Here is a 56,098-nt window from a genome sequence, read left to right on the forward strand (position 1 = left end):
GGCGGCGGGTTCATCGAGCAGAAGGAGCTTGGGCTTCGTGGCGAGAGCCCGCACGATCTCCAGGCGACGCTGATCGCCGTAGGGCAGGCTTTTGGCCTCTTCATCGCGCATCTTGGCGAGGTCGAAGATGTCGAGCAGCTCCAGCACCTGCGTCTCGACCGCCTTTTCGGCATGGTGGAAGCCGATGCCACGCCACAGCGCGCTGCGGATGCCGTGAAGGCGGTGCAACTGCGTGGCGGCACGCACGTTGTCAAAGACGGTCAACGAGCCGAAGAGACGGATGTTCTGGAACGTGCGGGCGATACCGAGCTTGGTGAGGTCGTGCGGCTTCAGCCCAAGAATGTGCCGTTCATTGAAGTGAATCGCACCGGCGGTCGGCTGATAAACGCCGGTGATGAGGTTGAAGGCGGTCGTCTTGCCCGCGCCATTGGGTCCGATGAGACCGACCAGTTCATTCGGATGAACGTGCAGGCTGAAGTCGCCAACAGCCGTCAGACCACCGAACTGGATGGTCGCTTTATCGAGCGTAAGCAGAGGCTTGCTCATACTGCTGCGGCTCCTTTCTTCTTTTTCCCGAAGGTGAACAGCCCCTGCGGACGCGCCATCATCAGACCAATGATGAGGAGCGAGTAAAGAATCATGCGGTAGTCCGCAAACTGCCGCAGCACCTCCGGCAACAGCGTGAGAAGAATCGCAGCGATGATGACTCCCGCCGTACGGCCCATGCCGCCGAGGATGACCATGACGACGATGTCGATCGACTTGAGAAAGTCGAAGCCTGTGGGCGAAAGGAACTGTTTGTGATGGGCATACAACCCGCCCGCGACTCCCGCAAAGAACGCCCCAATGACGAACGCGGTGACCTTGTAGCGCACAGGATTGATGCCCATCGAACTTGCGGCGACCTCGTCATCGTTCACCGCGATGAAGCCGCGCCCGTAGGTCGAGTTCACCAACGCGGCGACGACATAGATCGTGATGGCGGCAAGAGCGAAGGTCCAGCCGAGCGTCGTGTATTTCGGGATGCCTTTGAGCCCGCTCGCAGCTCCCACGCTCTCCATGTTTTGCACCACCACGCGGATGATCTCGCCGAAGCCAAGCGTGACGATGGCCAGGTAATCCCCCTTCAACCGCAGCGATGGAATGCCGACGCCGAGGCCGATGACAGCGGCCATGCAGCCACCAAGCACGAGCGCTGCCAGGAAAAGCAGCGGCTTGAGGCTGTCAGGCACCATCGGCGAACAAACCAGCGTCAGTTTGGCCGCAGAATAACCGCCCACGGCCATGAAACCGGCATGCCCAAGACTGAACTGACCTGTGTGGCCGTTGATGAGGTTCAAGCTCACCGCGAGGATGATGCTGATGCCACAATCAATCGCGATGCCGAGGTAGTAGCGGTTGAACTGCGCTGAAAAAAGCGAGACCAGCACCGCGAGCGCGATGCCTGCGATAAGCCAGCGTTTGGCGCCTTCGAGCTTCATACTTTTTCCACGGACGCTTTGCCGAGCAAGCCGGCGGGTTTGAACAGCAGGATCAAAATAAGGATCGCAAACGCGATGCCGTCACGATAGCTCGACAGGCCGGAGATGCCGCCTGCGAATGTTTCGAGCAGGCCCAGCAGCAGGCCGCCAAGCGCCGCGCCCGGCAGATTGCCAATGCCGCCAAGCACCGCCGCGATGAAGGCGCGAATGCCTGGCTGCACGCCCATGAGCGGCTCAATGCCCGGTGCTTTCAGCGCATAAAGAATGCCTGCAACCGCCGCGAGAGCGGAACCGAGGCCGAAAGTGAAGGCAATGATGCGATTGATGTTCACCCCCATGAGCGCCGCCGCCTGCTGGTTGAATGACACCGCCCGCATGGCCATGCCGCTCTTGGTTTTATGGACAATGAACCACATCCCGGCCAGCAGCAGCGCAGTGACGAAAACCACCACAAGATCATTGCTGCTCACCACCAGCCCTGCGAGATGGAAATCCGTGGCTGGCAGCAATGGTGGAAATGGCTTCGTGTCCGCCCCAAACACCGCTTTGTGCTGGCAGGTGAACTCGATGAAGAGCGACACGCCGATGGCCGTGATCAGCACTGTGAGCTTCGGCCTGGAACGCAGCGGACGGTAAGCCAGAAACTCGATCAGCATGCCAATGCCCGCACAGATGAGCGCGGAGAGCAGCGTGACCAGCAACGCACCGGTGAGCGATGGCAGCGATATGATCGGCTCGATCGCCGGGGCGATGAAGAACGCCGCATACGCCCCCAGCATGAGCACATCACTGTGTGCGAAATTGATGAACCGCAGCACGCCATACACCATCGTGTAACCCAGCGCGATCAGCGCATAGATGGAACCCAGCGCGAGGCCGTTGATGAGTTGTTGGAGAAACCAGTCCATGCGGTCGAGAAGGTCGCGTGCTTATGGGCTGACAGTCTCGACGAATTTGAACGCGCCGCCTTTCACCTGCAGGATCACCGCCGACTTCACCGCATCGCGCTGGGCATTGATGGTCATTTTGCCGGTCACAGCTTCGAACTCCTTCGTGGCAGCCAGAGCGTCGCGCAGTTTGGCTCCTTCGGTGCTGCCAGCACGGGTAATGCCGTCGGCGAGGAACTTGGCGGAGTCATAGCCGAGCGCGGCCATCGCATCAGGCACCTTGCCGTTGTAGCGCTTCTTATATGCTTCGACGAAAGCCGTCACCTTCGGCGAGGCGGCGTCCGCGGCGTAATGCGTGGAGAAATAATGGCCCTCGACCGCATCTCCGCCGATTTTCACCAGCGTGTCGCTTTCCCAGCCATCGCCACCGATGAGCGGCACGTTCAGGCCGAGCTGCTTGGCCTGAATGCAGATGAGCGCCACATCCGTGTAATAACCTGGAACGAAAACAGCGTCCGGCGCGGCGGCCTTGATCGCCGTGAGCTGGCCTTTGAAATCCTTGTCCCCACCATTGAAATCAAACTCGCCCACGATCTGTCCGCCGGCCTTCGTGAAGCCTTCCTTGAAAAATTTAGCCAATCCCTTGCTGTAGTCGCTCTTCACATCGGTGAAGACGGCCACCTTCTTCGCCTTCAGCGTGTTGGTGGCAAAGTTCGCCATCACCGTGCCTTGGAAGGGATCGATGAAGCAGACGCGGAAGATGTAGTCGCCCGTTTCCGTGACTTTGGGGTTGGTGGAGGCCGGGGAGATCATCGGGATGCCGTTCTGCTGGCAAATCGGCGCCGCTTCCAGCGAGCGACTCGATGCAACTTCGCCAAGGATGGCGATGGCACCATCCTTTGAGATGAGCTTGTTCACCACATTCGCCGGTTCACCCGCCTTCGATTGATCGTCCTCCGTTTTGAGTTCGAGTTTCTTGCCCAGCACCCCACCGGCGGCGTTGATCTCCTCGATGGCCAGTTGTGTGCCCTCGTGAGAGGAGATGCCAAAGGTGGCTTCCTTGCCTGTGAGCGAGGCGAATTCACCGACGAGGATGGTGTCACCACCACCGCCGCCTCCACAGCCGGTCAGACCGGCGAGAGCAGAGACGAACATTCCGAGAACAATAAAATCACGTTTGAAGAGGTTCATGGCGCGGAGGTTAGGCAACCACCGGCTCAGGAGCAAGAAAGAATTGCTGAACGAAACATTGTATTGATTTTCCCACGCTTCCTGCGGTGAGACGCATGATTCACCCGCTTGAATTTCATGCTGCGGACGGCGATGCATCGCCATTCCATGCTGACCTCCCTTTCCGACCTCCCCCGGCGCAAAACCAGCGGCCCCAAGCTGGCCGTATTGACCGCCTACGACTACCCTACTGCCCGCATGCTCGATGACGCGGGTGTGGATCTCATTCTCGTCGGCGATTCCCTCGGCATGGTGGTGCTCGGACTGCCGGACACCACCGGCGTGACGATGGACATGATGATCCACCACACCGCCGCCGTTTGCCGTGGCGTGAAACGCGCTCCCATCATCGCCGACATGCCCTTCGCCAGCTACCGCACGCCCGCAGAAGCACTGGCGAATGCGCAACGCCTCATGGAAGCCGGTGCCAGCGCCGTGAAGCTCGAAGGCGGTGTCTCGATGAGACCGCAGATTCGTGCGATCATCGCCGCAGGCATTCCCTTCGTCGGCCACATCGGCATGCTGCCGCAGAGCGTGAAGGAGGAAGGCGGCTACAAGAAGAAAGGCAAGACCAGCGAGCAGATTGACCGCCTCATCGCCGATGCGCAGGCTTTGGATGAAGCTGGAGCGGTCGCGATGGTGCTGGAAAGCATCGTTCCCGAGGTCGCAACGCAGATCACCGGCCTCGTCAAAGCCAGCACGATTGGCATCGGTGCCGGTTCCGGCACGGATGGCCAAGTTTTGGTCACGCCCGACCTGCTGGGCAGCTTCCCGTGGTTCCGACCGCCGTTTGCCAAACCACACGCCGACGTCGCCGGTGAAACGCTACGTGCTGTAAACGAATACATCGCCGAAGTGCGTGGTTAGAATTCGTTTTGCCTCCAAAAGCAAAACTCGCGCCACGACAGCCATGTGCGAAATTCCCATCACACCATGCGCCCCAACCGCCTGCCAGTCCTGCTCTTTGCCACCGCCATCCTGTTGATGAGTGGTTCGGTGCTGTGGCTGGTCGTGGAAATGAATCGCGCCACTCCCGACACGGTGTCGATTCAATCCGCACCCAAGCCCAAGGAGTCGCGCGGCAATCTGGCCCCCTCGGTGATGCCGCAAAGACTTTCCGAGGGTGTCGTTACCCCCGCACCCTCTCCGTCCGCACTTCCCGCCATCGCCACGCTCAATGTCCCCGGCTCTTTGCCAAATGAGGCGCTGCTCACCTTCCGCACGCCGGAGGCTCTCGCCGCGTTTCGTGATCGTGCGGCGGCGCTCGGACTCGAAGTGCTCGGCTACGATGCCAAACTACGCACCGCCCGCGTCCGCTTTAGCGATACGTCCGCTCTGGAACGTGATCTCAACGAACACGCGGCCGATTACACCCATGTTGGACCGAATTACCTCGCCCGCATCCCCGGCCTGCCTGCGCAAACCGACACCGCGAATGCGGGCGGACGCGAGCCCTTTCGCGGTCAGGGCCTTGATGCCATCGGTGCCGCAGGCAATCGCAGCGGCTGGGGCCAGGGCGTGACGGTAGCGGTCATTGATTCCGGCATCGCGGCTCACCCATCGCTCAAAGACGCGCAGATCACTCACATCGACCTCGTGAACGACGGCAGCACCATGAACGGCCACGGCACCGCCATGGCCTCGCTCATCGCCGGCAATGACACCAGCGTCGGCGGCGTCGCTCCCGCCGCTAAACTGCTCGACATACGAGTCGCCGACACGAACGGCGACAGCAACACCGCCCTGCTCTCCAGCGCCATCGTCAAAGCCACCGATCTCGGCGCCCGCGTCATCAACATCAGCCTCGGCAGTTCCGGTTCCTCGCCTGTGCTGGAAGAAGCCGTGCGCTACGCGCAAAGCCGCAACGTCGTCATCGTCGCTGCGGCTGGAAACGAGCAGCAAGCAGCCCTCTCCATGCCCGCCGGTCTCTCCGGCGTTCTTAGCGTCGGTGCCGTCGATGCCAACGGCACCCAGGCCTGGTTCTCCAACTCCGGCAACGGCCTCACCCTCGTCGCCCCCGGAGTCGGCATCGTCTCCGGCTATGCGGAAAACAAACTCGTCATCGGCAGCGGCACCTCGCAAGCTGCGGCCATCACGAGTGGCGCTGTCGCCTATCTGCTGGGGCGCGGCTACTACGGCCCGAACATTATTCCGCTGCTCACCCGTACCGCCAAACCGCTGGGTGCTCCGAATTCGGCGGTGGGCGCTGGATTGATCCAAGTCACGAAATAGATTTGCGAGCCAACCGTGCTCGCAACCACATCACGGCGCAGATCAGCAGCATCGTCAGTGCAAACCAGTCGCCGAAGCGGGCATACAGCGTCATCACGGGATGACGCGGCACGTTTACCTCGCCCGGCAGCGTGCCTTCGAGGAAGGACGTGCCGGTTTCGGGATCGCTGAGACGTGAGATGATGCGGCCATGCGTGTCGATGAAACAGGTGACACCGGTATTCGTGGCACGCACCATCGGGCGGCGCAGTTCGATGGCGCGGAAGAGCGCGTTGGCCAGATGCACCTCGGTTTCCACGCTTTGCAGGAACCAGCCGTCGTTGCTGATGTTTACGATCATCTGCGGTGCCTCGCGCACAAATTTGCGCGCCACGCGGCCCACGGTGTCTTCAAAGCAGATCAACGGAATGAGCTGCACCTCCGGCGTCACCATCTGCAACGGTTCGGTACGCTCTCCGGGCGTGAAATCGCCGGGCAGCACGCCGCGCAGGAAGGAAAACGGCGGGATGTCGCGCAGCGGCAGGTATTCGCCGAAGGGAACGAGATGCACCTTGTGGTAATCCTGCCGGCTGGCGGCGTTGCCGTGAAACAAAACGGCGGACACATGACTCTTCCCATCATCACGCAGGATCTCCGTGCCGGTGAGCAGGTTGAATTCACCCGCATGCAGCAGATCATCGAAATACTTGGTGTGCCAGCCTTCCGGCAGTTGGTGGAACTTGTCGTTCAGATTCACCGGCAGCGCGCTTTCCGGCCAGATCACGAGATCGGTGGAGCTTTTTCCCTCCTTTGCAGTCGCATACATGCGGGTGAACTGATTGAGCCGCTCGTAGATGCTCTCGGCCAATCGTCCGGTCCAGGCATCCACCTGCGCCACGTTTGGCTGGATCAGCACCGTACGCACTTTGATGTCGTCTTTGCGAACTTCCGTCAGCTTCAGCATGCCATAACCGGCTGTGACGAGCATTAGCACCAAGGCCACGGTGAAATCCAAGCGCGTCTTGCACATCCCTTCCCCGCGATACGCAAACACGAGCCGCGTGAGCGTGTTCCAGGCCGTGCAGGCGGTGAACACCGGCAGGAACGACAAGCCCATCACGCCCACGAGATCCGCCGCCTGGATCAGCGGAAGATTGCGATGCATCGCCACGCCGAGACCGTTCCAGCCGAAACCGGTGAAGACCGTCGTGCTGCGCAGCCATTCACAGGCCACCCAAGCCGCCGCTGCGAGAAACGCGCAGATCAACGAGTGCAGCATGCTGCTCTGCCATGAGTCTTTGGTAAGCGTCCGCACCTTCGGTCGTGCGAAGCGATGCGTGAACCAGGCCCACAGGCCGAAATACACCGCACAATACGCCGACAGCCCGATCACCGCGCCAAAACCCATCAACTCCGCCCCCCAGCCCACCCACGAGTCATCCACCGCTCCACCGATCACGCGTGATGAATGCCGCACCCACCACAGATTCGGCAAGAAGAACGCCAGCCCGGCCAGATAGCCGCGCCAGAACGGTCGCGTCTTCACATCTTCCACATCCCGCCACGGCCACAGCACCGTGAGCAAGGGGAAGATCCACACCCAGACGGAGAGATTGGAATTCCAACCAGGAAACGCAAAGACCAGGACGCCACCGCTGAGCAGCGGGGCGAGGAGCATGAACAGGCGAAGTTTTTTCAGATCAGTCACGGGCGCGGATGATGGCCTGCCCCGTTGATTGCACAACCGACATTCCTGACTGTGGCCGATTCTCCCCAAAAGATGTCCGCACTTCATTCTCGCCAAACCACGTTCTCTCCGGCGACACTCCCATCCACCGACCATGAAAGCCATCCTCCTCGCCTTGCTCGCCGCCGTTTCGGCCCACGCCGCCCTCACCGGCCCCATCCGTGTGCTCTATCTCGATGCCGAAGGCAAAGCACAAACCGCCGTCGGCCCGCTGCATGAAGCGATGCGCGATCTTGGCCGCGATGCGATCTGGTTTGATTACGCCAAGGAAGCACTGCCAGCCGAGAACTACGATCTCGTCGTCAAACCCGGCAACGATTTGAGCCGCGATGCCATCCTTTCCAAACTCTCCGCCGAGCGCAAAGCCAGCTATGAGGCCTTCCTGAAGCAGCGTGATCCCGAAGAGCGCAAGAAGCATCCACAGGTGGCCAACTACGAGAAGCGCCCCGAGCCGCTCACCCTCCAGCTTCCCATGAGCGTGAAGGCGAGCATGGAGCGCACGCAGGTTCCCGCCGATTGCGAACTCAAACTTTTCGCCAGCGAGCCGGACATCGCCAAGCCCATCGCCTTCGCGTGGGATGAGCGTGGGCGCTGCTGGGTCGTGGAGACGCGTGACTATCCGCACGGCATCAAAGAAAACGGCGAAGGCCAGGACAGTGTGAAAATTTGTGAAGACACCGATGGCGACGGCAAAGCGGACAAGTTCACCGTCTTCGCCGATAAGCTCAATCTACCCACCGGCATCGTTTTTGCCCGCAAAGGCATCATCGTGGCCGCACCGCCGAAGTTCATCTACCTCGAAGACACCAACGGCGACGACAAAGCCGACAAACGTGAGACGATCATCGACTGCTGGGGCATCCGCGACACGCACGCGCAGGCCAGCAACCTGCACTACGGCTTCGACAACTGGATCTACGGCTGCGTCGGCTACAGCGGTATCGAGGGTTACGTCGGCGGCAAAAAGCATCAGTTCACCATGGGAACGTATCGCTTCAAGCCCGACGGCAGCGCCATCGAGTTCCTGCACCAGTTCACCAACAACGCCTGGGCACACAGTTATAATGACGCGGGCGATCAATTCGGCGGCACCGCGAATGGTGCGCCCATTTTCTTCGGCGGCATCCCCGCCACCGCGTATCCCGAAGGTTCACGCGGCATGACCGCGAAGAAGATCAACGTCGTCGACACCTGCCACACTATCACGCCGAACTTTCGTCAGGTCGATGTTTTCGGCGGCTACACCGCCGCCGCTGGCAGCAATTTCATCTACAGCGACAACTTGCCGAAGCGCTTCCAAGGCAAAGCCATGATCTGCGAGCCCACGATGAAAGTCGTCTCCCTCGTCGATGTGCAGCCCGATGGCGCTGGCTACAAGGCGCTCGATTTCATGAACCTTTACGCCAGCAGCGATGAATGGAACTCGCCCGTCCACGCCGAAGTCGGCCCCGATGGTGCCGTGTGGGTCGCCGATTTCCAGAACTTCATCATCCAGCACAATCCCACGCCAAGCCTGGAACGCGGCGGCTTCGTCGCGACCACGGGCGTCGGCGGTGCGCATGAGAATGACCTGCGGGATCATAGCCGTGGGCGGATTTACCGGATTGTGGGCCGAGGGCTTCAAAGTCGCGGTTACGAAACACAATGGAGCAAGCTGGAAACACAAAGAACTATGATCCAGAAGCATCAGGGAGTAGCTGAAGTGGCAGATTCTCTGCGCAACTCATTCAAAGGGGGCTTGGTATCTGGCATGGGGCACATACACGAGCTTTGGACTCTTCATGGTCTCGGCAAACTCGACGCCAAAACCCACCAAGCTGCCCTCATCTCCAAAGACGCCAAACTCCGCCGCAACGCCATCCGCGCCCTCGGCAGCGACAAGGCTGCGCAGGATCTCTTTTTCGGCTCCGGCGTGTTTTCTGATCAGGATCTCCATACCCGCCTCGCCGCATTCGTGAAGCTCGCCGAATTCTCCACGACGCCGGAAATCCAGACGCTGGTCAAAAAACTCGCCGCTGATCCTGTGGTGAAGAATGACGAATGGCTGACCGAGGCCATGAAGCTGCTCGGCAAGAAGCACAAGGCTCTCAACTACCAAGAAGGGCCGAATCTCATCGCTAACGCCGGGTTTGAGCAGCTCACCGACAAGAAACTGCCTGTAGGCTGGAAGCACCGCGATTACGGCAAGCAGCCCGGCAACGCTGGTGCCGAATGGACCATCGTGAGCGGTGAAGGCAAATCTCACAGCGGCCAGAACGCCTTCCGTGTCATCACGCGTGACCAGGCGGACACCAGCTTCTTCGCCGATGTGCCGTTGAAGCCGAACACCGAGTACAAACTCAGCGCCTGGATCAAAACGCACGGCTTCCGTGGCAAGGCCAGCCTCAACGACCACCTTGGCCGCGCTGAAACCAAAACCATCGGCCGCACGCAGGATTGGACCGAAGTCGAAGTCACCTTCAACAGCAAGACACGCAACAAAGCCAGCATCAACCTCCTCCACGTCGGCAAAGGCGACACCTACTTCGATGATGTGAGCCTCGTTGAACTCATTGCCGAAGTCGAAGACGACGAATCCAAGCTCGCTGGTGATGTGAAACGCGGTGAAAAAATCTTCTGGGAGCATCCCGTGGCCGCCTGCAAAAACTGCCACATTCTCAAAGGCCAGGGCAGCGCCGTCGGCCCCGCGCTGGATGGCATCGCCACACGTAAAGATGCCGCCTACATCCTAGAAAGCCTCGTGAATCCCAACGCCAAACTCGCCGAAGGCTACGTCGCCACGCCGATCTCGCCGATGCCGCCGATGAATCTCATTCTGAAGCCACAGGAGTTTGCGGATGTGAAGGCGTTCATCCTGAGTTTGAAGTGATCTCAGCGAAGCTGAGAGATTGCCCACTGCGCCGTCGTATTCCCGACGTTCATGTCATTCGCATCCTCATCACTCCATTGCTCCGGCCCGCTCTCGCGCCGCAGTTTTTTGCAGATGGGCACGCTCGGTCTCAGTGGATGGTCGCTCAGCGACACACTGCGTGCCGAAACACTCGCGAAGACCGCCGGAAAGCGGCTGAAGGACAAGTCGGTGATCTTTGTGTGGCTGCCGGGTGGCATGTCGCAGCTCGAAAGCTATGACATGAAGCCGAATGCGCCCGTCGAGTATCGCGGCGTGCTCAATCCCATCCGCACCAACGTCCCCGGCACGCACATCTGCGAGTTGTTCCCGCGCCAGGCCAAGATCGCGGACAAGTTCAACATCATCCGCTCGGTGCATCACGAGTTTGCGGATCACGGCGGTGGTCACAAGCGTTTCCTCACCGGTCGCCTGCCCGCATCGCCCGTCGGCTTCGTCAATGATGCGCCGTCGGTGCAGTCGATCATCAGCCGCAAACTTCACCGTGCCGGACAGGCAATGCCGACCTGCGTGGCGGGGGTGGATCGCGGACGGCAGGGCATCGACACGTTTTCGCTCGGCGCGGCCTATCTCGGGCCATCGGCATCACCCTTCATGGTCGTCGGCGATCCCAGCGTGAAGGATTTCAAAGTCGAAAACATCGGCCTCACGCCGGACATGGAGTCCCGGCTCGATGACCGCATGCACCTGCTGAAGGGCATGGACAATCTGCGACGCGAGATGGATCGCAGCGGTCTGATGGAGGCGATGGACAGCTTCAGCCAGCGTGCCTTCGGCATGCTCACCACGCCAGCGGTGCAGAATGCTTTCGACCTGAGCCAGGAACCCCCAAAACTACGCGAACGCTACGGCTACAGCACCTACGGCCAGCGCGGCCTCATGGCACGGCGTCTCGTGGAAGCAGGCTGCCGTTTCGTCACGATGGTGTGGGAGAATCCCTTCTCCACCGCCATCCCGAAGAACTGCTGCTACAACTGGGACAGTCACGCGGTGAACTGCCACATGTATGAAGATGCCCGCTGGCGCATGCCCGTCTATGACCAGGCCGCTTCGGCGCTGATCGAAGACATCCATCAGCGCGGTCTCGACAAGGACGTGCTGGTGATCATCACCGGCGAATTTGGCCGCACACCGAGGATTAACACGCAGATCGGCACACAGACCGGGGTGACGCAACCTGGACGCGATCACTGGCCGAACGCGATGTCCTTCATCGTCTCCGGAGGCGGCATGCAAACCGGCCAGGTCATCGGTGCCACCAATCCACGCGGCGAATTCCCCATCGAGCGTCCGCTGAGCCCGAACGACCTCTGGGCCACGGTGTATCAGCACCTCGGCATCGACTACGACGACACCTTTGATGATTTCCAAGGGCGACCGATGCCGATCCTGCCGTTTGGCGAGCCGATCAAGGAACTCATGCCGCTGGCATAAGGATCAAGGCAACCTGAGAAGCGTGGGCAACGTTAGATTGACCAGAAGGGCAGTCTGGTCTTGGTAGCATCACTCCAGGCCACCGGCCTGAACGCAACCCACAAACCTAACAACCTCTATGGCACTCTCCGTTGGCTCCAAAGCCCCCAGCTTCACTCTCAAGTCCAAAAACGCCTCCGGCCTCAGCGATGTCTCGCTGCCTGCCGGCAAAAATACCGTGCTGCTCTTCTTCCCGCTGGCCTTCACCGGCGTCTGCACGCAGGAGCTTTGCGATATCACAGCAGGCCTCAGCAGCTACAGCGATCTGAACGCCGACGTCATCGGCATCAGCGTGGACAGCCCCTTCGCTCAAGAAGCGTGGGCGCAGAAGGAAAAGATCGGCATCACGCTTGTGAGCGACCTCAACAAGGAAACCACCAAGGCCTATGACGTGGTCTTTCCGGGCCTCGCCGGCATCGGTGACACCTCTGCCCGCGCTGCTTTTGTCATCGACAAGAACGGCGTCATTCAATACGCGGAGCAGACCGCAACACCAAAAGATCTGCCCAATTTTGAAGCGGTGAAAGCGAAACTCCAGACGCTGGCGTAATCTAACTGACAATCTGAAAAGCAAAAGGCGCGGGAGTTTAAACCTCCCGCGCCTTTTTGATTTGCTACAAGCTGATTGAAATCAGGATTTCGCCGCCGCAGGCGCAGCGGGCGGCTGTGGAGTCGTCTTCGCCGGGGCGTAGTAGTAGCTGGCGTAGTTGTAATAGGTGTACTCTTTCAGGTTGGAGCTGGAGCGGTTGAGAATCACGCCACCAATGTTCACCTGACGTTCGTAGAGCAGATCCAGCGCTTTGCCGGAGAGGCGGGCCATGGTGGAAGACATGCGAACGACGAAAAGAACGGAGTCGAGTTTCGGCGCAAAGCTGGCCGTGTCATCGGCCACGAGTACCGGAGCGCTGTCGAAGATGACGTAATCGTATTCTTCGCTCATCTCACGCAGCATTTCCTCGGCAGTCTTGGAAAGCAGCATCTCGGAGGTTTGATCAAAGACGTCGCCACGAGCAAGCAAGTCGAGATTCCTTGTGCTGGTTTCCTGCACAGCATCACGCCAGTGCAGTTTGCCACGCAAGGCCTCGCTCAAGCCAGGGGAAGACGGCAGTTTGAACAATTCGCTCACACCACCACGACGTAGATCGCAGTCTGCCAGCAAAACACGCGCCCCGGCCAATGCCATAGTAACAGCAAGATTTGAGGTGACGGTAGTCTTGCCTTCATTGGGCACGGCACTGGTGATAAGAATGGTTTTCGGCGGTTTGCCCTGCCAGTTTTTGAATAGAATGGAGGAACGGATGTTGCGAAAAGCCTCCGCGTAAAGATGACGGTCATCATTTGGACGCAAGAGAGCCACGTCACCACGGTTTCTCTGCTCGGGAACCTGACCAAGGACCGATTCCGCCGGGAAAAGAGCCTGAAATTCGCTGAATGAATTCATGCGGTCATCCAGACGATCAAACAGCAGCAAAATGACGATGCCCGCACCAACACCGGCGATAAGGCCAATCACAATAGGCATGACCCAATCTTCGACGTTTTCAGATGCAGCGGTGGCACGCTCTTGAATCGCCACATAGTCAGCCTGAGAATTAAAGACGCTCTGAATTTGCTCCACTTTTTCAAACAGCTTCTCATAAGCCATTTTCGCCGACTCAGCAGCTTTCTCCAATTTGTCGTGTTCAGCGATCTTACCACCGAGATCAAGGGCCTCATTCTGTTTTTCGGCAATCTGTGCGTCTAGGACCTGCACCCGGCGCTGAATGTCCCCCATCTGAGAATGCATCTCCTGCTGAATCTGGTCGGCATAGGAATCGAGAAGCGCTTTTTGAGCCGCCAGCTCTTCCGTCACATCCTGAACCATTGGATGCTGCTGTTTGAACTGGATCAGCAACGAGTCCAATTTGGTTTTCAACTCCGTGATTTTCGATTTCGTGCGGAGATAATCCTGCTCCGCCATGGTCATGCCGTAACCACCTGGGGAAGAATCGGGTTTAATGCCGGCAGGCTGAGCGTTTTCGGGAGTTTTGGCAGTGGCTGACGACGGTGTTGCTCCTGAGTTCAGCATCCTCTCCCGCGCTTCCATGGCAGCGTTCACATTGGCAATTGCCAGCTTTAGCTCTTCGAGTATTGTGCGCTGAGTCTCGCGCAGAGATTGAAGGTTGTTCAGAAACTGAGCGGCTGCATTGTTGCCATTGGTGATGGTGATGATGTTGTTGGCAGCCCTGAACTTGGTGAGACGCTCAAGGCTTTCTTCCATGACCTTTTGCTTGGTCACCACTTCCTGAAGAAACTGCTGAAGCACCTTGCCCTGCGCCTGCTCGCGAATGCTTTGCCGGAATGAGATGAACTCATCCAGCAACGCATCCAGAAAGATTTTGGTGTACTTGGGCTCGGAACCGGTGGCAAGAATGTTAAAAATGGCCGACCCCTTGGTCTGAGCCACCCGAATCTCCACATCTGAATCTTTCACATCCGGATTCAAGGCCCGCACCCGTTCCAAGGCACGTCGTTTCATTTCGGCGCTTTCAACGGTTTCTATGATAGTACCATAAAAGTCCGCCTGCTGCTCACGCCAAGAGACGCTGTCATTGAAAACCATCTGACCACCGGCAACGAGTTTGGCAAGAGAGCGGAACTCCTGCGGACGCCCGGTAATGCGAAGAGCTTGAACACAGACGCCAATGCTGGCTGTCAGCAGCAAGAACCACCAGCGGCGGCGCAGCAGGATTTTATAGCGTTGAAACTTGGCCGAAGCTTCATGAATGCGACTCAGGGTGCTTGACTGTCCCTGTCCGGGGAGATTGAGGGTTTGTTCCATGTTGGAAATTGCAATCCAAGGGTTAATTCTATCTGGGAGTCACGGCTGACGTTGATCACACCGGAAAACTCCAGCACGGCAAGTTCGCTCAAAGCGGCGCTTAAGCCATTGGATTTTTAGATGGTCCCAATGTTCGATTTTAAATATTCAATCCAGATAATGCCATACCGCAGGGCAATAATGACCGGCGTCGCGATGTTATGCTGGAAAGTCGCCAGTTTCAGAAATTCCAATTAAGCTCTTCAACGATAATCACGTCATCCTTGCGAATGTATATATCCCGTTCGAGATCCCCACGTCGCATAATGCCGTCCACATTGACCAATATGGTCTTGTTGCCCTGAGGGGTCTTGCGAATGACTTTGACCTTCTCCTTGTTGGCAAACTGGGCAAATCCACCTGCCCTGAGAATTGCCTGGCTGATGGAAATGTCTTCATTTGAGGGTAAATCGTATTTTCCCTGTCTGGCGACGAAGCCAAACATGACATAGAACTCCAGATCCACCTCCCTCTCCTCCATCTGAGTTCTCTCGTTCAGCTTGTCGATGGCGATGACCACCGTGGCGTTTTTGAAGAAATTCTTTTCGAGTTCTCTCTTAATCGTGTAAGCGAGATCGCGGCAAGTTTTGCCTCTGGCATTGACCAGTCCCACATAAGGCGCTTGCACCTCTCCGGTCACCGCAACCACTTGTTGGAGCGCATCACGTCGATCCTCCAGAATTCGTATGCTGATCGTATCGCCTGACGAAATAGGACGATTGTTGTCCAGAACATCCATGGATGTCAACACTGCCGCGCCTGCATTGAGCGATCCCGTCGTTGTTGAAGCAGTTGCTTGTCGAGCGGCTCGCGATGGCTCGGGGGAACGAAAACCGGGATCCTGAGCATTTAGGCATGGAACGATTATCGACAAAGCGAAGACCAAACAGGATAATTTCTTCATAATGAGAGAGCAAAATCGGGAGAGCTAAAACACAACAGGGAGCAGTGGATGGTCAAACATCGCACAAGAAGAGACCTGTTTCGCACCCGTTCGTTAGAAATTATAATTGAAACCAAAGATCACGCGCGACTGGGTGGAATCGTTGTTGGCCCCCCTGGAGTCGGTGATGAAGTACCGATACCCAAAGTTGACGCCCGCTTTGGCGGAAAGGACGTAGTTTAGGTCGAATGAGAAGCCATGCTGGTCGAAATCCGCACCTATTGCGACAGAATCTGCGCGGCCAAAATGATAACCCGTTCCAAGCCTGATCTTTGAGCTCAACTGATGGGTATAGTAGAAATCAACGCCGTATTGGCTGATGTCAGACTGAGCACCCGGGAAAGCAGGATTGGTAAAGGATGGCTCGGCATGCTCGAAGTAACCCGAAAGTGAGAAACGACCGCCCTTCCACGCAACCATGGAGATACCATAATTGGCGAAGTCAGCGGTGATGAAATTGGAAGCAAGGTTGATGGAGGACTCATGACCAATGCTCAATGTGTGGCTGAAGCGGGCGTTGAGCTGGTTGGTCAAACTGAAGGTATAATAATAACCATTAAGATCCGTGAAATCTCCCGGTCCTAGAGGGGCAAAAATGGTAGGATCTTCAAATTCAAAATTTTGCACACCACCGGCCAGTTTCATGGTGGTGGATTTACCAAGAGGAACACTGACAAAAAGGCCCCAGTTTAACATGGTCGCATCATTCAGAGTCTGCTGATCATAATCCAAATATGAGACGCCTCCCTCCGTGCCCAAAATCCATGTGGCTGTGGGGCTATAGGTCAACGAGGCGTGAATCGAATTCATGGTGCGGTTGAACTGCTGATTAGCGCTACCGAGCACATTCGAGATGGTATTAGTCAAGTTCAGGGCCAAGGCCCAAGCAGAGTTGATTTGCCAGTTTGCTGCAACGCCAAAGTCATTTTGAAAAACTCCAAAACTAGCAGTGTTGTTGCCACCCATAAAAGCGTTATTCACGGCAGGCCGCATCGACATTCGGTCATAAATGGTTATGTAAACTGGTCCCGCTTTGATGTCGAAAGCCAAGGTGCTTCCAGGAAGAAGATTCAGCATAGTGCCGCCACTGCCATATGAAGCAAGCTCGGGGTGATCAAAATAATGATCCACACCGATACCCGCCGTAAAGCTCAAAACATTGTTTTGCGTGAGTCGGTAGTTGGCGCTGACGTTCAACAAGGTGCTGCTGATGAAATCTGAAACGGCTACAGGTGTCCGCTGCACATTGCTGTTGTATTCAAAGCCTTGATAGAGCCCCAGTCCAATGTTGACAGGCCCAAGCCGCATGTTTCGCTTGCCTGAAAGAAAGGGGTCGGATGTGTAGGTGGGGGCGAAGTAACTCAGAGACTGCGAATACTGTCCCGAATAGCTGGTGTAATCACCCACTGCACGGGCGGCAAAGGCCGAACTGCCGCTTCTCACGGAGGGCTGGGAAATCTCACGATCTGACCGCAACAGTTGCTGCAGGCTTTGAAAGCCTTCCTGATCCTCTTGACTGACATAAGCACCTTTCTCATAATCATAAACAACGTCACCGCTACGCGCGGCTTGAGCGCTCTTTTTCATCTGGCTGGATCGATTACGGAAGTCGTTGAAAAAGTTGCTCGTCTGAGAGGGTGAAACACCAAATTGCGCGTTTGCTCCCCGAGGCATCAGGCAGGCAGCGGTGAGGGTGAACACCAGCAGGAGAGAACTGACGGTGGCGGTTCGGGAGTGTTTGATCAGCATGACGGGAAAGGTTGGAGCGGGTATTAAACGTCGATACAAGCAATTTTACCGGCTTTTGTCCATATCAAAATTTCCTCCTTTTTGCCACATTCATTTCTTCATTATCAAATGTCTGGATGCTTCCCCTTGGCATTATTCGGCACATGACGTGTGAGGCGGGCATTTTTTGGAGCCGCGGTCTGCCTTGACGTTCCGCGAATCCAAAATTGAACTCCAACTGGATTTCACGTGTAGATGCACTTTCCCAAGACCTGCGCGGGGTATCTGTTACCGGAAGTGCCACCAAACTGCGCAGTCTACCAAGAATCTTTACAAGACAGGTCTTTCTATAATTATAGGAGCTCATGAGGTTTAAGTAAGTTCAGACTAAATGTAGTGTTCATTAGATCATGTTCAAACGATTTTAAACCCGGAACATGCAATAGAAGACGTGCAAAGAGGCGGAGCGCTTGTCAGACCAAGGGATTGACGAGTATGCAATGATCACCGTGATGGTGAACCTGCCCATTGAATACTCTGACAAGCCGGTGACGCCCTTTGGCGGCATGGCGCTGATGAAGCGTTTTGTCGACCAGACCGGCATCCTCGAGCATCTGGCCACCCTGGATCTGCCTCAAGGTGGATCCAACCGTGCCTATGATCCGGTGCAGATCATCGAAAGCTTTTGGCTCGGGATCTGGACGGGAGCCAGCCGTTACATCCACTGCGACTGGTTGCGCCAGGATCAAACGTTGGCGGCCATTTTTGGCTATGAGAGCCTGCCGAGCCAAAGCACTTACAGCCGGTTCTTCGGCAAGTTCTCCCAGGCGCGCAACACGACGGTGTTCCCGGCCTTGCAGCGGTGGTTCTTCGCGCAGATCAACGTGGGCGCGGTGACGGTGGATTTCGACAGCACGGTCATCACGCGCGATGGCAATCAGGAAGGCTCGGCCAAGGGCTACAACCCCAACCGCAAAGGGCGCAACTCGCACCATCCGCTCATGGCCTTCATCAGCCAGACACGCATGGTGGCCAATGCGTGGCTGCGCCCGGGCAACACGGCGGCGTGCTCCAACTGCGTGGAGTTCATGCGCGAGACCTTCGATGAGGCGATGGCAGGCATGAAGGTGGGCCTGGTGCGTGGCGACAGCGGCTTTTACACCGACGAAATCTTGAGAGCGCTGGAAGAGCGCGGCATCAACTACATCATCGCCGCCCGAGCCTACTCCAACCTCAAGCACGAGGTCCACGGCATGAAAGACTGGGTGGAGGTCTGCCCAGGCATCGCGGTCAAAGAGTGGCGGCATCAGCCCGCCGATCCGAAGGCTAGAGCGCGTCGGCACATCGTGGTGCGCAAGGAAATGAGTCGCCGTCCGCAGGCCGGGGGCAAGCTGCTCTTTGATGACCTGCCCGACTACCGCTTCAGCCTGTATGTGACCAATCTCGACCTGCCGCTCGATCAGGTCTGGAACATTTACAACTCGCGAGCCGACTGCGAGAATCGGATCAAGGAGCTAAAGCAGGACTTCGGCCTCGACGCCTTCTGTCTGCAAGACTTTTGGGCCACGGAGGCCTCGTTCCGCTTCATCATGGTGGCCTACAATCTGATGAGCCTGTTCCGGCACTTTGGGCTCAACAGTCACAACCAAGCCACCTTGGCGACGCTGAGATCCTATTGCTTTGCAATAGGCGGCTGGGTCAGCCAGCACGCTCGCAAACGGGTGCTCAAGCTCTCACTGCCCCGCAAAAAGCGTCCCTGGATGGACGCCATCTTCCGCCAAATCGAAGCCCGTCCACCTCCATTCGTTTACTCCATTGCATAATCCGGGTTAAAACCAAACTAGCACTAAAAACATATTTCAGCTTTCTTGATGCTGCTCCCCTCGGAAATCATGTGCTCTCATGACCTCTGAAATTCTCTCCTCCACCACACGACTTACCATTCCCCAATATGCCATGGCTTTGGCTTATGTGGCCAGCCTGCGTTCCGAGGATCCCTTTCGGAAAGTCGGGGCTGTTGCCATCGACTTTGACAACAGGGTGATCGGGACGGCCTACAACGGCCTGGCACCCGGTTATAATGCCGATCCTGATTTCTGGGTTGACCGTGATGCACGGCGTAAATACATGCTTCATGCCGAGGTGAATTTGTGCAGTCTTTTCACGCGAGGAAACGTCAAGCTCGTCGCCTGCACCACCAAGCCCTGCACGAGTTGCATGCAGATGCTGTGTGCCTACGGCGTGAAGGAGGTTTATTTCCGGGATGATTATCCGGAATCCGAGGCAGATGCGATTGCCGCCCGCTATAGCATCCCCCTGATCCAGCTTATCGATTACCCGCACATCATCTCGACAAGCGAAGCTTCAAATCGAAATAGCTGAGCAGTGGGGCTCATAGAGTTTTCACGATACTTTGGCGGTGCGACTCCAGCGCAGCAGCGAAAATTTCCTGGGTCGCCACCGCCTCCTCGACCGTAGCGCAGCCAAATCGGCTTCCCAGCAGCCCCGCTCTCTCCATCAAGTAAGCCGCCCACATCTGCTGGATCACATCGGGAAATCCGGGTTCAAAAATCCCCCCGGTGACCGTCTTGAACGGCATGCCGAAACCGAGATCCGTCTTCTTCCAGAACTGCTCTTTGCCGTTCTCAAACACCCACAACGTCTTCGGCTCCTTCGTGCTGTATCGCACCCCTCCATCCGTGCCGAGAACTTCGATGAACCAAGTGTTCGTCTCGCCCGGAGCCATGCGTTTCATCTCCAGACGCAGCGGCACCTCATGGCCCGCGATCTCCGTCCAGCAATGCAGCAAGGCGTTGTCCCAAGTGTCGCAATCCGCCATGCCCCCCTTGCCGTCCGGCCGTTGGGGATGGCCCTTCTGAAGTTGTGCAAACAGACGCCGCGGCTTCCAGCCCAGGCGCAAAGGAATGTGGCAGGCGTGCATGCCCAAGTCTCCCAACACGCCTATCTCGCCACACATCGCCGACTTGCGTTTCCAGTTCGCCGGCTTCGTCGCATCCAGATCGCTGCTGTGATGAAAGCCCGACACCACTTCCAGCACGCGCCCCAGCTTTCCACCCGTGGCCGCCTGCATCACGCGCTGCGCCGCCGGCAGGAAGGGAAACTCCGAGCTGCAGCGCACGAAGCGTCCCGAAGACTTCGCCGCTGCCGCGATGCGTCTCGCTGAGGCCAGATCAATCCCGAACGGCTTCTCCGCGAACAAGTCCTTCCCCGCCGCCAGCACATCGCAGTAGAGCTTCTCATGCAAATGGTGCGGCACCGCCACATAGACCACGTCCACCGCCGGATTCGCCAGCAGTTCCTGATAGTCCCCCGTGATCTGCGTGCAGGAAGGAATCCGGCGGAACCAGTTCCGCACGTCCTCCACCAGGTCGGCCACCGCCACCAGCTCCGGCTGCACCTCCACATCCATCAGCGCGCACCAGCGTGCGAAGGCGCTCGCCATTTCACGGCCCATCAGGCCGCCTCCAATGATACCGACTCCGATCTTCTTCATAAGGTCCCTTTCAAACGCCTGCCAGTCATCCGATCACTCAGCCGTCGTGTTCTTCACCGCCAGCTCATGCTTCGCCATCTTGAGATCGGCGGCCACCATGATCTGCACCAGTTCCTTGAACTTCACCTTCGGCTCCCAGCCCAGCTTCTTCCGCGCCTTCGCCGGATCACCGATGAGCAGGTCCACCTCCGCCGGGCGCTCGTAGCGCGCGTCGTACTTCACGTGCTTCTCCCAGTCCAGGCCGAGCGCGCCAAACGTCTCCTGCACAAACTCCTTCACGCTGTGCGTCTCGTTCGTCGCGATCACGTAATCGTCCGGCTCGTCCTGCTGGAGCATCATCCACATCATCTCCACATAATCCTTCGCGTAGCCCCAGTCGCGCTTCGCGTCCATGTTCCCCAGGAACAGCTTGTCCTGCAGGCCCACTTTGATGCGCGTCGCCGCACGCGTGATCTTGCGTGTCACGAAGGTCTCCCCGCGTCGCGGACTCTCGTGGTTGAAAAGAATCCCGCTGCTCGCATGCAGCCCGTAGCTCTCGCGATAGTTCACCGTCAGCCAGTGACCGTAAACTTTCGCGCAGGCATACGGCGAACGCGGCCAGAACGGCGTCGTCTCCACCTGCGGCACCTCCTGCACCTTGCCAAACATCTCCGACGACGACGCCTGATAGAAGCGCACCTTCCCCACCAGCCCCGTCTCGCGGATCGCCTCCAGGATGCGCTGCGTCCCCAGGCCCACGATGTCACCGGTGCTCTCCGGCACGTCAAATGACACCCGCACATGGCTCTGTGCGCCCAAATTATACACCTCGTCCGGCTTCAACTCATAGAGCAGCTTCACCAACGCCACCGAATCCATCAGATCCCCATAGTGCAGATGCAGTTGGTTCGCCGGCAGGTGCGATTCCGGGCTGAACAGGTGCTCCAGCCGCCCGGTGTTGAATGACGACGCCCGGCGGATGATCCCATGCACCTCATAGCCCTTCGCGAGCAGCAATTCCGTGAGATACGAGCCGTCCTGTCCTGTGATGCCGGTGATGAGCGCTTTCTTCATGAGTCAAAATCGAGCGCCGATGAGACAGTACCACCCCCGTTTCCGCAAGGGGAAATGCAGGAACATAACAGTTGCACCACAGCGCTCCACCTCTATCCTCCGCCCCCCAATCCCAGCCCCACTTTCCCTCATGAGAGCTGACCTCGTCGAACAAGCCGCGCAAATCGTCAAAGATCCCCCCATCCTGATCAACATGGTCTCCAAGCGAGTCCGTCAGATCGCCTTGGGCCGTGCTCCCCTCGTCGAGCGCCGTCCGGGTCTCCGTGAAGCCGACCTCGCCCTCCTCGAAATCATCCAGGGCAAGATCACCGTCGCCAACATCGACAACGTCTAGGCCAACCCCTGCCCCTCCCGGCAGCGCCGCCAGCCCGTGTCAGCACCAGCGGTTCACCGCGTGCGACCTATGTCCGAGATCGCCACGAACCGCAAAGCCGCGCGCGACTACCACATCCTCGAAAAATACGAGGCCGGCATCGAGCTCCGTGGCACCGAGGTCAAATCCATCCGCCTCGGCAAACTCAACATCTCCGACGCCTTCGCCCGCGTCGAGCGCGGCCAGGTCTGGCTCTACGGCTGCGACATCCAGACCTACGACAAGGCCAGCCACGAGACCCACGAGCCACGCCGCTCCCGCCGTCTCCTGCTGCACAAAAACGAAATCATGAAACTGCTCGCCCAGACGCAGCAGAAGGGCCTCGCCCTCCCCGTTTTGCGCGCCTACTGGAAAGGCCATCGCATCAAGTTCGAGATCGGCGTCGGCAAAGGCAAAAGCCATGGCGACCAGCGCCAGGATCTCAAAGAAAAGGCCGAAAACCGCGAAGCCGCCCGCGTCGTCGCCAGTTTCAACGACAAGAACCGGCGCTGAACCATCCGCGTCCCGTCATCCTCTCCGTTCACTGTGGTTGACGATGGATAACGGACATTGATTTCTCTCGCCCACCAGTGGTCAACAGTCACCGGTAACCAGCGGTCAGTCAAAACCGTCTTCACCGCTCACCGTTTGATTCACTCCCGCCAGTCGTCTCGGCTCTCCCTTCTCTGCTTGCCGCTTTCGTTCTCCTCTCGCCGCAGTCCAGAGCCGAGCAAATCCGGACGGGGTGTACACCCCATGGCTCACGCCGGATTCCTGCGTCATTCTCCTCTGTCGCGCCCTCCGGTGCCTCGACTCTCACTCCATGAAAAAGCCAACCCTTCCCGTGCCCCCGCCACCGTTTGAGCCCATCCATGCCCGTGCCTACCACCTGTGGCAGCAGGCCAACCGCCCCACCGGACAGGACGTGGACTTCTGGCTCCAGGCCGAGCAGCAGGTCAAGACGCAGCCTCAGGCCAGTAAAACTGCGTCCATCAAGAAACCCCGCAGTGCCAAGGCCACCCCAACGGCCGCGAAAGCCAATCCGCAGGCCGCCCTCACCTTCAAATCGGCCACGAAATCAGGCCTCAAGCGCTCTACCAAGCCACCCACCCGTTAAAACACGGGCCGCTCGCAGGCGGCCACCCCAGCAGCAACCCATGAACCCCGAACTCCTTCAGCACCTCCGAACCCGGCTCGAAAGCGATGTCGATCTCCCGCCCTCAGCCAGGGCACGCCTGCTCGCCCTCGTCACACAGGCAGAGCCGGAGAACACGTCCACCACTTGGCCTGCGGCCCTGGCGGAACTCGAAGCCGCGCATCCCGAGGTCACCGCCTTCCTCAACCGCACCGCCGTCGTGCTCGGCAACATGGGCCTCTGAAACAGCAGGAGCGAGCCCTGTTCTCGTCATTCGTCATCGGCTCCCCCCCTCTCTGCCATGAATACCCTCAGCACTCTCCCGTCACGCTCCAAGCCCGGCCTCATCCGTAGCCTCCCCATGCTCGCACTCGCGCTGCTGGCGTACAATGTCGCCCTGCAGATGGGGCACGACTTTCGGCTCCCGCCTGCACAGCCTCTATGGCAGGCAACGCTCATTTCCGGCGCGCAATGGTCCGCCGGCTGGAATGAAGTCATGATCGCCAGCGGACTCGCCCTGCTCTTCATCGAAATACTGAAGTCCACCCGCACCACCCAGCACTCCACCCTGGAGCATCTCCTCTCCATGCTGGTGTTCATCATCTTCATCGTCGAGTTCCTCGTCGTAGCCGGGGCTGGCACTAACGTCTTCCTTCTCCTCGGCCTCATGTCGCTCATCGATGTCATGGGCGGCTACGCCATTTCCATCGCCGTGGCGCGCAAGGACCTGAACATCACCTAGCACAGCCTCGTCCCCATCCTTGTTGCCCCGGATGACCGTGGTTGACGGTCGCTGGCCATCATGGATTTTCCATCTCCGTCTTCTCCGAGGCCAGTGTGCAGACCTGCACCGTGCATCTCATCCGCCACAGTCTGAACTGCTGCTCGTTGAGGCTGTATCTGGTCTTGGGCGACATTCGCACCCAGTCGAAGGCACCCCGCTGAACCGGAACACAAACTTTCGGACACACCCCGAACAACGACACGTGGGATACGTGCGCTCCGTATTTCCATTTGCCCCTCACCCATGTGACGTTTATGAGGCGCTCATGGCGGGAAGCATCCATGCGGTGCCTCCCGTTTTCTTTCCGTTCGCAGATGCAGGGAAGGCCGTGAGAACCGGCCACAGTGGCGCTGCGGTATCGGGTTACAGACCTCCATTCGTGCTCAAACGCACGGAGCAAAGCCAATCGGGAGCAATCCTTGGTGAAGGCGGAGGCGAGGAGCGGCGGTCATACGCTGCATAAACCCGGAGTCCGAACATCTCGCTGCGAACATGTCATCCGACCCGCCAAGTGGCGGTGCGCGGATGATTTCATCGAACCAATGAAAACCCAATACCCATGTTCATCCACATCCCTCGTGGCCGCAGCCTCACGCTCACGGCCCTCTTATTCGGCTTCATCTTCAAACTGAGCGCCGAAACGCCCAAAAAAGCCGGCGTCATGCCGGAACGCGTCATCACCGCGACGAAAACCGAAACCGAATCCTGGCGCACCGCCAGCAGCGTCACGGTCATCGACCGCAAAAAGATCGACGAGCAGCAGCTCAAAATGCTGCCTGATGCACTGAGGCAGGTTCCAGGCCTGGTCATTGCCGACCGAGGCACTCCCGGTTCCACCAACGGCATCTTCCTGCGCGGGGCCAACAGCGACCAGACGCTCGTCGTCATCGACGGGCGCCCCGTGCCCGCGAACCTCGCCGGCCTCTACAACATCGAAACGATGGCGCTCGACAATGTCGAACGCATCGAAGTGCTGCGCGGCCCTGCTGCCAGTCTTTATGGCGGCAAAACACTCGGTGGTGTGATCAACATCATCACCCGCAGTGGTCGTGGTCTGAAGAAACCTGAAACCACGCTCTCATGGGAAGGCGGCAGCTACGGTTTCTCACGCGAGAGTCTCGGGACACGTGGCTCCGCAGGCATCTATGACTGGAGTCTGGAACTCAGCCGCACGGACACGCAGGGTTACCGCGTGAACAGCCAGATGCAGTTGAACAACAGCGCCGCCAAGTTCGGTGCCCAGCTCGCCGACACGCTGCGCTTCGACCTCGACCTGCGTTATTACAATGCGGATGTCGGCGATCCCTTCGCAAGCACGGGTTTCGGAGCCAACGATCCTGACAACCATGTGCTCACCGAGTTCTGGAGCCTCTCTCCGCGTTTGGTCTGGGAAACCACCGACCGCTGGACGCAGTCGCTGACCTATCAGTTCGGCAATTTCCGGCAGGCGGCCACGGGCTACAACTTCGGCGGCGGCAACAACCGCATCACCTCACGCAGTCACTTCTGGGAATACCAGAGCGTGTTCAAAGCCACCGACCAATGGACGATCACCGCCGGCTCATGGCTTCAGGATCTTGGCTACTCGCGCTACAACAACGATGCTCCCGGCATCTTCAATCCCGGCGGCAACTCCTATGACGTGGATCAGGCGGAGACCAACTGGGCCGTCTTCCTGCAATCACAGGCGGAGATCCTGCCCGGTTGGAACGTGCTCGGCGGCATCCGCCACGACAGCTACTCCGACTTCGGCAATGCCACCACCTGGCGCGCAGGCACGAGCTGGCGCATGCCCTGGACACAAACCGTGCTGCATGCCAATTACGGCACCGCCTTTGCCCCTGCGAGTCCGCAGAACCGTGAGGCGGCGCTGTTCGGCAATCCCGCCTTCAACAATCCCGAGCGGAGCACGGGATTTGAATTTGGCATCGAGCAGCCGTTTGCGAACAACCAAGCCACGGTGAGCCTCACCTACTTCCGCAACGACATCCGCAACCTCATCGTGTTCGACCCCGCCCTGTTCCTGCTTCAGCAGATCAATCAGGCGCGCACGCGGGGCTTGGAAGCCGCGTTCAACTGGCAGCCCTGTGATAGCTTCGGTTTCAACGCGCAATACACTTACCTCGACGCCGACGACATCACCGCCGGCACACGCCTCGTGCGCAGGCCGCGCCACACGCTTTCCGGCGAGGTGTGGGTCAAGCCCGTGCCCAAGTTCCGCCTCGGCCTGGGTGCACTCTACATCATCGACCGCGAAGACGGCTTCGGTCCCGCTCAGGCCGATGTCGAGGACTACCTGCGCCTGCGTTTGACGGCCAGCTACGAAGTCTGCAAGAACCTCGAAATCTTCGGCCGCGTGGAGAACCTCCTGGGAGAGCGCTACTCCGAAGTGCTAGGCTTCCCCTCCATGCGTACCGGCGCTTACGCGGGATTCCGGCTGCGTTTTTGACGGCGCATGCTAAATCAAGCGCGTGAGCAGCCGTTCATCACGCCTTGAGTCCCCATCCGCACTGCGCGAGCGTTTCATCCGCCGTGTCAGTGCGGACACTCCATTCTACCGGTTGTTCGATCACCTGCCCGACCTCGCCTTCTTCGCGAAAGACAGCGAGTTCCGTTTCATGTGTGCCAGCCACCGTTTCATGGACCGCTTCGGCATCGCCGAAGAATCCGGCATCGTCGGCAAAAACGACTTCGATCTCTTTCCCGCACGCCTCGCGGAGAATTTCCGCCGCGATGACGAGGAGGTGCTGACCACTGGCAAGCCCAAGCTCAACATCGTCGAGCTGTTCTTCACTGATCAGGGCATCCCGGACTGGTTTGTGACGAACAAGCTGCCACTCATGGATGAAAAAGGCCGCGTCATCGGCATCATGGGCACCGTGCAGAGCTTTGAGGGCAAGAAGCAGGTGCTGCAGCCTTATTTGCAAATCGACCGCGCTCTCGCCTACATCCGCGAGCATTTCCGCACCGGCGTTTCCATCACTGAACTCGCGCAGATCGTGCATCTCTCGCCACGCCAGTTGCACCGCAAGTTCGTCGAGACCTTCGGCGCCAGCCCGCAGGCCTTCATCATGAAACTGCGCATCCAGGCCGCGTGTGAGGCGCTGCAACAGGAGCGCGCGCAGATCGCCGACGTGGCCCGCGACCTTGGTTTCTGCGATCAAAGCGCCTTCACCCACCACTTTCATCGCCACATGGGCCTCACGCCGTTCCAGTATCTGCGGCAGTTCCGGCTGAGGAGAGCGTAGAGCAAAAGAGCCTGAGACTGGACATTGTACGTTGTTTTCATCGGTCTTTGAGACCGCCTGACTTACCACGATCTCTTGGCCCTTTGCCCTTGGCTCTCCGCTGATTTTTCCGGTTGCCCACGCCGCCAAGTCCGCGTAAAGACTGCGCCCCGGAAAATTCCGCGCGATTAGCTCAGTGGTAGAGCATTGCCTTCACACGGCAGGGTTCGAACCTGCGTCGCGCACCATCAAATTCTGCGAGGCTTGAAGCCTGAAAGCCGTTTTTTGAACTCGTCCAGGCGCTCACGTTGAGGACCATAACGACCGGCGGCATACATCTCGGCCAGCGGCGTGATGGTTCCGGCAAGATCCGGGCGCAGCGCTGAAACACGCTCGGCATAAGCGAACGGACCTTCATTCACCAGACGCGGACGCACACCTGCCTTGGCGAGTTTCCGGCACACGCGCTGCCAGGCGCGCATCCATGGATCGGCATGACGCGCCGGTCGTCGAAGCCACCAAGCGACAAGCACACCGACCGTGAAAACAACGGCAGCGCTGATGAGAAGCAGTAACGCCCTGCTTTGACGCAACCCGAAACGCTCCAACACGCCACGCTGAGCCTCCTGGTTGTAATCGATCACCTGATTTTGCCAGGCGTAGCTGACGCTGTCCCACAGCAGGCGGAAGCGCTGCGCGGTGCGCCCCCACAGGCTACGGCGCTGGCGTTCCGCCTCCTCGGCCCCGCCAGCGAGAAAGGAGCGCAAGTCGATGTTCACGCGATCCGGGGCAAGCGCGGCAGTGGGATCAATGCGCAACCAGCCATAGCGCTCCAGCCACACTTCGGTCCACGCATGTACATCGCTCTGCTTCACGATGAGGTAGCCGCCGTTGTGATCGGAAAATTCACCCCCGAGATAGCCGACCACGAGCCGCGATGGAACACCCGCCATGCGCATGAGCGTGGCAAAGCTGGCGCTGAAGTGTTCACAGAATCCAGTGCGGCCGTTCAGGAAGAATTCCTCAAGCCCGCCCGGCCCCGCATACTCGCCCGGCTCCAGTGTGTAGGTGAAGCCCTGTGTGCGCAGGTAATTCAGCGCAAGCTGGACGACCTGCTCGTCATTTTGCGCCACGGATTCCCAGTAGTCGGTGAGCTGTTTGAGACGCGGTGAAACATTTTCAGGCAGTTGCAGCGCGGCTTCGCGGTGATGGTCCGGCAGATCACGCGGAGGAGGCTGTTCGAGACGTGAAAAGACTTCGATGCGCTCCGAACTACGCACCGGCCCGGGAGAGACGAGGGTTTGATCGAACTCAGGAGACAACCGCATGCCGCGCATCGTGGCGCTGAGCGGCAGATCGAGCGCTGGCAGCCACGTCCTGCCATGCGCCTCCAGGTCGATGATCTGGCGCACGTCATTGGCGCTTTTTTTTGCCGACAGCATCGGCATGTAGCCGAGGCGCTCGCCACGCGTCCAACGCAGGCCGTCGCAGTCCCACAGCGTAAGGCAGCGCCAGTAGAGATTTCCATTCTGCGGTGGTTCGCCATCGGGAAACCGCACGCGGAAGGCCACGTCCGTGCTCAAGGCCACTCTGGCGATGCTGCCGGGATCGAGTGTGTTGTCGATTCCGGTCTCACCAAACCGGCTGCGGCCCAGCGCGGCTCCCAGGTCGAGCAAACCGCGTGGAAACACAAAAAACAGCATCAGCGCGAGCGGCAATGCCTGCGCGAACAGCGTGGCGGTGACCCGCACCGGTTCGCGTGCTCCGGGTGAACTGCGGCGGAAACGCACCATGCACGCGGCGATGAGCAGCAGCACCGCCATCGCCCACACGGAGCGGGAGAGATGGTTTTCCAAAAGGATGGCGCAAAAGGCCAGAAACCAGCCGATGAGCGCAAGCACCTGAAACTCGCGCGGCGCGCGGCTTTCCAACATCTTTGCGCCAGCCAGCACGAGAAGCAGCGCAATGCCAGGCTCCATGCCTTGCAACTCGCCATACTCGAAATAAACCGCCGTGATCCCTGCGGCGATGACTCCAGCACGCACCAGTACATGCGGCACGGCCCTGCGCAGCACGCCGCGCCAGATCAAGCACAACGCGCACACCACCAGTCCGGAGGTGGCGATGTAGCCGCGCAACGGCAAGAGCGCCAGCAGCAACGCGAGGCTCAGGAACAACAGAGGACGCGCCGGAAGATGCGAGGATTGCTCGAAACGGATCTCGCTAACACCCTTCCCTGCTTTCAACTCACTTGAAACCGCCGTCCCGGCATCGGCGGTCGCTTGCGTGGCCAGCACGTCGAGACAGCGCCGCAGGTGCGCAGAGCCAAGACCGGCACGGAGGGTGAGACCGGGCATTCGCAGCTCATAGGGCCTGCCGTCGCCCTCGCAGATTTCCATCCAGCGGGCGATTTGAGAAGCGCGGGCGGCATTGTCCAACGCCAACGCATTCCAATCGAGCACGACGACGCCATGAACCGCCGAACTCCATGATTTGACCATCAGCGGACCACCGCGAGCCATCGCACGCCAGTCGATGTGACGCGGTGAATCACCCGCGCGCCATTCGCGCAAGCCAGCAAAGTCATCACCGCCGCTGGTCTGCGCTCTTGCCGTGGAAACGACGACCGCATCTCCCTGCCGCGAAGAATCCGCCGCCGGCAGAGGCAGGTCACCCGCAGGTTTGGGATGAACACGCCGCACCCACGCTGTTTCCACCACGCTTTCCGCCGTGAACAGTCCCATTGGATAAACGCTGCGCACCAAAAGGCGCAAGGCACCGCCACCATGCTGCACCGGAGGCGGAAGATCGACCAGCACCGCGCCCCCTGAAGGTACGCGCTCGACAAACATCGAGGCCCCCGCCCCGATGACGAGCACTTCAAGTCCGCAGGGCGCGACAGCCCCGGTGGCTCGCAGTTCCACCGGAATGCGAATCGTTTCATCCTGCGCCGCAGGCTTGGCACCGACGAGACGAACGCTCAATCCGCGCAGATTCGCCCGCGCGTGCAGCCAGGAGAGCGCGCCCATCGTGGCCGTGAGCAGCGCGATCAGATGCGCGGCACCGTTCGACTGCGCCTCCGCCGCATACCACATGCCCGCCACGATGGCCAGCAGCGCCAGCGTGTGTCGGTTCCAGCGCACGCGCACTTTCATCGCATCACGGCACAGGTGTTTCGGCGATCAACTGCCGCGCCAGTTCGGGACCGCTCATGCCATCGGCGACATGCTCCAGACGATGACCCATGACGGCGAAACCAACGGCTTGAATGTCCTCCGGCAGCACCATCGCACGCCCGCTGAGCAGGGCCCATGCACGCGCCGCTGCCAGCACCGCCAGCCCGGCACGCGGTGACAGTCCTCGCCCATGCACGCGGCTGACTGCCAGCAGATCCTGCAAATAATCGAGCAAGGCAGGCGCTGCGTACACTGCGCGCGTCCAGGTCTGCAACTGCTGCAATTCAAGCAGCGACATCGCTGGCTGCATCACGCGCAGCAACTCGCGCCGTTCCTGACCTTCCAGCAGCCGGCGTTCGGCGGTGCGGTCCGGCACACCGAGCGCCAGCCGCATCAAGAAGCGGTCCAACTGCGACTCCGGCAGCATGAAGGTGCCGACTTGCGTGGAGGGATTCTGCGTGGCGATGACAAAGAACGGCTCTGGCAGCGCATGCGTGGCACCATCGGCAGTCACCCTGCCCTCCTCCATCGCTTCCAGCAGTGCGGACTGTGTTTTGGGCGTGGCGCGGTTGATTTCATCCGCCAGCAAGACCTGCGTGAAGACCGGGCCGCGGTGAAAATGAAACGCGGCCGTGTCGCGATCATAAATCGACGCGCCGAGGATGTCGGCAGGCAGCAGATCGCTGGTGAACTGCACGCGGCGGAAGCCGAGGCCCAGCGCCTGCGCGAGCGCCTGCGAAAGCATCGTCTTTCCCACGCCGGGCTGATCCTCCAGCAGCAGATGCCCGCGTGCCAGCAGGCACGTCACCGCGAGGCGCACCACGTCCTCCTTGCCCAGGATGATCTGCGACACGCGCTGGATGATCGTTTCGATCTGCTGGGAGGCTTGCTGGGCGGTGGTGGCGGGCAGCATGGCGTCAGCGGAGGTATGGGATGCGCGGGAAGACATTGAGATGCGCCAATGTCGCCGATTTGCGGATGCAAATGCAAGCCTGATCCACGCGGCAGCTTAAATCTGCTGCAGCTTGTTGCGCTCGTTCGGCGTCCGGCACACCGGGCAGATGGTGACGGCGATCTTGCGTTTTGGCTCGCAAGCATAGGCCGTGCCGCAGATGCGGCACTGGATGGCGATGCGGCGGCGATACACCTCGCGTTTTCGATCACGCCAGAAACTGTGGAACCACAAGGCGCACACCACCGTCACACCGACGGCCATGAACAGTATGATCAACCCACCGAGCGGAATCGGAATCATGGAGCGGCAGCCACCTCCCAGCGGAAGGAGATTTCACCCCACTCGACACGCCGCACCTCGGAAGGTGCAAACCGCAGCGCGCTGACGGCGGCGTGGAGCTGCTTCATGAGCTCGGCATCTTCAGCACTGCCCAGCGGCAATGCGGTGACGATCTGCCCGGCGGAGCCGATGGCGACGCGGAACTGCACACGCGTCGGCTGCGTGAGATTGATGCCGGCCAGTTCCACGCTCGCGGGGCCGCGTTTCGCCAGCACCGGACTCATGATGGCACGCAATGTCGCCGCAGGCGATGCGGTGACAGGTGCGCTGGCACGGCGCGGCACCGGCGGCAGAACATCCGACGCGGCGGTGAACAACCGCGGCTGCTGCGTCACCGCAGTGGTGGGTGCCGGTTCGCGCAGCTTGATTTGATGGCCTTCAAACGAGGGACTAAACGCCAGCAGCGGATTGTCCAGCGGCAGGGCATTGTCCGTGTCACTCAACAACGCAAAGCTGCGGTCCTGCGCCCGGTGGATCAACGCCAGCGCCGCCGGATCACGCGGATCAAGCGAGATCACATGCTGCGGCGTGGTGGGCAAGCGCTGCGTCACGGGATGCACGATGCGAAAGACAAAAAAGAACCCCGCTATCCCGCCCATCAGCAGCAGCAGCGCCGCCACCAGGTGCCACGTGGAGTGATCACGCACACCCCAGGCGAAGATCAGCGGTTCGTGTGGATGCGATTTCGTGGACATCTTGAACAGCGGCGTGTCAGGATTTCGGCGGCACGGTGGAATAGGCAACCTCGTAGCCGAGTTCGAGCGCGATGTTGCCGATCTCGATCACGCGGCCATGGGGCGCCTGCTTGTCAGCGTGAATGATGGCGCGGCGTTCGCCTTCCCGGTTGGCCTTGAGTTTTTCACGCAGTTCCGCCGTGGTCGCGCGCGCTCCGTCAAAGAAGAGCGCGTTCTCCATTCCAGCGGGCACCGTGATGATGTGTGCGCGGTCAAAGCCGGTCAGCCGCGAATTCGAGTGCGGATGATCCACCTTGATGCCGGACTGCACCACAAAGTCGCTGGTGAAAAGGAAATACACCAGCAGCAGCAGAATCGTGTTCAGCAATGGCACCGTGTACAGCCAGGGACTTTGCTTGGGCAGGTGGCTCTCGAGCTTCATGGTCGATATGGCGAAAAGCGCACTGTCGGCAGGCGGTGAATGGTTGGGCCGGCCAGAACTGCGCTGCGAAAAATCATCCCTTCAGTCCACGCGTACGCGTTTTCGTCGCCAGAGGTGCCGCTTCCGCCTGGCGGAACTCCACGATGTTGTCGGTGCTGTTCGCGTCTTCGATCAGATTCACGATCTCAATGCCTGCGCGCTCCAGGTCATGCATCAAAGAGCGGGCACGGGCGCTGAGGAAAGCAAAAGACAGGTAGGCCGGAATCGCCACCACGAGGCCGAGGGCCGAGGTGATCAGGCTCTGATACACCCCGCGTGCCACATCCGCGTGCGTCGCGACGCCATTGGCGGAGGACAGGCTGGTAAAACTGTCCAGCAGGCCGATCACAGTGCCCAGCAGGCCGATGAGCGGGGCTGCATGCGCGATGGCGTTCAGGATGCCGAGGAAACGCTCCAGACGCGGCACTTCAAGCTGCCCCGCCTCCTGCACGATTTCTTTGAGCTGCTCACGCGGCGCATGGTGCCGCAGCAGCGCCGCATGGATCACCCGCCCTGCCGGCACCCGCGTCGCCACACACTCCTGCAGCGCCTCGGCGAAGTTTTTGCGGCGAATCAGACTCGCCAGTCCGGCCAGAAACTCACCGATGTTCATGCTCGCCCGATGAAAGTAGGCCAGCCGCTCAATGAAGATCGCTCCGGCGAAGCACAAGCACCCGATCAGGAGCCAGACCAGCGGTCCGCCTTTGGAGATAAGATCAATCATGGGCCGGGAGTCAGAAAGTGGGTGAAAATGTCAGGCGCGCCGCGTCAGATCGGGAGACGCAGGGTGCAAAGCATGTTTTATGCCGATCAGGACGGCTTGTAAACACTGGAAATAAAGGGGAAAGCGGGACGGAGGTCAAGAGGGCAGGAGCGGGTCAAGGAAGGGTCAAGCCTCGTCAAGGGGGTCAAGACGGGGGCTACACACCCCAATCCACCCCCTTGACCCTTCCTTGACCTCTTGACCACCCCTTGACCTCCGACGTGACATTCATACCAAAACCCATCACCGCCGGGCCTTGCTTCCTCCCGGCAAAACCGCTCCAATGGCCCGCATGAAACCCTTCGATCTCCAGGTCAATGGCTACGCTGGCACCGACTTCAACGGCGACGCCCTCACCGCCGAAGCCCTCCACCACGCCTGCGAGTGCCTCCTTGAAGACGGCTGCGACAACATCCTCGCCACCTTCATCACCGATGAAATCCCCACTCTGGAGCATCGCATCGGCAAACTCGTCGAATTGCGCGAAAAAGACGAACTCGCCCGCCGCATCATCACCGGCATCCACATCGAGGGGCCGTTCATCAACCCCATCAAAGGCTACGTCGGCGCCCATCCGTCCCACGCCGTGAAACCGGCCAACATCGACGACGCCAAACGCCTGCTCGCCGCCGCCGGGGGCCTCGCCAAGCTCGTCACCCTCGCCCCCGAGCACGATGAGGGCAGCAAAACCACTGCCTTCCTCGCCGCACAGGGCGTCACCGTCGCCGCCGGCCACTGCGATCCCTCGCTTGATCAGCTCAACGCCGCCTGCGATGCCGGTTTGAGCATGTTCACCCATCTCGGCAACGGCTGCCCCGTGCAGATGCACCGCCACGACAACATCATCCAGCGCGCCCTCAGCCTGCACGACCGCCTCTGGCTCTGCTTCATCCCCGACGGTGTCCACGTGCCCTTCTTCGTGCTGAAAAACTGGCTGCGTGGCATCGGCCTCGACCGCACCATCTTCGTCACCGATTGCATCTCCGCCGCCCGCCTCGGCCCCGGCCGCTACACCCTCGCCGGCTGGGACATCCTCATCGGCGACGACCTCGTCGCCCGCTCCCCCGATGCCACCCACTTCGTCGGCAGCACCGTCACCGTCCCGCGCATCAAAGCGAACGCGTATGAGCAGCTTGGAATGAGCGAGGAGGAGTTGAAGCGGGTGATTGATGTGAATCCAAGGAAGGCGATTCACTGTTGAAACAGAGCTAGATTTCACCACTCAGCGACAGCAGGTTCTGAATATTCGATTCCTCCGCAATGAATGCATTCCATACCAAAAACAAACCTGAAGCGATGCTGTTGCTTTCATGCTTATTTTTCCTTACCATAGCAATTGGCCAGGAGTCCAAGAGCAATTATCAACTGATGGTGGGGCATTTGTTCGACGAATCATCGGTCTGCCACGTGAAGGGACTGTATGTCCATGAAGACGGGGGGCACAAAATCGACTTTAGAGCGGAGAAAAAAGAAGATTTGAAATTGTTGCGCACATTCTTTCTTAATAACAAACCAGAATTTCTGGGGTTGTGGGAGCCCGGGAAAATGCCGCTTTCGATGTATTCATCCCAACTAACTTTTACCTGGATGAAAAAGAACGGTAAAAAGATAGGGCATGCCGAATTAATTAATGGAGACACGCTTATCATTAACGACAAGCACATCTATAAACTGGATGATGAAACGCTGTTGGTATGTGCATCGTCGTTGGCCCTTCCCAAGCTTTTCGGCAGAAAATAGAAAATGGAACTTGGGAAACGGCCTCGCCCTGCATGATTTTATTTCCAAGGCCCTCACACACCTGCACCACCGTAACAAAGCAAAAGACATTTTGGCTTCACTGGCTGCAAATTGTTCTGTAGAAGTCGATTGGACGCCATGAACCCGTTCTCCTGGCTCGAATCCCATCGCGGACGCTACACCGTCGTCCGCTGGCTGTTTCCGCGTTTGCTCGCAGCGATCTATCTCATCGCCTTCGTCTCCTGGGGCCTGCAATATGACGGGCTGGTGGGCGAGAACGGCATCCTGCCCGCGAAGAACCTGCTCGAAAACGTCCACGCCTTCGAGGAGCGCGAGCACAAGACGCTGTTCTGGCAGTTCCCGGGCGTGTTCCACTGGCATTACAGCGATGCCTTCGCGCATGGCTGCCTGATCGCCTGCGGCATCCTTTGCGTGCTGGTGATGGCCGGGGTGGCGCAGGGACCGCTGCTGGCGCTGCTATGGTTCGGTTATCTCTCCTTCGCCACCACGGGCGACATCTTCATGGGCTACCAGTGGGATGCGCTGCTGCTGGAGGCCGGATTCCTCGCGCTGTTCGTCGCACCGTGGCGACGGTGGTCGTTTCGCGGCCTTACCGAGCCGCCGCGCGGCTCGATCTTCCTTCTCCACTGGCTTTTGTTCCGCCTGATGTTCCTCTCCGGCTACGTCAAGATCGGCGGCGGCGATCTGCCGTGGGAAAACATGACAGCGCTGCTCTACCACTACGAAACGCAGCCGCTGCCGAACGGTTGGTCGTGGCTCGCGCATCACTGGCCGCGCTGGTTCCACGTGGCAAGCTGCTGGATCATGTATGGCATCGAGCTTGTCCTGCCATTTGCCATCTTCGCCGGTCGCTGGGGCCGCTTGATCGCCGCGCTCGGCTTTGTCTTCCTCATGGTGATGATCTCGGTCACCGGGAACTACAATTTCTTCAACTGCCTCACCGTCGCCCTCGCCCTCACGCTGCTGGACGACCGCTGGTGGCCGAAATTCGTGCGACGCTGGCTGCGCATCGACGCCGAGGCCCCGCGCCCGTCCCTCCTGCGCTGGACGCAATGGCCCGCGTTCGTCGCAGTCACGCCCGTGGTGCTGTTCACCCTCCTCGCCGCCGAATCCTTCCTCGCAGCACGCATTCGCGGCTTCAAGCCCGTGCTTCCCACAGCCCTGCACGAAAAATTCGACGCCCCCATCGCCAGCACGCGCAGCTTCAACGCCTACGGCCTCTTTCAGGACATGACCGAGGAGCGCCCGGAGATCCTTCTGGAAGTCAGCGACGACGGCGCGCTCTTCCTGCCGCTCGATTTCAAATACAAGCCCGGCGATCCGAAGATCGCGCCCCGCTTCATCGCCCCGCACCAGCCCCGGCTCGACTGGCAGATGTGGTTTGCCGCGCTCTACCCCGGCTACGATCCGCAGCGCGATGCCAACCCAAACTCCCCCATGCACTGGTTCGGCCAGTTCCTCACCGCTCTGCTCCAGCACAAGCAGCCCGTGTGGGATCTGCTCGAACCACCGCCCTTCCCCGTCGAAAAAATCACCCACGTCCGCGCCCGGCTCTACCGCTACCACTTCACCCCGCCCGAAGCGCAAAAAGTTTCCGGCGAGTGGTGGGAACGCCAGCTTCTCGGCAACTTCAGCGGCACCGTGACGCTGAATGCCGCCCGCCGCTGAGACATTCGTCATTTTCCATCCGCCTTTCCCCTTGCTTCGATCTCAAACAGCGCCACTATCGCGGCCCCTCGCTCCTCATAGGAGTACGGGAAACACATTTCGGGGCGTAGCTCAGCCTGGTAGAGCGCTTGCTTTGGGAGCAAGAAGTCGTCAGTTCGAATCTGGCCGCCCCGACCATCTGAAAAACTTTCAGATTTCAGCTTTTCCTATTTCAGCTTTTCATACTGTCGTGTCCGCCCTTTACGCCGTCGCACTCAGCACCTTCAAGGAAATGGGCTGGCACTACCGCGAAGTCACTGGCCAGGAAGTGATCGAGTCCGATTTCGAGGCGCATCACGCGAAAATCCCGCTGCACATGCAGGTCTTCGGCGAGACGCACATAGCCAGCGTCGTGGCCCTCTCCTCGCTCCAGGTTCCTGCCTCGCACCGCCTTGCTGTGAGTGAACTCATCATGCGCACCAACAAGGAGCTGAACCTCGGCAACTTCGAACTCGAGTGGGACAGCGGCCAGGTGATGTTCCGCATCAGCAATGTCTTCCCGCCCAACCGGCACGACCAGCGCATCCTCGCCAGCATGGTTCACTCCGCTGTCGCCGAGACGGACCGTCTCACGCCCTACCTCGGCGAAATCGTCCGCACGCCCAAAGGCGAGCTGCTGCTGCTCAAGGTCGCCGATTTAATGAAACGCGAAGATTTGCTCCCGCCCGCGCCCGATGCAGAGTGATCGTGCGTGACACAGGCTGCCAGCCTGTGCTTCCATGCCGCCATCGCCTGTCATCATGCCCGCACGCTACACGCTTCAGAACCATCCGGCCTTTGGCGAACCGCTGTCGAAAGAGGATCTCTACACGCTCGTCGCGCGTGGCTCCCTTGCCCGTGGCGAGATGTGCGTTGATGAAGACACCGGCCTCACCCACACCGTGGGCGAAGTCGTCAGCGGCATGCGCCGTCCCAGCGCCAGCAGCGGCCAGTCGCGCCTCGACCGCCCCGCTTACCGCGAGATCAGCCCCGATGCCGATGGCTTTGAAGAGGAGGAAATCATCGAAGATGTGGAAGGCGAAGATGATGATTTCAACTACACGCCCAGCGGCGAGGTCATTCTGCATCACGCGCATCCTTCCTGGCTTGGTTACACCAAGGCCCTCTTTCTCGTCCTGCTGCTCCTCATCGCCGCCGGCCTGCTGTTTGCCATCCAGCTCGAATACGCTGTCATCGCCCTGCTGTGCTCTTCGTCCACGCTCATCGCCATCGGCATCGCCCGCTACTCGCACGACTACATCGTCACCCGCGAACGCGTGGAGCTGATCTGGGGCATCATCGGCCGCAGTTCCAAGGAAGCACGCATCTGCGACATCCGCAGCATCGACGTGTACGAGTCCGGTCTCAAAGGCCTCCTCGGCCTCGGCACCATCGACTTCTCCACCGCCGCCAACGCCGGCATCGAGGTGCAGTTCAAAGACATGCGCCAGGCCCACGAGGTGAAGGATCTCGTCCGCAAGCTGCAAAAAGGCGTCGATCCCACGGAAGACTGACTCACAATGACGAAGCCCGAATGGCGAATGACGAATGGATTCGGCTGGCGTCTCGCCAGCTTGATTTCGTCATTCATCATTGCTTCGCTTCGCTCCACCCTTTGGGGCAGCACACGCTTCGCGGTGCTGGCTGTCTCGCTTTGCTCGGCTCTGCATTCGTCATTCTCAGCTGAGCTGAGCCGCGCCATCGACATCCGCACATTGTCGTATGAGCGCAGTTTGGAAAAGCTGTCCGTCGAACTCACCGCCACCGTCGGCTTCGTCGAAAGCGGTGGCACCGTTTTTGTTCAAGACGACAGCGCAGGCACTCATCTGCACTTCAAACCTGCCCGCAATGACCTCCGCGTCGGTGATCGCGTGCGCGTGAAGGGCACCACGCTCGCCGGGCTCTACTTTCCAGGTGTCGATGTCACCGAACTCGAAATCCTGGGCCACGAATCGCCTCCTGCTGCCGTATCCGCGACCTACGACGACCTCGCCGCCGGCCGCTTCCACTATCAACGCGTCATGGCTGAAGGACTGGGCCGCACTTTGACGCCGCTCGATGAAAACCGCTCGCTTCTACGTCTCGCGATGGGCAGCCGCGTGATCGAAGTCCGCCTCGATTCACCACCCGAATCCGCGCCCTCAGTGGTCGATGCCCGCCTCCGCATCACCGCCCTCGCCGCCGGTGGCATCAATGACCGTCGCCAGCTCGTCTTCCCGTATCTGCGCGTCACCGATTGGAGCGATGTCGAAATCAATCAACCCACCACCGCGCCAGAATCGCTTCCCATCATCTCCGTCGCCACCCTGCTGCGCTTTGGAGCTGCCGACGAGCCGCACCATCGCGCCCGCATTCGCGGCACCGTGCTCGCCGCATTCAACGATGGCCGCGTTTTCCTGCGTGATTCGACGCCACCGCCGCCGCCACGCGAAAAACCGAAGGACGAACCTCCCAAGCCTCCGCAATCGCCCTCCATCGCGATTCGTCTCACCACACCGGTGAATCTAACGCCAGGTCATCTCGCCGAAATCACCGGCTTTCCCGTCATGACTGGCTTCAGCGCCTCCTTGGCTGATTCACTCGTGCTTTCCGCCGAACCCGCCGAATTGCCTGCTGCCTCGCTTGTTTCGCTCAAAGAGTTCCAAGACGGCTCCCATGATGCGGATCTCGTTCAGCTCACCGATCCGGCTGTTCTGAACGATTATTTCCGCACCAACGACGGTTACGAACTGCGCCTCACCTCCGGCAGCACCTCCATCCGCGCATTCCTGCTGCAAACATCCGCGCCATCGCTCGAAATCGGCTCCTCCTGCAAACTCACCGGCATCTGCCTCGTCGAATCCGCCACCACGGACAAAGGCTTCCGTTCCGAGCCCGACCGCGCCTCGCTGCTCCTGCGTTCCATTAACGACATCCAAGTGCTCAGCACCGCGCCATTTTGGGATGCCAAGCGCCTCGTCATCGCCATCACCATCCTCGGTGCCCTCGTTTCGCTCACGTTGTTCTGGATCACCCAGCAGCGCCGCCAGATCACACGCCTCGAACGCAAAATCGTCCAGCAGGCCACGCTTGAGGAACGCCAGCGCATCGCCCGCGAGTTCCATGACACGCTCGAACAAGAACTCACCGGTCTCTCCCTCCGTCTCGATGCAGCCACCACACGTCCGCTGGAGGACAAAGCCCGCACTCTGCTCGAAACAAGCCGCAGCCTCGTCTCCCGCATCCAAAGCGAGGCTCGCAACCTCGTCTCCGACCTGCGCGACACCGAGCATGCCACCACCCTCGCCGAAGCCCTCCAACTCCTCGCAGACCGCGCCCCTGATGGCGTCGCCATCACCCTCGACATCACTCCCATTCCTCCCATTCCATCCCCTGTGACCCATCACCTGCGGATGATTGCCCAGGAAGCCATCACCAACGCCCTCAAGCACGCCCAGGCCACCGCAATCACCCTCCATCTCTCCACCACTCCATCACTCCTCACCCTCCGCATCATCGATAATGGCTGCGGTTTCGCCGCTGAGGCCGAAACCCACGGCAAACCCGGCCACTTCGGTTGTATCGGCATCCGGGAGCGCTGCCGCAAGATCGGAGCCGAAGCTGAGTGGAAAAGCCAGCCCGGCCAAGGCACCAACATCACGATCACGCTCCCCTTGACCTCTTGACCGTTGACTCCTTGACCTTTCCCACCGTGCCCGCCTCTCCTATCACTCTCCTTCTTATCGACGATCACTTTGTTGTCCGTAGCGGTCTCGTGGCATCGCTCGAACTCGAAGATGACCTCAAAGTCGTCGGCGAAGCCGATCGTGGTGAAGACGCCGCCAAACTCTTTGCGAAGAAGAAGCCGGACATAGTCCTCATGGACCTCCAACTTCCCGGCATCAGCGGCATTGAAGCCACTGCTGCATTGATTCGCGAGCATCCCACCGCCCGTGTCCTCATTTTCTCCACCTTCGCCCGCGATGAAGAAATCCACGCCGCGCTGAAGGCTGGAGCCCTCGGCTACCTCCAGAAATCCTCCTCCCGCGACGACCTCCTCGCCGCCATTCGCACCGTCGCCCAAGGCGAGCGCAGTTTGCCCGCCGACATCGCCCAACGCCTCAAAGACCGCCTCGCCGAGCCCGAAATCACCCCCCGCGAGCGTGAAATTCTCACCCTGATCACGCAAGGCAACGCCAACAAGGAAATCGCCGCCACTCTCGGCATCGGCGAGGACACCGTGAAGCAGCACGTCAGCCGCATCTTGATGAAGCTCAAAGTCAACGACCGCGCCCAGGCCACGGCAGAGGCGATTCGGCGGGGTTTGGTGCAGGTTTGAATCCCAAAGAGAGAAACGTGGGCATTTTTGCCAGAGTTCCCCTCGAAGGCTGCGCCTCATCCCTCTTTTTCACTGCTGCGCAGTGACGCGAGATGGCGGACAGGGAGGGATTCGAACCCTCGGTACCGGATTAGGGTACACACGCTTTCCAGGCGTGCTCATTAGACCACTCTGACACCTGTCCAAACTCTGGCTCCTGCGAAAGGAGAGCGCGGATAGTGGCGCAGGCGAAGGCACAGGCAAGCTGATTCTGCCTGCGAGAGGCCGGTTATTCGGACTTCTTCCACGCATGCACCACGTAGGTGGAGGCGGAGGTGCCGAGAGCGGCGACGGCCTGCTCCTTGGTGAGGCTGGTCGCGGTGGTGATGACGGTGACTTTCTGCGTGCCGGGTTTGTCGCCGGCCACAATCTCTACGTTGGAGACGCCTTCGAGCTTCGTGAAGGAGGCGGTGACGTGATCCTTGCAACCAGCGCAAACCATGCCGGTCATTTCAGCGACGTAGGTGGTGACGGGCTTGTCAGCGGCGAGCACGGGCAGGGCGACGAAGGAAAGGAGAAGGAGGAGGATGGCGGGGCGTGTCATGGGGAAGCAGTGGGACAGATAAGCGATGCGTTTGTTCAGCCAAGCCCAAGTTTACGACGCGATGAGACGTTGAGGACAAAGATATTCACCGTCCGAGTTTTTTTCCTGCTTCTGTCGGCGTTTTGCTGTGTTTAGTGCTTCCAACCATGAAATCGACCCTCCTCCTGCCCGTGCTGGCCGTGCTGCTGGCCTCTCCCGCCCCCGCCCAAACGCCCGCTGCGGCGGCGGCCGAAGTCCCCGCTGCTACGGCCGATGCCTCCGCTGTGCCTCAAGTGTTGCTCACGCCGGCCCAGACCGAGCACATCCTGAAGGAACTGGAGAAGGCGCAGGCGCTAATCGGCCAGGGACGTGGTGCGATTCTTGGCGCGGCCTTGACAAAGTTCCGCGCAGCGATGGCCAGCGAGAGTGATGCTTTGGCGCTCTACTTGGACTGCTACAAGCTGGAGAACTTTGATCGCCGGGATTTGAAGCAGACGGAGTTCATGGACTGGCGTGACAAGAACGAGGCCCGGCTGAAGGACGAGGATTTCAGAAAGGGGCTGCTGCTGCAACTGGAGTACCTGGTGCTGACGATCCAGGCGCAGGGCGTCAATGATCAGAAGAAAATGGCACCGCTGGTGACGGCCTTACAGGCCTTTCTGGGCAAGGCGATCACCGCCGTGCAAGCCACGATGAAGCACACGGCCTCCGGGGCGGTGGAGGAAAAGGATGCGGGCAAAGGCGGAGCCCGCCAGGGTGGTGGTCAAGGTGGTGGTCAAGGTGGTGGCCAGGGACGGGGAGGTCCAGGCGGCGGCCCGGCCGTTGGCGGACAGCTCGGGGCGATGCTGCGCCAGCCGGTCAAAGGAACGGAGTTTACCAAGGCATATCTCCTGGAGGATTATCTGGATCGCAAGGAATGGGAGTACTCGCCGCTGAATGTGGGCGGCATTTATTCCACGGTCATTTTCCCTTACTATCTCGCGGAGAAACCGGACGAACTGCCCGCCCAGTGGGATGCCCGCATCAATGCCGAAATGGCGCTGCACAAGGCCGGGATGAGCCAGACGGAGTTTGATCTGTATTTCAAGGAGGAGGGACCACGGTTGCAATGGGCCAAAGACAACTATCTTGTGGGCAACAACATCACTGCCGTCAACGCCCTTGCCGACATGCTGAAGACCATTCAGAACAACCCCAACCACTCGGATGCCGCCGGATGGCTGGAGGAGTTCAAAGGGATATTGAAGCAAGTGGCTCCTGCGGGGACGGTCGAAACGCCCATCGGCAAGTAATTGCCGCCTCTGACGCATCGCATGCTCTCCTGGCTCGTTTCGGTGTTCCGCAGCTTCGGCCCTGCTCTGGCAGGTTTGTGGTGGGCACTGAAGAGCCAGCGCAATGTCCAGGCTCATGCCATCGCCACAGCGCTGGTGGTGGTGTTTGGCTTGGGGTTGAAGATCGAGACTTGGGAATGGTGTGCCGTGGCGCTGGCCATGGGCTTGGTGTGGGTGGCGGAACTGCTGAACACGGCGCTCGAAATGCTGGCAGACCGCGTCACGCTGGAGCGGGAGGAATCCATCCGCCGTGTGAAGGACGCCGCCGCCGCCGCTGTGCTGATGGCGGCGCTGGCGGCTTTGGGGGTAGGCTTGGCCGTTTTTGCGCCGAAACTGTGGCGGCTGCTTTGAGAATGTTCCGCCACCGCCTTGACGCAGCGGGGCAGACTTCTATGATGCGCGGCTTTCCCCGCCCCAAAACCCTCTTACCGAATCTCCCCGATGGCCATTCTCGTTGAAACTGACACTCGCATTCTTGTTCAAGGCATCACCGGCGATTTCGGTTCGCGTCATGCCAAGGCTTCCATCGACTACGGCACGCAGCTCGTCGCGGGCGTGACGCCGGGCAAAGGCGGACAGGTGTTTGAACACAGCGGCAAGAAGGTGCCGGTGTTTGACACTGTGGCCGAAGCTGCCCGTGAAACCGGCGCGACGGTCAGTGTGATCTTTGTGCCGCCGCCGTTCGCTGCGGATGCGATTCTCGAAGGTGTTGATGCTGGACTCGCGCTCGTCGTTGCCATCACTGAAGGCATTCCGATCAATGACATGATTCGTGTCAAAGCGGCCATGCAGGGCAGCAAAACCCGTCTCATCGGTCCAAACTGCCCCGGTCTGGTGACTCCAGGACGTGGTGACAAATCTCACGGCGGCTGCCGCATCGGCATCGCACCGGGTTACATCCACAAGCGCGGCAATGTCGGTGTCGTCAGCCGTTCCGGCACGCTCACCTATGAGGCGGTGTGGCAGCTCACGACCCGCGGCTACGGTCAGAGCACTTGCGTCGGCATCGGTGGTGACCCGGTGAACGGCACCAACCATCTCGACGTGCTCAAGATGTTCAATGACGACCCCGAAACCGAAGCCATCATCATGATCGGCGAAATCGGCGGTACTGCGGAAGTCGAAGCCGGACTTTGGGCCAAAGACAACTGCAAGAAGCCGATCGCCGCCTTCATCGCGGGTGCCACCGCTCCTCCCGGACGCCGCATGGGCCACGCCGGTGCGATCATTGGCGGAGCGGATGACACCGCGGCTGCGAAGAAGCGTATTTTGGCAGAATGCGGCATCGCCGTTTCCGATTCGCCCGCCGACATGGCCACCACGCTGCTGAAGCGCTGGGGCAAGGCATGATGAGTGCCCAAATACTCTCCCAAACGAAAAAGCCGAACCTCGTGGTTCGGCTTTTTTGATGCTTGGAAACTGTTGGGCTGGCTTCAGTTCCAGAAATGGAACCACTGATTCAGCCAGCCGACCACGGCCGCAATCGAGCCGATGACCAGCGTGCCTTCCATCAAAAGGCGCAGGCGTTCGCTGCGGCGGGCGCGACGCTGGGCGATTGGCACGCGGCGATGACGCCGCGCAGGAGAGGAAAGTTCCATCGGCGGCACCATGTTCACGTTGGCGAGACGGTTCTGATGCTGCAAGCGAGGGGCGGCAGTGATGTAGCACTCCAGACGGTGGATCTCGCTGTTCACTTCGACCGCACGTTTGTCGAGATGCCGCGATTTGCTGCGCGGGGAAGGTTCCTGCTTCAACTCCTGCGCGGATTTCGGACGGCGGGAGCGTACTTTGCGGTTGCCGGAGAACAGAGCCATATGCGTGGGAGGTGAGAGGTGGGCAAAATCAGAACATCAGACGAATCAGAACGATGGCGACGAGCACCGTGCCCATCAGCGGCAACGTGAAGGCGAAACCGCGACGCAGCCAGGCCAGCAGATCATCGGAATTGCCGGTGAAGGAAGACAGCACCGGCGCATCCGCGTCATCAAGACTGCTTGATCCGCTGGTCACGGCTTCCTGCGGCCCCATGGCATGCAGGCGGCGGATGCCTTTGGCAAAATCGTTTTCCGCGTCCTCGATGGCTGCCAGGGCATTGTCGAGTTCCTCATTCACCTGCGAGCGGTGCCACTTCTCAGGCTGCAACGATTTCAAAATCTCCAGGTGGCGGCGAAATTCATCGTGGGTGACCGAGAGTTCTTCGACCCGCTTCTGGGCGTCGTAGAGCTCACGTTCGACGTGACCGGCGGAGCGTCCGATTTTTTCGAGCAGATCACGCTTTCCGGCGACGAAGCGCTCCTGCTTGATGCGCAGGGCTTCGAGATGCTGCTTTTGGCGTTCGATCTCCTCCTGCTGAAGGCGGAGTTGCAGAAGCTGTTCCTGGGCGGCCTTGACCTTGAGATCGACGTTGTCGAGCGAGCCGCCGGCGGCATGGCCATCCATGAATTCAGGAGCATCTTCGAAGACGAGGAGATTCTCGTTCATGTGGCCGGATGCCGTGGCCGGAACGGGTGCTTTGCGGGTGATCATGGGAGTGCTGGAAATTATTTTCAGCACGGAAATACTACAGATGTCTTAAATATTCCAGATTTTTCGTCCGCTTCTTGGCAAAAAAATACGGGAGCCCTCCAAAAACCACGGTCAGCACAGCCAGTCCACCCAGGGCGACCAGCTCGATCCGCCCGTCATGACCCACCAAGGCTACGGCATCCTGTTTGAGATTCTGCCAGGACGGAATTACCAGCAAAGCCATCCCACAGACGATGTAAACGAAGCTGGCGATGAGGCAGACCGTACCGCCAAAGCCTGAAACGATGCGTGCCGGGTTCGATTCGCGGAAGTTCGGCACCAAGGCGCCGAGGGACAGCGCCAGCGAGGTCAGCCCGTAGCTCAGCATCAAAATGGCCGCGCTGAAGAACAGAATGCGCTTCCACGGCAACGCCAGCGACACTCCCGACACGACCACGAGCGCAATCATGAGGAGCGCCAGCACGCTGGCGCTCAAACGCAGCTTCAAAGCCAGCACACGGTGCAGCGGCAGAGGCGAAAGCCCCAGAATCCACAGCCGCTGCCCTTCGAGACTGAATTGCGGGTAGATGAAACGCGTGGTCAGGGTGGACAGCGCCAGACAGCAGACCAGCAGGTTCAGATGACTCACCACCGTGATCCAGAACGGGCTTTGCAGGTCGTAGCCCAGCTTGCGCAGGTTCATCGAATACATCAACAACAGGCCGAAGATGATCGCCGTCTGGCCCCACTGCACCGGTTCGCGCACAAAGGTGCGGACTTCCTTTACCAGCAGGGCAAAGGAGGCACGGTCCAGCGCCAGCATGCGGCGCAACCATTCGGTGACGCGTCCTGGTCGGGCACGAAACCTTGGATTTTCCGCCGCCTTGTCCGTTCCTGGCGCCGCGCTCATGATGCGGTTCCAGGCGGGGTAAAAGTGAGCGCCCGCGATGCGGGTGGTGATCACGATGCTCATCAGCGCGTAGGCGAGCAGCACGAGATTGAAAAACACCGTGCGCTCGACCATGCCGCGTCCGGCGGCCTGGATCGTCTCCGCCACCCAGGAACTCGGCAGCAGCGGGTGCATGCAGATTTCCGTATGCCGCAGGATTTGATTCAAACTCGCGCTGAGATCGCCCGAGTTCAGCTTGTCGAAACTTGAGTTCCAAACCGGCAGCGTTCGGACCAGCAGCAGCACTGCAACCGCCACCACCGGTTTCCACATCCAGCGTTTCGACCAGCGCACCAGCGCGATCAGCAGCCAGGTCGAAACATTCGCCGCAATCGTCACCAGCGACAGCAGCGCGGGCACCACGGCGAGCATGAAGCGCGCATCCGCCTCATAAATGCGCGCCAGCGCCAGCAGGATCGGTGCGCTGAGCACCAGCAGGCCCCAGCTCGCCAGCAGCATGCCTTCCAGCGTCTTCCACAGCACCAGGCTGCGTGGGGGCAGTGGCAGCGCCACCTGCCATTCCATGTCCTTCCGCCGGAACAGGCCCATGCCCGTGATCGTGGCATTCGAGATGACCAGCATCACGAAAAAGAAAAAGAACAGCAGAAACACCATCCGCTCTGTCAGCAGCGGCCCGACTAGCGGCAGCTTTGCGACGAACTCCAGCCCGCGCGCCACCAGAAAATACGCCGCGACTCCATACAGGACGAGAAACGATCCCACCGTCACGCTCAGCAGCCGGTTTTCGCGCAAACCAAAGCGCAGCTTGTGCAGCAGCATGCGCCAGTGCGCACTCGCAAGCAGGGATGTGGCGCTCGCGACGGTCATCCCGCCTCAACGTGCCTCCTGCTTGTTCCCGATGACGTTCTGTCCGATCACATTCGCCTTGCCGCCTACAAACACGAGTGATGCCTCCTTGCTGCGTTTGTCAGGCTCACGGTCATCGCGGATGATGTTCTCCGAGATCAGGCTGTTTGTCACTTTTTCCAGACGGATGCCCACGCCATCGCTGTCCAGTACGCTGTTGTGGCTGATTTGCAGTCGGTTGCCGGATTCGATGTCCACCGCCGCGCGTTTCTTCCACACGCCGGAGATCACGTTGTTGCTGATGATGCTGTCCTCGCAGCGCAGGAAGACGAGTCCGTTCTTTTCCGCATTGTCGTTGCCGTTCACGAGGTAACGGGGATTGCGGTCAAAGTTGTTGGCGGTCACCACGATGTTGCCGCTGTCCTCCACCAGCAGGTCGTGCTGGAAGCCTTCCCAGAAGGTGTTGCCCGTGATCACCACGCCGCGTGCATGGCGGATCTCTATATTGACCTGCACGTCGCTGAACACATTCGCGCTGATCGTCACGTTGCCCTCACGCGTGTGCTCGCGCCCGGCACGGCGCAGCAGGGATTCATCCGTGCCCGCGCCGATGATGCGGATGTTCGCGGAATCCGGTGATTTGTTCGTGTGCTGGATGGTGCAGCCGGTGACCGCCACCTCGCCGATGGAGCCACCGCGTGAGTCGAGCTCGATGTTTGCGCTTGGCGGGCCGTCCTTCGCGTGGTTGCCCTCGATGTCGCAGGTGCCGATGTGCAGGTTACGCACGTTCCCGCCGCGCGAAACGACGCCGCCGCCGCCGTTGTAGCTGATGTGGCTGCCCGCGATGTTTGACTGGTGCAGGTTCACATCATCGTAAAACACACCGACTCCCGTGTTGTGATAGAAATGGCACGCGGAGATCAGCACGTTGCGGTTTCGCTTCGTCAAATGCACCGCATGCCGGCACTCGCGCACCACCACGCGGCTCAGCGTGATCTGCATCGTGCCCGTGGCCTCGATCCCGTCCGCTTCGGCATGCGCTCCCACGATTTCAACGCCCTCCACCATCGGCGTACGCTCGTTGGCCCACACTTCCGGCTTGAAGGTGCTCGGTGCAGCCGAGCCTTCATGCGTGCCGATGAAATGCAGCGCCGGCCCGGCAGCGGTCATCAGCAGTCGCGCCGTGCCATCGCCGCTCAAAGCCGCGAATCCTGTCTTCGTCAGGTCCACGGTCAGTGTTTTTGTGAGCCGGTAAGTGCCCTTGGCCAGTTTCACACTGCCACCGGTGTCAAAGAGCCGCTGGATCGCCGCCGTGTCGTCGGCCTTGCCATCGCCCACCGGTTCTTGCGCCATCGAGAAACCAACCGCCACCAGCAGCAAAAAGAGAGTTTTTGAAATCATTTGTTCAGCCTAGCCGCCATGCTGCATTTTCGTCAATCACATCGTTGAATCCGGAATGAAAGCCTGCGGAGAAGAGAATCCGTCTCATCTCATGTCACGGTGCAATCACTTGAAACCATCCTCATCCGCGCCACGTATCGAGACGCGCTTTTTACCATCCATCTCATGCACCACACCACCCGCATCCTCGCCCTCGTCGCCGGATTGAGCACCGCTTCCGCTTTCGCGCAGGCTGATCTCTCCGAGGCCTTCCTCCCGATGTTCCAGCCTCTGCCCGCCCAGGTGCTGGCACCTGACAATGAACTCACCGAGGCGAAGATCAACCTCGGACGCCAGCTCTACTTTGAGAACCGCATCTCCAAGGGCGAGAAGCTCTCCTGCAACTCCTGCCACATGCTCGACAAGTACGGCCAGGACAACCTGCCCTTCTCCCCCGGCCACGAAGGCAAGCTCGGCGGACGCAGCTCTCCCTCCACTTACAACGCCGCCATCCACATCGCCCAGTTTTGGGATGGCCGTGAGCCCACCGTCGAAGCGCAGGCCAAAGGCCCTGTGCTCAACCCTGTCGAAATGGGCATGCCCAGCGCCGACTTCGTCGTGAAAGTGCTCAAGAGCATGCCCGGCTACGTCGAAGGCTTCAAAGCAGCCTTCCCCGGCGAGGCGGATCCCATCACGTATGACAACTTCGGCAAGGCCGTCGGCGCGTTCGAGCGCGGACTCCTCACCCCCGGCAAGTGGGATGTTTTCCTCAAGGGCAACAAAGACTCGCTCTCCGTCGCGGAAAAGAAAGGTTTCGCCACCTTCGCCAAGACCGGCTGCGTCACCTGCCACAACGGCCCCGGCGTCGGCGGCATGATGTATCAGAAGCTCGGTCTCGTGAAGGCCTGGCCTGATCTCAAGGACAATGGCCGTGGCGATGTGACCAAGAATGACGGTGAGAAAGGTTTCTTCAAAGTCCCCAGTCTGCGCAACATCACCGAGACCGGCCCTTACCTCCATGATGGCTCCGTGAAGGCGCTCGATGAAATGGTCAAGAAGATGGCCGAATACCAGCTCGGCAAGCAGCTCACCGACGAGGAGACCTCCTCCATCGTCACCTTCCTCAAGTCATTGAAGGGCGACCTTCCCACCGACTACATCAAGGCACCAAAGCTCCCCGAAAGCACCGCCGACACGCCGAAGGCATGACGTAGCACGGGCTTTCCAGCCCGTGTCCCATCTCCCAATCTCATCAGCCGGGCCGCAACGCCCGGCTGATTTTTTTCGGCGTTGCATCACTCATTCCACGCCTTCAATCCCGTCACTGGCAGCAGCGTATCTGCCGCCGTGCGCCATTCAGGCGTTCCGGCTTTCTTGAAGAGCTCATAAATCAGCTTCTTGCTGTGCGGATCGGCAACTGAGTTCGGCGCATTGCGCCACAATCCCAGCCGCAAGCCGCCCTCGTGGGCATGATCGACATGGCGGTGGTAGATGAAGGCATCGACGGTGGGCATTGGCTGGATTTTCTCCCACGCATAGGCGTAGGCGGCGGCTTGCAGCTTCTCACCATCCGGCGTGAGCAGCGTGTGAAAGCCCTGCTCGCTGAGGATGATTCGACGCGGCTTGCCTTGATAAAGCAGCTCGGACTTTTCGAGGTGCTTCGGCAGCACGTCGAGATTCTTGAAGGTCACTTTGATCGTGTCATCGGCGTGCGTGACGTTTTTGTCCGCCCACGCTCGTGGATTGCCCAAGTCTTCGGGATAAGGATGCCACGCGACGTTCCAATCGAAGTCACCGCGTTCGCGCGCCAGACGCGCGAAGGTGTCGAGAAAGTCGCGTCCGGGGGTCGCTTCCTGCGGGCTGACATTGTGCATGCCGATGCTCCAGTGATGATCGAAGGACAAATACACCCGCGCTTGCTGCGAATGCCTGCGGATGGCCTCATGTGCGAGGCGCACGGCCTTTTCATACTCCGACACCGCTGTTTCGAGCGGTGCGAGGCCCAGATTGTTCCAGAGGAAGTGTGAATTGGCCTCGTTGCCGATGATCCAGCCCCACACGCGGCCATGCTCGGGATGCGCGCTGCTCCAGCGCTCCGCCAGCATGCCGATCACGGCGGGAAAGAAGCGGTTCGCCGTGTTCACCGCGCCGACGGTGAACTTGTAGTCCTGCCGGTGCCCCGGATGCAGCACCACCGCGTCGATGGCCGGATTTTTCGACGGGTAGGCGATGATGATCAGGTAAACGATGATTCCCGCGTCCGAGAGTGGTTTGATCTGCCGGTCCAGCGACGCGAGGTAACCCTGGTTCCACACGAACTCACCCGCCTCCGGCTTCGACTGTGGCGAATACAGCGCGGTGATGTTCACATTGATCGTCGCATGATGAATCCCCAGCGCCAGCGCGTCATCCGTCATCTGCACTTGGATGCCCTTCACGTTTGGCGGGTTGGGAAACGGATCGGTGTTTTGGGCGCTGGCAAAACCAGCGAAAGCGAGGCAAAGAAGCAGGAGATGACGCATGAGTGACGAGCCGATCCATCCACCCACGCCCGCCGTGGAGCAACCTCAACCTGCCTGCGAACGCTGCGGCAAACCCCATGCAGTGAAATTTGGTGACGAGTTCATCTGCGATGACTGCTATGCAGCCTGTGGCTCGTGTTGTGCGGGTGAGGCGGAGTCAGACTCGACAGAATTGTTTCCAATCCAATAGTGCAGCAAAGTAATTTATCCGATGTCGATCTTAAATACCTGGAAGCCTGTTCTGGCTCCGTCCATATCCGAAGTTGTCTGCCCAGGATGTGGTGAAGAAGCAACTGCTTCCTTCCCACTGGATTTTCTCAACATCAAACCTGAAGATATTGCCTCATATCAGGATCATTACGCTCGTCATGGTAAGCGCGTGGAAATTAACACTGATCATAACGGACGTGTTATCCTTTGGTTTTTTCCTGATTTTTTCAATCAGTGGCCGAGTGGTGATCAGGGATGGCCAGGATCACTGACTCTGTGCGAGTGTGATCATTGCGGCTTTCGAGGAAAGCATCGTTACTCGACAGCTCCTTTGATCGAGCAGTGGGGTCTTGATGCTACAACTCGGATTTCGTACTGCCCGATCTGCGGCCAAGGCCCTTGGTCGGAGTCATACTCGGTGGATGAACTCGCTGGCTCATATTCGATCTGTGAAGATTGCAGTTGTGAGTACGGCTATGACGATACTCCGGGATTGCGTGAGGATTGGCTCAAAGGGGCGAAGAAACGTTTGTCGAGCAGCGAGTTAGCTCAACGCATGTCTCACATGATCATGACTTGGAACGCGCCTTTAAAACCCAAATGGATGTATCGGAGACCTCTTCCTCTTGATGCGGAAACTGGTTTATTTCTAAAGTGAACACTGCACTAAACAAAATCGAGCAAAGGGTTAATGCCAGAATGATCTCAGAACAGCGCAACTCTCGCTGAGACGCTACCGATTCACCGCGTAGAATGCGCTGATGTCTCTCGAATCCTTCTTCCAGCCGCGCAGCATTGCCTTGATCGGAGCCACGGAGCGTGTGGGCAGCGTGGGGCGGGCGATTTGGGAGAACTTGCGTGGGTTTGGCGGTGCGGTGTTTCCGGTGAATGGGAAGCGGGCGGAGATTCTTGGCGTGAAGGCGTTTCCAAACCTCGCGGCGCTGCCGGAGGTGCCGGAACTGGTGATCATTGTGACGCCAGCGGCGACGGTGCCGCAGATTGTTGAAGAAGCCGGTGCGGCGGGAGTGAAGGCGGTGGTGGTGATCTCGGCGGGGTTCAAGGAAACCGGTGCGGAGGGCGCGGAGTTGGAGAAGCGCGTGCTTGAAGCCGCGAAACGGCATGGCGTGCGTGTGATCGGACCGAACTGCCTTGGGTTGATGAATCCACATGCGGGCTTGAACGCGACCTTTGCCAGCAGCATGGCGCGGCCGGGGCGTGTGGCCTTCCTGAGCCAGAGCGGAGCGTTGTGTACGGCGATTCTCGATTGGAGTCACGAACAGCATGTCGGGTTCAGCGCGTTTGTTTCGACCGGGGCGATGACGGACGTGGGCTGGGGCGATTTGATCCGGCATTTTGGCAACGATCCGCACACCGAGAGCATCGTGATGTACATGGAATCCGTGGGCGGCGATGCAGCGGCGTTTCTGGAGGCGGCGCGTGAGGTGGCGGCGCATAAGCCGATCGTGGTGATCAAGGTCGGCCGCACGGCGGAGGCCTCGAAGGCTGCCGCATCGCATACCGGCGCGATGACCGGCAGCGATGCGGTGCTGGATGCGGCGTTGCGGCAAAGCGGCGTGCTGCGCGTGGACACAGTGGAGGAGCTGTTCGACATGGCGGAGGTGCTTTCCAAGCAACCGCTGCCTGCGGGGCCGCGTCTGGCCATCGTGACGAATGCCGGTGGCCCCGGTGCGCTAGCAACTGACGCGCTTGTTCTCGGGGGCGGCGAGGTGGCGGAGCTTTCGGACGACACGCTGGAGGCGCTGAATGAGGTGATGCCCGCGCATTGGAGCCATCACAATCCGGTGGATGTGCTAGGCGATGCGGATGCAGATCGTTTTGCCACAGCGCTGCGTGTCGTAAAAAATGACGCGAACGTGGACGGTGTGCTGGCTGTTTTGACGCCGCAGGCGATGACCCATCCGACGGCCATCGCCCGCGAAGTGGTGAAGATCGCGCAAGAGAACGGCAAGCCGCTGCTGACGAGCTGGATGGGGGCGCAGAGCGTGAATGAAGGACGCGCGATCCTGAACGCGGCGGGCATTCCGACGTATGATTATCCCGACGAAGCAGCGCAGGCCTTTGTGCGCATGCGGGAGCGGCGTTTGCGGTTGTTCTGGCTCAACGAGTCGCTCGCGGCGCATGCGGAGGATGTGGAAGAGCTGCCTTCGGTGATCGGTGACATGATCGACGCTGTGCTGAAAAGCGGACGCACGCTGCTGACCGAGCTGGAGGCCAAGCAGGTGCTGTTTGCCGCCGGGATTCCGATTGTGGAGACGCACGCGGCTTATGGCGAAGACGCAGCGGTGGCCGCGGCGGAGGCGCTGGGTTTTCCGGTGGTGGCGAAGCTGCTGTCGCCGACGATCACGCACAAAAGCGACTGCGGCGGCGTGCAGCTCAATCTTCACGATGCCGCAGCCGTGAGGCACGCATGGCGCTTGATCCGTGACAATGTGACGAAGCTGCATGACATCGCCGCGTTTGAGGGCGTCACGGTGCAACGCATGGTGACACGCCAGGGCACCGAATTGATCCTCGGGTCGAGCACGGACGCGCAGTTCGGCCCGGTGCTGCTGTTCGGCGCTGGCGGCACGTTGGTGGAGGTGTTTCAAGATCGCGCCCTGGTCCTGCCGCCGCTGAACCGGGCGCTGGCACGTCGCTGGATGGAGCAGACCAAGATTTTCAAGGTGTTGCGCGGCGTGCGTGGACGTCCGCCGGTGGATCTGGCGATGCTGGAGGATGTGTTGGTGCGTTTCGCCCGCCTCGTGCATACGGAACGCCGCATTGTGGAGCTGGACATCAATCCGCTGCTGGCGTCGCCGGAGGGTATCGTGGCGCTGGATGCGCGGGTGGTAGTGCGGGCAGAAACACGCTAAAGCGTGAACAACGTACGGGCTGAATTGCCATTTGCGCGAGGGGCATCGGGCGATAGGATGGCGGCCTCGAAAACCTCATGAAAACCGCCCCGATCCTCTTTTGCGCCGCCGCGTTCATCTTTGCCTCCGTTTCCTGCGGGAAGCACTCCTGGAAAGAAACCCAGGTGCTGCATGAGAAGTATCAGAAGCACGGCGACTCCCACGCCGCCGAAGGCGAGCACGGCAAGAAGGAAGAGGCGAAGCACTAATCGGTGCGCATGCGTCGCTACGCTGTCATCGGGCTGTTGGTGCTGGTGACCGTGGCGACCAGTTGTGTGATGCTGCGGACGTGCTGGGTGCGTATGGCGCGCTCAATCCCGTCGGTCGGCGGCAAAGATCTGCACATCCGGCTGCCGGATGGCGGGAAGACGTTTTTGCAGAAGGATAAACGCTGGGCAGCGGATCAACTGGGTGCCTCCAGCGGCACGCTGGGCAGTCACGGCTGCCTCGTGACCAGTGTGGCGATGGCCTGCTCGAATCTGGGCGTTAAGGTGACGCCGCAGGAGCTGAACACGCGTTTGAAGAAGGCCGATGGCTTTCTGCCGCAAGGCTGGGTGGTGTGGAATGCGCTGCCGCGTGTGACGGAGAACCAGATCACGGCGGAGTATCACGATACACCGAGCCATGCCGCGATGGATGACGCGTTGCAGCACGGGGCCTATCCCGTGGTGAAGTATTTCCTCCTCGGCGGCATCCAGCACTGGTGCGTTGTTGTCGGCAAAGAGGGCCAGGATTACCTCGTGCGTGATCCGCTGCGGGATGATGACAAGCCGGTGAAGCTCAGCGAACTCACCGCGAAAATCTACGCGGTGCGGGTGGTGAGGAAGGCGGAGTGAGTCTGCGCTGAATTGAATCCGTTCAGTGTCTTCAAACCCAACGGGTTTGCGTATTGCAGCCCAAGGGTGCTGAGCCTTGGCGAGGCTCCCTTGGGATCGACGAGCATCAACCATCCTTCACGTCCTTGGACCACAACGTGGTCCCGTCAGCCAGGATGGTAGCACAGAACCATGCCAGTGACGGAACCTCGTTGAGGTTCATGCTCTTATAAACGCTGGGTGCCGAATTCCCCAGGAAGCGCTCGCCAAGGCTCGGCATCCTGGGGCTGCATGACGGAAGGCCGATGGCCTTCAAATGAGGTCTCTGACTCAATTACGCCAGGAGCAGATGTTGTCGTGCCAGGTCTTGGGATCGCGATCCGGGCCGGAGGAGTAGATGATGACTTTTGCGGGGATCT

At 59.7% G+C, this 56,098-nt stretch carries 52 protein-coding genes, 3 tRNA genes and 1 riboswitch (1 of these 56 cut by a window edge); of the genes, 31 read left to right on the forward strand and 24 right to left on the reverse strand.

The window, feature by feature from the left end:
- The 4 genes from U1A53_RS18525 to U1A53_RS18540 form a co-directional block, all read right to left on the reverse strand.
- The coding region (locus tag U1A53_RS18525; RefSeq protein WP_322283275.1) for an ATP-binding cassette domain-containing protein at positions 1 to 546 on the reverse strand (546 nt) is incomplete at its 3' end.
- The gene (locus U1A53_RS18530) at positions 543 to 1,481 is read right to left on the reverse strand and encodes a branched-chain amino acid ABC transporter permease (RefSeq protein WP_322283277.1); all 939 of its coding nucleotides are present in this window, start codon (positions 1,479 to 1,481) and stop codon (positions 543 to 545) included. The genes U1A53_RS18525 and U1A53_RS18530, both read right to left, overlap by 4 nt.
- On the reverse strand, positions 1,478 to 2,389 hold the full coding sequence (locus U1A53_RS18535; RefSeq protein ID WP_322283279.1) for a branched-chain amino acid ABC transporter permease: 912 nt from the start codon (positions 2,387 to 2,389) through the stop codon (positions 1,478 to 1,480). Before U1A53_RS18535 ends, U1A53_RS18530 begins: the two co-directional genes overlap by 4 nt.
- A gap of 21 nt (positions 2,390 to 2,410) precedes the next feature.
- Positions 2,411 to 3,559 carry an ABC transporter substrate-binding protein gene (locus U1A53_RS18540; protein ID WP_322283281.1) on the reverse strand — a complete coding sequence of 383 codons (1,149 nt, stop codon included), beginning with the start codon at positions 3,557 to 3,559 and terminating at the stop codon, positions 2,411 to 2,413.
- Between the two features lie 147 nt (positions 3,560 to 3,706).
- On the opposite strand from U1A53_RS18540, the gene panB reads away from it, so the two are divergent.
- Together panB and U1A53_RS18550 are read left to right on the forward strand one after the other, a co-directional pair.
- A complete protein-coding gene (panB, locus tag U1A53_RS18545) occupies positions 3,707 to 4,465 on the forward strand; it encodes a 3-methyl-2-oxobutanoate hydroxymethyltransferase (protein WP_322283283.1) in 759 nt (252 codons plus the stop codon).
- Between the two features lie 66 nt (positions 4,466 to 4,531).
- Entirely contained in the window at positions 4,532 to 5,830 is a 1,299-nt protein-coding gene (locus U1A53_RS18550) for a S8 family serine peptidase (RefSeq protein ID WP_322283285.1), read from the forward strand.
- On the opposite strand, the gene lnt is transcribed toward U1A53_RS18550, so the two are convergent.
- A complete protein-coding gene (lnt, locus tag U1A53_RS18555) occupies positions 5,820 to 7,517 on the reverse strand; it encodes an apolipoprotein N-acyltransferase (protein WP_322283286.1) in 1,698 nt (565 codons plus the stop codon). The two genes, U1A53_RS18550 and lnt, sit on opposite strands and share 11 nt — an antisense overlap.
- Before the next feature lie 133 nt (positions 7,518 to 7,650).
- Between lnt and U1A53_RS18560 the strand changes: the two genes are divergently transcribed.
- The 3 genes from U1A53_RS18560 (at position 7,651) to U1A53_RS18570 (ending at position 12,487) form a co-directional block, all read left to right on the forward strand.
- A complete protein-coding gene (locus U1A53_RS18560; RefSeq protein ID WP_322283287.1) occupies positions 7,651 to 10,425 on the forward strand; it encodes a PVC-type heme-binding CxxCH protein in 2,775 nt (924 codons plus the stop codon).
- A gap of 51 nt (positions 10,426 to 10,476) precedes the next feature.
- On the forward strand, positions 10,477 to 11,898 hold the full coding sequence (locus U1A53_RS18565; RefSeq protein ID WP_322283289.1) for a DUF1501 domain-containing protein: 1,422 nt from the start codon (positions 10,477 to 10,479) through the stop codon (positions 11,896 to 11,898).
- A 118-nt stretch (positions 11,899 to 12,016) separates the two neighbouring features.
- On the forward strand, positions 12,017 to 12,487 hold the full coding sequence (locus U1A53_RS18570) for a redoxin domain-containing protein (protein WP_322283291.1): 471 nt from the start codon (positions 12,017 to 12,019) through the stop codon (positions 12,485 to 12,487).
- An 81-nt stretch (positions 12,488 to 12,568) separates the two neighbouring features.
- Here U1A53_RS18570 and U1A53_RS18575 read toward each other — a convergent pair whose 3' ends face one another.
- The 3 genes from U1A53_RS18575 to U1A53_RS18585 form a co-directional block, all read right to left on the reverse strand.
- Complete coding sequence (locus U1A53_RS18575) at positions 12,569 to 14,758, reverse strand: polysaccharide biosynthesis tyrosine autokinase (protein WP_322283293.1); 2,190 nt, start codon at positions 14,756 to 14,758, stop codon at positions 12,569 to 12,571.
- Between the two features lie 220 nt (positions 14,759 to 14,978).
- Positions 14,979 to 15,701 (reverse strand): polysaccharide biosynthesis/export family protein, encoded by a 723-nt coding sequence (locus tag U1A53_RS18580; protein WP_322283295.1) that lies wholly within the window; start codon positions 15,699 to 15,701, stop codon positions 14,979 to 14,981.
- A gap of 93 nt (positions 15,702 to 15,794) precedes the next feature.
- Positions 15,795 to 17,489, reverse strand: coding sequence for a hypothetical protein (locus tag U1A53_RS18585; RefSeq protein WP_322283297.1), 1,695 nt, complete (start codon positions 17,487 to 17,489; stop codon positions 15,795 to 15,797).
- A 491-nt stretch (positions 17,490 to 17,980) separates the two neighbouring features.
- Here U1A53_RS18585 and U1A53_RS18590 point away from each other — a divergent pair, with 491 nt between their 5' ends.
- Together U1A53_RS18590 and U1A53_RS18595 are read left to right on the forward strand one after the other, a co-directional pair.
- Positions 17,981 to 19,291, forward strand: coding sequence for an IS1380 family transposase (locus U1A53_RS18590; protein ID WP_322283299.1), 1,311 nt, complete (start codon positions 17,981 to 17,983; stop codon positions 19,289 to 19,291).
- Between the two features lie 79 nt (positions 19,292 to 19,370).
- Positions 19,371 to 19,850, forward strand: coding sequence for a deoxycytidylate deaminase (locus tag U1A53_RS18595; protein WP_322283301.1), 480 nt, complete (start codon positions 19,371 to 19,373; stop codon positions 19,848 to 19,850).
- A gap of 10 nt (positions 19,851 to 19,860) precedes the next feature.
- Here U1A53_RS18595 and U1A53_RS18600 read toward each other — a convergent pair whose 3' ends face one another.
- Together U1A53_RS18600 and gmd are read right to left on the reverse strand one after the other, a co-directional pair.
- Entirely contained in the window at positions 19,861 to 20,982 is a 1,122-nt protein-coding gene (locus U1A53_RS18600; protein WP_322283303.1) for a Gfo/Idh/MocA family oxidoreductase, read from the reverse strand.
- Between the two features lie 33 nt (positions 20,983 to 21,015).
- Positions 21,016 to 22,035, reverse strand: coding sequence for a GDP-mannose 4,6-dehydratase (gene gmd, locus U1A53_RS18605; protein WP_322283305.1), 1,020 nt, complete (start codon positions 22,033 to 22,035; stop codon positions 21,016 to 21,018).
- Positions 22,036 to 22,165: 130 nt separating this feature from the next.
- Between gmd and U1A53_RS18610 the strand changes: the two genes are divergently transcribed.
- The 8 genes from U1A53_RS18610 to U1A53_RS18645 all read left to right on the forward strand — a co-directional run bounded on the left by U1A53_RS18610 (position 22,166) and on the right by U1A53_RS18645 (position 27,781).
- On the forward strand, positions 22,166 to 22,369 hold the full coding sequence (locus tag U1A53_RS18610; RefSeq protein WP_322283307.1) for a DNA-directed RNA polymerase subunit omega: 204 nt from the start codon (positions 22,166 to 22,168) through the stop codon (positions 22,367 to 22,369).
- Positions 22,370 to 22,438: 69 nt separating this feature from the next.
- Positions 22,439 to 22,900: an SsrA-binding protein SmpB gene (smpB, locus tag U1A53_RS18615; protein ID WP_322283310.1), complete on the forward strand. Its 462-nt coding sequence runs from the start codon at positions 22,439 to 22,441 to the stop codon at positions 22,898 to 22,900.
- A 310-nt stretch (positions 22,901 to 23,210) separates the two neighbouring features.
- On the forward strand, positions 23,211 to 23,504 hold the full coding sequence (locus U1A53_RS18620) for a DUF2934 domain-containing protein (RefSeq protein ID WP_322283311.1): 294 nt from the start codon (positions 23,211 to 23,213) through the stop codon (positions 23,502 to 23,504).
- 40 nt (positions 23,505 to 23,544) lie between these two features.
- Positions 23,545 to 23,766: a DUF4404 family protein gene (locus U1A53_RS18625; RefSeq protein ID WP_322283313.1), complete on the forward strand. Its 222-nt coding sequence runs from the start codon at positions 23,545 to 23,547 to the stop codon at positions 23,764 to 23,766.
- Positions 23,767 to 23,823: 57 nt separating this feature from the next.
- Positions 23,824 to 24,264, forward strand: a complete 441-nt coding sequence (locus U1A53_RS18630) for a hypothetical protein (protein WP_322283315.1) — start codon at positions 23,824 to 23,826, stop codon at positions 24,262 to 24,264.
- A 309-nt stretch (positions 24,265 to 24,573) separates the two neighbouring features.
- Positions 24,574 to 24,810, forward strand: a riboswitch (cobalamin riboswitch).
- Positions 24,811 to 24,865: 55 nt separating this feature from the next.
- Positions 24,866 to 26,755, forward strand: coding sequence for a TonB-dependent receptor (locus U1A53_RS18635; RefSeq protein ID WP_322283317.1), 1,890 nt, complete (start codon positions 24,866 to 24,868; stop codon positions 26,753 to 26,755).
- A 22-nt stretch (positions 26,756 to 26,777) separates the two neighbouring features.
- The gene (locus U1A53_RS18640) at positions 26,778 to 27,554 is read left to right on the forward strand and encodes an AraC family transcriptional regulator (protein WP_322283318.1); all 777 of its coding nucleotides are present in this window, start codon (positions 26,778 to 26,780) and stop codon (positions 27,552 to 27,554) included.
- 161 nt (positions 27,555 to 27,715) lie between these two features.
- Positions 27,716 to 27,781 (forward strand) — tRNA-Val (locus U1A53_RS18645).
- Here U1A53_RS18645 and U1A53_RS18650 read toward each other — a convergent pair.
- From U1A53_RS18650 to U1A53_RS18675, 6 genes are all read right to left on the reverse strand, one after another.
- Complete coding sequence (locus U1A53_RS18650) at positions 27,782 to 30,676, reverse strand: transglutaminaseTgpA domain-containing protein (protein ID WP_322283320.1); 2,895 nt, start codon at positions 30,674 to 30,676, stop codon at positions 27,782 to 27,784. It abuts the tRNA gene before it with no gap.
- Between the two features lie 16 nt (positions 30,677 to 30,692).
- Positions 30,693 to 31,622 (reverse strand): AAA family ATPase, encoded by a 930-nt coding sequence (locus tag U1A53_RS18655; RefSeq protein ID WP_322283323.1) that lies wholly within the window; start codon positions 31,620 to 31,622, stop codon positions 30,693 to 30,695.
- A gap of 96 nt (positions 31,623 to 31,718) precedes the next feature.
- Positions 31,719 to 31,964, reverse strand: coding sequence for a hypothetical protein (locus tag U1A53_RS18660; protein ID WP_322283327.1), 246 nt, complete (start codon positions 31,962 to 31,964; stop codon positions 31,719 to 31,721).
- On the reverse strand, positions 31,961 to 32,698 hold the full coding sequence (locus U1A53_RS18665; RefSeq protein ID WP_322283329.1) for a hypothetical protein: 738 nt from the start codon (positions 32,696 to 32,698) through the stop codon (positions 31,961 to 31,963). Before U1A53_RS18665 ends, U1A53_RS18660 begins: the two co-directional genes overlap by 4 nt.
- Before the next feature lie 16 nt (positions 32,699 to 32,714).
- The gene (locus U1A53_RS18670; RefSeq protein ID WP_322283331.1) at positions 32,715 to 33,119 is read right to left on the reverse strand and encodes a biopolymer transporter ExbD; all 405 of its coding nucleotides are present in this window, start codon (positions 33,117 to 33,119) and stop codon (positions 32,715 to 32,717) included.
- Between the two features lie 73 nt (positions 33,120 to 33,192).
- Entirely contained in the window at positions 33,193 to 33,882 is a 690-nt protein-coding gene (locus tag U1A53_RS18675) for a MotA/TolQ/ExbB proton channel family protein (protein ID WP_322283332.1), read from the reverse strand.
- A 331-nt stretch (positions 33,883 to 34,213) separates the two neighbouring features.
- Here U1A53_RS18675 and U1A53_RS18680 point away from each other — a divergent pair, with 331 nt between their 5' ends.
- From U1A53_RS18680 to U1A53_RS18715, 8 genes are all read left to right on the forward strand, one after another.
- Positions 34,214 to 35,122: an N-acetylglucosamine-6-phosphate deacetylase gene (locus tag U1A53_RS18680; protein WP_322283333.1), complete on the forward strand. Its 909-nt coding sequence runs from the start codon at positions 34,214 to 34,216 to the stop codon at positions 35,120 to 35,122.
- 59 nt (positions 35,123 to 35,181) lie between these two features.
- Complete coding sequence (locus tag U1A53_RS18685; protein WP_322283335.1) at positions 35,182 to 35,661, forward strand: hypothetical protein; 480 nt, start codon at positions 35,182 to 35,184, stop codon at positions 35,659 to 35,661.
- Between the two features lie 138 nt (positions 35,662 to 35,799).
- Positions 35,800 to 37,350, forward strand: a complete 1,551-nt coding sequence (locus tag U1A53_RS18690) for a lipase maturation factor family protein (RefSeq protein WP_322283337.1) — start codon at positions 35,800 to 35,802, stop codon at positions 37,348 to 37,350.
- 100 nt (positions 37,351 to 37,450) lie between these two features.
- Positions 37,451 to 37,527, forward strand: a tRNA-Pro gene (locus tag U1A53_RS18695).
- Positions 37,528 to 37,579: 52 nt separating this feature from the next.
- Positions 37,580 to 38,074, forward strand: a complete 495-nt coding sequence (locus U1A53_RS18700) for a hypothetical protein (RefSeq protein ID WP_322283338.1) — start codon at positions 37,580 to 37,582, stop codon at positions 38,072 to 38,074.
- A 55-nt stretch (positions 38,075 to 38,129) separates the two neighbouring features.
- Positions 38,130 to 38,882 carry a PH domain-containing protein gene (locus U1A53_RS18705; RefSeq protein ID WP_322283340.1) on the forward strand — a complete coding sequence of 251 codons (753 nt, stop codon included), beginning with the start codon at positions 38,130 to 38,132 and terminating at the stop codon, positions 38,880 to 38,882.
- A gap of 6 nt (positions 38,883 to 38,888) precedes the next feature.
- A complete protein-coding gene (locus U1A53_RS18710; RefSeq protein WP_322283342.1) occupies positions 38,889 to 41,033 on the forward strand; it encodes a sensor histidine kinase in 2,145 nt (714 codons plus the stop codon).
- 26 nt (positions 41,034 to 41,059) lie between these two features.
- Positions 41,060 to 41,686: a response regulator transcription factor gene (locus tag U1A53_RS18715; RefSeq protein WP_322283344.1), complete on the forward strand. Its 627-nt coding sequence runs from the start codon at positions 41,060 to 41,062 to the stop codon at positions 41,684 to 41,686.
- 93 nt (positions 41,687 to 41,779) lie between these two features.
- Here U1A53_RS18715 and U1A53_RS18720 read toward each other — a convergent pair.
- Positions 41,780 to 41,870 (reverse strand) — tRNA-Ser (locus tag U1A53_RS18720).
- 84 nt (positions 41,871 to 41,954) lie between these two features.
- Complete coding sequence (locus U1A53_RS18725) at positions 41,955 to 42,269, reverse strand: heavy-metal-associated domain-containing protein (RefSeq protein WP_322283346.1); 315 nt, start codon at positions 42,267 to 42,269, stop codon at positions 41,955 to 41,957.
- Positions 42,270 to 42,415: 146 nt separating this feature from the next.
- On the opposite strand from U1A53_RS18725, the gene U1A53_RS18730 reads away from it, so the two are divergent.
- From U1A53_RS18730 to sucD, 3 genes are all read left to right on the forward strand, one after another.
- The gene (locus U1A53_RS18730) at positions 42,416 to 43,540 is read left to right on the forward strand and encodes a hypothetical protein (protein WP_322283347.1); all 1,125 of its coding nucleotides are present in this window, start codon (positions 42,416 to 42,418) and stop codon (positions 43,538 to 43,540) included.
- A gap of 21 nt (positions 43,541 to 43,561) precedes the next feature.
- The gene (locus tag U1A53_RS18735) at positions 43,562 to 43,930 is read left to right on the forward strand and encodes a diacylglycerol kinase family protein (protein ID WP_322283349.1); all 369 of its coding nucleotides are present in this window, start codon (positions 43,562 to 43,564) and stop codon (positions 43,928 to 43,930) included.
- Positions 43,931 to 44,020: 90 nt separating this feature from the next.
- Positions 44,021 to 44,929: a succinate--CoA ligase subunit alpha gene (sucD, locus tag U1A53_RS18740; RefSeq protein WP_322283351.1), complete on the forward strand. Its 909-nt coding sequence runs from the start codon at positions 44,021 to 44,023 to the stop codon at positions 44,927 to 44,929.
- 83 nt (positions 44,930 to 45,012) lie between these two features.
- On the opposite strand, the gene U1A53_RS18745 is transcribed toward sucD, so the two are convergent.
- From U1A53_RS18745 to U1A53_RS18760, 4 genes are read right to left on the reverse strand one after another with little or no spacing between them, the layout of a single operon-like run.
- Positions 45,013 to 45,393: a hypothetical protein gene (locus U1A53_RS18745; RefSeq protein WP_322283353.1), complete on the reverse strand. Its 381-nt coding sequence runs from the start codon at positions 45,391 to 45,393 to the stop codon at positions 45,013 to 45,015.
- Between the two features lie 28 nt (positions 45,394 to 45,421).
- Entirely contained in the window at positions 45,422 to 46,105 is a 684-nt protein-coding gene (locus tag U1A53_RS18750) for a hypothetical protein (protein ID WP_322283355.1), read from the reverse strand.
- Between the two features lie 34 nt (positions 46,106 to 46,139).
- Positions 46,140 to 47,861 carry a hypothetical protein gene (locus U1A53_RS18755; protein ID WP_322283356.1) on the reverse strand — a complete coding sequence of 574 codons (1,722 nt, stop codon included), beginning with the start codon at positions 47,859 to 47,861 and terminating at the stop codon, positions 46,140 to 46,142.
- A 6-nt stretch (positions 47,862 to 47,867) separates the two neighbouring features.
- A complete protein-coding gene (locus tag U1A53_RS18760; protein ID WP_322283357.1) occupies positions 47,868 to 49,241 on the reverse strand; it encodes a right-handed parallel beta-helix repeat-containing protein in 1,374 nt (457 codons plus the stop codon).
- A gap of 165 nt (positions 49,242 to 49,406) precedes the next feature.
- On the opposite strand from U1A53_RS18760, the gene U1A53_RS18765 reads away from it, so the two are divergent.
- Positions 49,407 to 50,429, forward strand: a complete 1,023-nt coding sequence (locus U1A53_RS18765; protein ID WP_322283358.1) for a cytochrome c peroxidase — start codon at positions 49,407 to 49,409, stop codon at positions 50,427 to 50,429.
- A gap of 86 nt (positions 50,430 to 50,515) precedes the next feature.
- On the opposite strand, the gene U1A53_RS18770 is transcribed toward U1A53_RS18765, so the two are convergent.
- A complete protein-coding gene (locus tag U1A53_RS18770; RefSeq protein ID WP_322283359.1) occupies positions 50,516 to 51,742 on the reverse strand; it encodes a DUF5722 domain-containing protein in 1,227 nt (408 codons plus the stop codon).
- Between the two features lie 211 nt (positions 51,743 to 51,953).
- Here U1A53_RS18770 and U1A53_RS18775 point away from each other — a divergent pair, with 211 nt between their 5' ends.
- The 4 genes from U1A53_RS18775 to U1A53_RS18790 all read left to right on the forward strand — a co-directional run bounded on the left by U1A53_RS18775 (position 51,954) and on the right by U1A53_RS18790 (position 55,700).
- Positions 51,954 to 52,610: a hypothetical protein gene (locus U1A53_RS18775; RefSeq protein ID WP_322283360.1), complete on the forward strand. Its 657-nt coding sequence runs from the start codon at positions 51,954 to 51,956 to the stop codon at positions 52,608 to 52,610.
- A gap of 103 nt (positions 52,611 to 52,713) precedes the next feature.
- Positions 52,714 to 54,825 (forward strand): acetate--CoA ligase family protein, encoded by a 2,112-nt coding sequence (locus U1A53_RS18780; RefSeq protein ID WP_322283361.1) that lies wholly within the window; start codon positions 52,714 to 52,716, stop codon positions 54,823 to 54,825.
- 77 nt (positions 54,826 to 54,902) lie between these two features.
- Positions 54,903 to 55,073 carry a hypothetical protein gene (locus tag U1A53_RS18785; protein WP_322283362.1) on the forward strand — a complete coding sequence of 57 codons (171 nt, stop codon included), beginning with the start codon at positions 54,903 to 54,905 and terminating at the stop codon, positions 55,071 to 55,073.
- 9 nt (positions 55,074 to 55,082) lie between these two features.
- Positions 55,083 to 55,700 (forward strand): hypothetical protein, encoded by a 618-nt coding sequence (locus U1A53_RS18790; RefSeq protein ID WP_322283364.1) that lies wholly within the window; start codon positions 55,083 to 55,085, stop codon positions 55,698 to 55,700.
- 309 nt (positions 55,701 to 56,009) lie between these two features.
- Here the strand turns inward: U1A53_RS18790 and U1A53_RS18795 are convergent, their stop codons facing one another.
- Positions 56,010 to 56,098 carry the final stretch of a hypothetical protein gene (locus U1A53_RS18795; RefSeq protein ID WP_322283365.1) on the reverse strand. 499 nt of this gene lie beyond the right edge of the window, so the window shows 89 of its 588 coding nt (coding positions 500-588); its start codon lies off the right edge, out of view; it ends in the stop codon at positions 56,010 to 56,012.

Source organism: Prosthecobacter sp., from assembly GCF_034366625.1.
Lineage (GTDB): Bacteria > Verrucomicrobiota > Verrucomicrobiia > Verrucomicrobiales > Verrucomicrobiaceae > Prosthecobacter.

Excerpts from the sequence above, each read along its gene's own strand:
- U1A53_RS18530 (WP_322283277.1), bottom strand. The coding sequence starts at position 1,481 with ATGAAGCTCGAAGGCGCCAAACGCTGGCTTATCGCAGGCATCGCGCTC.
- U1A53_RS18535 (WP_322283279.1), bottom strand. The coding sequence starts at position 2,389 with ATGGACTGGTTTCTCCAACAACTCATCAACGGCCTCGCGCTGGGTTCC.
- U1A53_RS18540 (WP_322283281.1), bottom strand. The coding sequence starts at position 3,559 with ATGAACCTCTTCAAACGTGATTTTATTGTTCTCGGAATGTTCGTCTCT.
- panB (WP_322283283.1), top strand. The coding sequence starts at position 3,707 with ATGCTGACCTCCCTTTCCGACCTCCCCCGGCGCAAAACCAGCGGCCCC.
- U1A53_RS18550 (WP_322283285.1), top strand. The coding sequence starts at position 4,532 with ATGCGCCCCAACCGCCTGCCAGTCCTGCTCTTTGCCACCGCCATCCTG.
- U1A53_RS18560 (WP_322283287.1), top strand. The coding sequence starts at position 7,651 with ATGAAAGCCATCCTCCTCGCCTTGCTCGCCGCCGTTTCGGCCCACGCC.
- U1A53_RS18565 (WP_322283289.1), top strand. The coding sequence starts at position 10,477 with ATGTCATTCGCATCCTCATCACTCCATTGCTCCGGCCCGCTCTCGCGC.
- U1A53_RS18570 (WP_322283291.1), top strand. The coding sequence starts at position 12,017 with ATGGCACTCTCCGTTGGCTCCAAAGCCCCCAGCTTCACTCTCAAGTCC.
- U1A53_RS18575 (WP_322283293.1), bottom strand. The coding sequence starts at position 14,758 with ATGGAACAAACCCTCAATCTCCCCGGACAGGGACAGTCAAGCACCCTG.
- U1A53_RS18580 (WP_322283295.1), bottom strand. The coding sequence starts at position 15,701 with ATGAAGAAATTATCCTGTTTGGTCTTCGCTTTGTCGATAATCGTTCCA.
- U1A53_RS18585 (WP_322283297.1), bottom strand. The coding sequence starts at position 17,489 with ATGCTGATCAAACACTCCCGAACCGCCACCGTCAGTTCTCTCCTGCTG.
- U1A53_RS18590 (WP_322283299.1), top strand. The coding sequence starts at position 17,981 with ATGGTGAACCTGCCCATTGAATACTCTGACAAGCCGGTGACGCCCTTT.
- U1A53_RS18595 (WP_322283301.1), top strand. The coding sequence starts at position 19,371 with ATGACCTCTGAAATTCTCTCCTCCACCACACGACTTACCATTCCCCAA.
- U1A53_RS18600 (WP_322283303.1), bottom strand. The coding sequence starts at position 20,982 with ATGAAGAAGATCGGAGTCGGTATCATTGGAGGCGGCCTGATGGGCCGT.
- gmd (WP_322283305.1), bottom strand. The coding sequence starts at position 22,035 with ATGAAGAAAGCGCTCATCACCGGCATCACAGGACAGGACGGCTCGTAT.
- U1A53_RS18610 (WP_322283307.1), top strand. The coding sequence starts at position 22,166 with ATGAGAGCTGACCTCGTCGAACAAGCCGCGCAAATCGTCAAAGATCCC.
- smpB (WP_322283310.1), top strand. The coding sequence starts at position 22,439 with ATGTCCGAGATCGCCACGAACCGCAAAGCCGCGCGCGACTACCACATC.
- U1A53_RS18620 (WP_322283311.1), top strand. The coding sequence starts at position 23,211 with ATGAAAAAGCCAACCCTTCCCGTGCCCCCGCCACCGTTTGAGCCCATC.
- U1A53_RS18625 (WP_322283313.1), top strand. The coding sequence starts at position 23,545 with ATGAACCCCGAACTCCTTCAGCACCTCCGAACCCGGCTCGAAAGCGAT.
- U1A53_RS18630 (WP_322283315.1), top strand. The coding sequence starts at position 23,824 with ATGAATACCCTCAGCACTCTCCCGTCACGCTCCAAGCCCGGCCTCATC.
- U1A53_RS18635 (WP_322283317.1), top strand. The coding sequence starts at position 24,866 with ATGTTCATCCACATCCCTCGTGGCCGCAGCCTCACGCTCACGGCCCTC.
- U1A53_RS18655 (WP_322283323.1), bottom strand. The coding sequence starts at position 31,622 with ATGCTGCCCGCCACCACCGCCCAGCAAGCCTCCCAGCAGATCGAAACG.
- U1A53_RS18660 (WP_322283327.1), bottom strand. The coding sequence starts at position 31,964 with ATGATTCCGATTCCGCTCGGTGGGTTGATCATACTGTTCATGGCCGTC.
- U1A53_RS18665 (WP_322283329.1), bottom strand. The coding sequence starts at position 32,698 with ATGTCCACGAAATCGCATCCACACGAACCGCTGATCTTCGCCTGGGGT.
- U1A53_RS18670 (WP_322283331.1), bottom strand. The coding sequence starts at position 33,119 with ATGAAGCTCGAGAGCCACCTGCCCAAGCAAAGTCCCTGGCTGTACACG.
- U1A53_RS18675 (WP_322283332.1), bottom strand. The coding sequence starts at position 33,882 with ATGATTGATCTTATCTCCAAAGGCGGACCGCTGGTCTGGCTCCTGATC.
- U1A53_RS18680 (WP_322283333.1), top strand. The coding sequence starts at position 34,214 with ATGAAACCCTTCGATCTCCAGGTCAATGGCTACGCTGGCACCGACTTC.
- U1A53_RS18685 (WP_322283335.1), top strand. The coding sequence starts at position 35,182 with ATGAATGCATTCCATACCAAAAACAAACCTGAAGCGATGCTGTTGCTT.
- U1A53_RS18690 (WP_322283337.1), top strand. The coding sequence starts at position 35,800 with ATGAACCCGTTCTCCTGGCTCGAATCCCATCGCGGACGCTACACCGTC.
- U1A53_RS18705 (WP_322283340.1), top strand. The coding sequence starts at position 38,130 with ATGCCCGCACGCTACACGCTTCAGAACCATCCGGCCTTTGGCGAACCG.
- U1A53_RS18710 (WP_322283342.1), top strand. The coding sequence starts at position 38,889 with ATGACGAAGCCCGAATGGCGAATGACGAATGGATTCGGCTGGCGTCTC.
- U1A53_RS18725 (WP_322283346.1), bottom strand. The coding sequence starts at position 42,269 with ATGACACGCCCCGCCATCCTCCTCCTTCTCCTTTCCTTCGTCGCCCTG.
- U1A53_RS18730 (WP_322283347.1), top strand. The coding sequence starts at position 42,416 with ATGAAATCGACCCTCCTCCTGCCCGTGCTGGCCGTGCTGCTGGCCTCT.
- U1A53_RS18735 (WP_322283349.1), top strand. The coding sequence starts at position 43,562 with ATGCTCTCCTGGCTCGTTTCGGTGTTCCGCAGCTTCGGCCCTGCTCTG.
- sucD (WP_322283351.1), top strand. The coding sequence starts at position 44,021 with ATGGCCATTCTCGTTGAAACTGACACTCGCATTCTTGTTCAAGGCATC.
- U1A53_RS18745 (WP_322283353.1), bottom strand. The coding sequence starts at position 45,393 with ATGGCTCTGTTCTCCGGCAACCGCAAAGTACGCTCCCGCCGTCCGAAA.
- U1A53_RS18750 (WP_322283355.1), bottom strand. The coding sequence starts at position 46,105 with ATGATCACCCGCAAAGCACCCGTTCCGGCCACGGCATCCGGCCACATG.
- U1A53_RS18755 (WP_322283356.1), bottom strand. The coding sequence starts at position 47,861 with ATGACCGTCGCGAGCGCCACATCCCTGCTTGCGAGTGCGCACTGGCGC.
- U1A53_RS18760 (WP_322283357.1), bottom strand. The coding sequence starts at position 49,241 with ATGATTTCAAAAACTCTCTTTTTGCTGCTGGTGGCGGTTGGTTTCTCG.
- U1A53_RS18765 (WP_322283358.1), top strand. The coding sequence starts at position 49,407 with ATGCACCACACCACCCGCATCCTCGCCCTCGTCGCCGGATTGAGCACC.
- U1A53_RS18770 (WP_322283359.1), bottom strand. The coding sequence starts at position 51,742 with ATGCGTCATCTCCTGCTTCTTTGCCTCGCTTTCGCTGGTTTTGCCAGC.
- U1A53_RS18775 (WP_322283360.1), top strand. The coding sequence starts at position 51,954 with ATGTCGATCTTAAATACCTGGAAGCCTGTTCTGGCTCCGTCCATATCC.
- U1A53_RS18780 (WP_322283361.1), top strand. The coding sequence starts at position 52,714 with ATGTCTCTCGAATCCTTCTTCCAGCCGCGCAGCATTGCCTTGATCGGA.
- U1A53_RS18785 (WP_322283362.1), top strand. The coding sequence starts at position 54,903 with ATGAAAACCGCCCCGATCCTCTTTTGCGCCGCCGCGTTCATCTTTGCC.
- U1A53_RS18790 (WP_322283364.1), top strand. The coding sequence starts at position 55,083 with ATGCGTCGCTACGCTGTCATCGGGCTGTTGGTGCTGGTGACCGTGGCG.